Here is a 51,545-nt window from a genome sequence, read left to right on the forward strand (position 1 = left end):
AGGAAAACCATCCCCTGTTCGGCAACCTGGTGCCACGCGATGTGGCGTCGCGCGAGATCTACGACGTCTGCATCAACCAGGGACTGGGGGTCGGCGGCGAGCAAATGGTTTATCTCGACCTCACCCATCATACCGAGGACTACCTCAACGAGCGGCTGGGCGGCATTCTGGAAATTTACGAAAAGTTCACCGGTGACGACCCGCACAAGGTACCGATGAAAATCTTTCCTGCCGTGCATTACTCGATGGGCGGCATCTGGACGGATTACGAAAGCGAGACACATGGTCTCATCGACCACCAGTCGCCGCGCAACCAGATGACCAACATCCGCGGGCTCTACGCAGCGGGGGAGGCGGATTACCAGTTTCACGGCGCCAACCGTCTGGGTGCCAACTCCCTCCTGAGTTGCATCTATACGGGACTCATGATGGGTCCGGGCATGATCCAGTACAGCAAAAACCTCGACATGCACCACGAGGACGTGTCGTCGCAGGTATTCGAAGACGCGCGCAAACAATGGGAATCGCGTTTTCAAGACATCAAACGCATGAACGGCAAGGAAAACCCGCATATTTTGCAAAAGGAACTGGGCGATATCCTGATGAAAAATGTGCTGATTGTCCGCGAGAACTCCAAGCTGGAAAAGGCATTGACCCTGATTCATGATATCCAAACGCGGTTTCGGGACGTGAAATGCCTGGATACGACGCACTGGTCCAACCCGGCTCCGAGCTTCATCAACCAGCTGCACTGCATGATCCACCTGGCAAAGATCATCACCATCGGGGCCCTCCGGCGTAACGAATTCCGGGGGGCGCATTATAAGCCGGAATTCGACCTGGCACAGCCTGACAACTTTGACCCGCACGAATACGTTGATTACCTGGAAAAAAGCCAGTACGGCGAGGTCGACGAAACCGAGTTCCGCCCCGGACATCTGGAATACATGAAACGTTTTGAGGCCAACAACAAAGAGTGGCTGAAAACCACCCTCGCAGAGTGCAAGGACGGGGAGCCCGCGATCCATTACGAAGACGTGGACACGTCGCAGATCACACCGCGTCCCCGCAAATACGAATGAGGCCGCAGACCATGAGCGAAAAGAAAACAGTACGACTGAAAATCAAGCGGCAGGACACCCCGGATTCCAAACCGTACTGGCAGGAATTTGAAGTGCCTGACCGGGAAAACGCCAATGTGATCTCCTGCCTGATGGACATCCAGAAGAACCCCGTCACTGCCAACAGCCAAACCGTGACGCCCGTGGTTTGGGAGTGCAACTGCCTGGAAGAAGTGTGCGGTTCGTGCACCATGAACATCAACGGACGCGTGCGTCAATCCTGCACAGCGCTGGTGCACCAGCTCGAACAGCCAATCGTGCTGGAGCCGATGAAAAAGTTCCCGGTGGTTCGCGACCTGGCGGTGGACCGCACCCGCATGTTCGACAACCTGAAAAAAGTCCACGCGTGGATCACCATCGACGGCAGTCACGACATCGGCGAAGGTCCGGTGATTTCCGAAAAACAGCGCAACTCCGCCTATTCCCTGGCCGAGTGCATGACCTGCGGCTGTTGCCTGGAAGCCTGCCCGCAATTCGCGCTGGACAACGACTTTCTGGGGGCCTCCACCTTCAGCCAGGTGCGGCTGTTCAACATGCACCCCACCGGAGCCATGGAAAAAGAGGAACGGCTGGAAGCGGTGATGGGAAAAGGCGGCATCGCCGACTGCGGCAACGCGCAGGTTTGCGTGGAAGTCTGCCCCAAGAACATCCCATTGACCGAAAGCATCGCTGAAATCGGCCGCCAGACCACCTGGCAGATGGTCAAAAACCTCATTTTCAAGTGACTCCGCAGGTATGGGAAAAACCGTTTTTTATTCCCATACCGCCTGCATTCTGTTATGATTTTGAACTTAAACTGTTAACGAAAAACCCACTTCCGGGTATTCACTCCACATTTCCAGAATAAGGACGGACGATGAAAGTATCCCTCGCAAGTGCGCTCGGCACCTGTTTCGGCGTCAAGGACGCCATCAATCTGGCGATGGAACCTCAGTTCAAATCCGACCTCACCATCGTGGGTCAGCTGGTCCACAACCGTCAGGTGAATGAATCGTTGAAACGCAACGGTGTCGATCTGGTCAACGGCATCGATGATCTCGATAAAATCAAAACCAAAAAAGTCATGATCACCGCCCACGGCGCCGCCGAAAAGATGAAAGAGGCGCTGGTGGAAGCCGGTCACATTGTTTACGACGCCAGTTGCCCGCTCGTCATGCGCGTGCACAAAACCGTCAAGAGCATGGTTGAGCAGAATTACTTCCCCGTCGTCATCGGGCAGGAAGAACACGTGGAAGTGAAGGGCATCGTCGGCGATCTCGACGACTACATCGTCATCAACAACGAGGAAGACCTCGAAAAACTGCGTGCCGCGCCCACCAAGCGGTTCGGCATCGTCAGCCAGACCACCCAGCAGATGGAAAAGGTGGAAAACCTGGTGCGTAAAATCCGCGAGATGGACTGCGTGGAAGACGTCGCCTTCGTCAACACCATCTGCCAGCCAACCCGCGACCGGCAGATTGCGGTGCGCGACCTGGCGGACCAGGTGGATCTGATGATCGTCATCGGAGGTTACAATTCCTCCAACACCAAGAAACTGGTTCAGGTGTGCGACGAGAAAGATGTCGAAGCGCATCACATTGAAGCCGCCACCCAGTTGGACCGGAGCTGGTTCACCAATAAAAAACACGTGGGAATCACCGCCGGAACCAGCACCCCGGAATACGTGATCAACGAAGTCCACACTGCCATTTTGAAAATCGCGCAGGAAATGGAAGAAATGTCACAGGCCACACACCAGGCCTCTTGACTTCATTCCGGAGGGTCACCCCACATGACGGGTCCCGTACTTTGGATACACAATGCAGGATTGGGAATATTGCAGACAGATGTTGCCGAAGGTCAGCCGTACCTTCGCTCTCAATATCACCGTTCTCAAGGATGACCTGCACCGCAGTATCCTGACCGCCTACCTGTTCTGCCGCATCGTCGATACCGTGGAAGACGCAGCGGAGCTCGATCCCAAAATCAAAATCCGCCTCCTGCAGGAGTTCTCGCACATCATTGAGGACCCCGACCACCGTGCCCGGAACCTGGATCGCTGGGTGGAGGATTGCCGCGCCGTGGACGGCTCGGAAAACGATCTTGACCTGCTGATCAACACACCGCGCGTGTTCAACGTGTTCGACTCTCTACCCGTGAACCATCAGGAACAGATCGTTCCCTCAGTCTCGCGCATGGCACGGGGCATGGCCTACTTTCAGCAGAAGTTCTCATTCAACGAAATCACCCTGCTTGAAGACGAGCACGAGCTGGAAGAATACTGCTACTTTGTTGCCGGGTTGGTGGGCGAAATGCTGTGCAACCTGTTCTTCCAGGAGATCCCGAACCTGTCGCCAAAATCCAGGGAGACGATGCAGCGTACTGCGGTTTCCTTTGGACTGGGATTGCAGATGACGAATATCTCAAAGGACATTATTGTGGATCGTGGCCGCGGCTGGTCGTACATCCCGCGTTCATATATCATCGGGCAGGGGCTGACGGTAGAGGAGTTCAACGCCGGCACCTCCATCAATCAGAATCTCGAAGTGATGGAACGCCTTCTACACAAAACCCTGGGCCACCTGGAGGATGCCCTGCGTTTCACTCTGGCCATTCCGCGATACCAGACGCGTATCCGGCTGTTCTGCATCTGGCCGTTATGGATGGCTATGGAGACCGTTGCTGTTCTCCACAACAACCAGTCGTTGCTCAACTCCGATGATCCGGTTAAAATCTCGCGGTCCACGGTACGCCGTATTCTGCGACGCACGCGTTTGTTGTGTTACTCGGACCTTCTTCTGAAGTGGGCCTTTGGAGACATTAAAAAACGGGCGCAGCTGAAAAACCCGCCACGTTTCGATCTCGATGCCCTCAATGACCGGCTTAATAGAATTTCCCTGGATTCCCTCGGAAACGAAACTGCACTTTCGCACTGAGACCATGAGCGATAAAGAACGATTCATCGATAACGGCGACGGCACCATCAAGGACACCCTTCACGACCTGCTGTGGACAAAGGAAGACTCATGGCAGGCCGAACAGAAATGGCTGACCTGGGACGAGGCGCTGGAATACTGCAAAAAGCTGACGACCAACAAATTTGCAGGTTACGACGAATGGCGGCTTCCGGAGGTCGAGGAGTGCAAATCGCTCTTTGAACCCGATCCGTTGAACCGCGACAAGTACGACCATGAAATCCACCTGAACCCTGTGTTTCCCGCCGGGCCCCTGCCCTACATGTGGACCACGGAGGGAATCGGGCAGGACGGGTACCTGGTGGACCTGAGAAACGGCGAGACCCGCCTGCTCTATAAAAGCAAAAGCGGACGGATGGCGACCCGGCCCGTCCGTGGCAAACCGTTCAGCGACCGCAAGCCCAATCCCTGAACGCAGGCACAAACCCTTAACCCGGCCCGGCATCTGGTTTTGAGACACGGGCGGCTGGAAAGCCATGACATCATGACTAAAAACCAACTGTACACGCTTGCGGGCAGTATCTGGGGCCTGGTGGGCCTGTTTTTGCTGGTACGCGGCATCGGCATGTACTTCCTTGCCATCGAAACCCAGGGCTCGTCCCAGAACGCGGTGGTCATCTCGCTCGGCGTGGGGCTTTTGATCGGCGCGGTGAAAGGCAAATTCGTGCTCACCAAAACCGCGCGGCGCAACAAGAACCGTATTGACAACCTCACACCTCCGCTCAAGTTCCATCATGTTTACGCAAAACCGTTTTATATCTTTATTGCGGCCATGATGGGCGTCGGCTTCATGCTCCGCGCGTTGAACGAACACCTGGGGGGATATGTGGTGGTGGCGGCAATCTACTGCGGCGTCGGCATGGCCCTCATGGTCTCCAGCCTCGTTTACTGGAAAGCCGGTCCGGACAAACCGGCGATTGAGAACAGTCCCTGATCAAGTCACACGGAGCGGTTTCGAATTCATGAAAAATTTCTTTCTAACGCTTCATATGGTTTCCATGTGCCTGGTGGTGGGCACACTGTTTCTGCAATCCCTCACCGTGGTGTTCCGCCTGAGACTCAAGTCCGCGGAGGAACGGGACGGCTTGCGCAAAACCCAGAAGCGCATTCACAAATTCATCTACTACCCCATCCTCGGTGTCACCATCCTGTCCGGCATTTACCTTGCCGTCACCACCGGCGTGTTCAACGAATCGAAGTGGATTTATCCCAAGCTGGGGCTTTTGCTGGTGCTCATCGCGCTGGGGTTCCAGAACGGTGTTCAAATCAATAAAGACACGTTGCCGAAGAAATACGCTATGATGGTGCATATTGCGATTTTCCTCATTGGCGGCGGTATGATCTATTTCGCCACTGTCAAACCGTTCTGATTTGCGTGAGGCGTCATGGACATTCTGTTCACCATTCTGGCCAGCGTGCTGTTGCTCGTCGGTTTCCTTGTCATCTGCCGCTCCAGCGACGATGACGAGGAGGACGAGACGGAAGACGAATTGACGCACGACCCCGCCCGCCGCGACAAGACGGAAAACTCCTGAGCGGAACCGCACCATGAGCACCTCCGCCCAACGCCGTCGTTTTCTTTCCCTTTCAGGACGTGCCGCCGAATGCATTCAATGTCCCCGGCTGGCGTCCGAGCAGGCTATCCTGAGCGACCGCAACGGCAGTCTCGACGCCGAAGTGGTGTTCGTGGCGGAAGCCCCCGGTCGATTCGGCGCAGCCCGCACCGGCATCCCTTTTTCCGGCGACCAGTCGGGAAAAAACTTCGAGATCCTGCTCGCCCACATCGGCCTCACCCGCGACGACGTTTTCGTCACCAACGCCGTCCTGTGCAATCCTCTGGAAAACGGGAACAACCGTCGACCCACAACCAAAGAAATCGACACCTGCTCCGGATTCCTGGAGGAAACGCTGGAAATCATCCAGCCGAGCGTGGTGGTGACTCTGGGCACCGTGGGGTTGGAAGCCATCAACCGCCTGACAGGTATGCGGTTCAAGCTGGGCGAGGTGCTCGCCAAACCGCAGAAACTGGCGACATTCACGCTGCTGGCCCTGTACCATCCCAGTCCCCGGGTGGTCAACTGGCGCCGGCCTCTTTTTCGGCAGAAACGGGATTTCAGCCGGATCCGCCGCCTGCTGGAAAAGCCCGCCTGAATTCCAAAAATTCGTCCCAACCGGGCGCACACGGGTCTTGACCCGGCCCCACCACGATTTTATGTATGAGATATGGAAGGCAATGGAGCCTTTCAAAAAGGAGGCCCTATGTTCCAACGTACCCATCAACCCAAGGATCTGTTCACTGAAGGCTACAATTCATTACAGTGGTCGGTGTTGATTTTTGGTGTCGCTTTGATTACGCTTGCGGTTCTGATCTTCCTCTATCCGGCCCTGCTCGGATTCCTGTTCGCCACGCTGATCCTGATTGTCGGCGCCGCAGCTCTGATCGGTGGATACCGCCTGTACCGCTTCAAGAAACACATCGAGAAAGTGGAAAAGGAAGGCGAACCCTTCGCCGCCACCATCAAGACGGAAGGTCCCCATTACCGCTACCGCAGTTTCACCATGATCGTGAGGTAACATGCGAACCGTCTCCGTAAAGGGACTGGACATACCGTGGAGCGTGATCACATTCGGATGCTGGCAGATCGCACCCAGCGGCGGCTGGGGCGATTACGCCACGCCGGAGGAGGCGGACGCCTCTGTGAAAGCCGCGCTGGACGGAGGCATCACCGCTTTCGACACCGCCGAAGGTTACGGCGACGGCGAGTCCGAACGGCGCCTCGGCAAGGCCCTCGGCAGCAAAAAGAACGACGTTCTCATCATTTCCAAAATCTGGCCGGATGCGGACCTCACCCGTCCCGCCTATGAGGAGCGGCTGGACGGCACCCTGAAGGCGCTCGACAGGGATTATGTCGATGTGTACCTCGTCCACTGGCCGGGAACGTTTTTCAACTCGCCGGAAAAATCACGCAAGCTGTGCGAAATCATGCAGGCACTCAAAGACAGCGGCAAAGCCCGCACCGTGGGGCTGTCCAATTTCGATTCCACCGACCTGCAACTTCTTGGTGACCGTGCCGGCACGTTTACGATCAACCAGATTCCCTACAATTTGTTGCAACGCGAATACGAGGGTCGGACGCTGGATGCCTGCAAGCAGAACAAGATCGGGTACATGATTTATTCCCCCACCGCACGGGGACTTTTGGCGGGACGCACCGATGCTGCCGCGCGCAAGGCACCCACACGCCGGGAATATTACCTGTACCAGGAACCGTATTTTTCGAATTCCAAACCCGTTCGGGAAGAAGTGGAAGCCATCGCCCAGGAGTTGAACACCGCACCGGTGAATGTCAGCCTGGCCTGGGTGCTGGCACAGGACAACGTGGTGACGGCGGTGGTCGGTTCCAAAAAATCCGAGCAGATCAGGGAGTTCGCCCAGGCGGGCGACCTCATATTATCGCCGGGCCACATGCAACGGCTGATGGAAGCGAGCGGCCGCTTTCATGCCGCCAGTAAAATCGCCTGAAATCACCTGTCGGACGCCATATCATCCAACGGGAGAAAGCCTCTAACACCATGACTGAAGACTGGGACGACCCGCCTGAAAGCGAGGGCATCACCCGGGGGCCGGAAGAAGCCCTGGAACGTGAAATCGCCCGGTCGAAAGCGCTTAAAGTGGAGCGCCTGCAGTTGCGTGACCAGGTGGCCACCCTGCAGAAAGAGGTGGAGCAACTGACCGCGGAAAACCGGAGCCTGCAGGACACACTGGCCCAAACCGGCACGGCCATCAGAAACCCAGCTGCCCCGGACCCGAAGGCTCGAACCCCGCGCCCAATGGTGCCCCGAAGCTGGGCATGGTCTCTCCTCATATTCAACCTGCTGGCCTTGGGGATTCTGTTGATCTTTCTCCTTGGACGCTGATCCGCCGCTTCATCCTGTGGCTGGAAGCAAGAAAATCCGTTCGGGCGCATTTAAATCGGCCCATTTTTCCCAAAATTTTCCAAATTTGATGAATCCCTAACCCCGATTTTCCATCTTACTTCTAAAATGTCTGTCCGTCCTCATTCGGCCCAGAGCTTGATTCTCAAAAATCCGAATTTCATAAACCAGCAATTTAAAGGCATATATAAAGGAGGCACATTTTATGTGGGTAGCTGAATTTTTTCACGTCGTGTTCGGGATTTTCTGGATTGGCCTGCTTTGGTTTTTCAATATCATTCAGGTTTCCAGCATGCCCCAATTGACGGAACAGGGAGCTGCCAAACCTTATACCCAGGTCGTCCTGCCGAAAGCCCTCTGGTGGTTTCGTCATATGGCTTGGCTGACCGTCGTGTCGGGAATCATTTACTACGGCGTCGGCCGTGGCCAGGTGGAAGGTATTCCCAGCATGACGATTCACATCGGTATGGTTTTGGGTATCATCATGATGATCAACGTCTGGGCATTCATCTGGCCCAATCAGAAAAAGATCATCGCGGGCGAACTGGAAGGCGATGCGCTGGCCAAAGCGAAAAAGACAGCTTTTGTGGCAAGCCGCACCAATGCCATCCTGTCCATCCCCATGCTGATGTGCATGATCGTGGCCAACCACGGAAGTTGGACATTCTAAGCACCAAAAAAGCGGAATTAAAGAAGCGGCCGGGTTCGTTGAGAACCCGGCCGCTTTTTTGTTTAAATTTCATTCCCGATTCCGGTAAGCGCCGCGAAAATGCCTGACACCCGGACCTCCCGCAACCCAGAAATCCGTTTTCTCTCTGGCCAATAAACCTTTATAATTAAAGGCATGGCCAATACCCCCAAGAAATACAATTCCCCCCAAAAAGGGGCCAAAGGCAGGTCTCCGGCCGGTTCCGGAAACGCTTCGAAACCCAAGCCTCCCTCTTCCGGGAAAATACGACCGTCAAACAAGCCAAAAAGAAAATCGCCTCGGGCAAGGAGAATGATCCGCCTGGTCAAAAGGGTCATGTGGGGTTTCGCCGCAATGGTATTCCTGGGCGTTCTGGTTCTCGCCGGGCTAGCCTATTTCGTGGATGTAAAATCCCTGAAAGGGTCTCTCACCCAGACCCTTACCGAAGCCACCGGTATGAATGTGAAAATCGAAGGGCTTGCCTACGATTTTCACGACGGGTTCGGGCTGAAAGCCGACGGCGTGAGTGTTGAGTCCATGGACGGAAAGGATAAATTCGTTTCCGCCAAAACCCTTTTCGTTCATGTTTACCTCATGCCCCTGCTTGCGGGAAAAGTGGAGGTGAAGACCATCGATCTCATTCAGCCCGTGGTCACCATCTATCTCAATCAGGTCGTGGAGGAAGACAAACCCGAAGAGGCCAAAACCGAAAAAAAGACGATGATACGGTAGTCAATTCCATCCGCGGCACCTTCCGCAATTTTCACCTGGCGATCGACAACATCGGCGTCGAAAAGGGACGCATCTACTGGATCAAGCGCAAGGGCGGCAAAGCCATCGACCAGCAGATGATGCGCATGTCCGGAGTCATCCAGATTTCCCGACCCAGCAATCAAAAACTGGACCTGACGCTGACCGATCTCGATGTTTACATGGACAAACTGCATTTGTTTGGCGACCTCGCCATCCATGAAGTGCTGGCGCCCAAGGCCGAACTCGATGTGCATCTGGAACTGAACCGGTTTCATCTTGAGGACCTGAAATCCATCAATTTTTTCATTCCTGTCGACCCCTCAAAAATTCTGGAGGAATATAATCCACAGGGAAATTTTGAATTGCTTCAGGCAGAGATGCAGGTACCTCTGGACGCTCTGGAGGACGGGGACAAATTCACGAAGCAGTCGGTGATTCAGGCACATCTGGTGGGAAACAAAGTCTCTGTTAGTGCCGCCGGGCGAATTTATCCATTCGATCACATGGACAGCCACGTTATCTGGCGAGAGGGCAACCTGAACCATCACCTCGACCTGGACATGGGTGGGGGTCGGATCGAGCATTCCGGAGACCTGCGCTTTCTGGAAAACAACCCGGATCCGGTATTGAACACCACCACCCAAGTGACACAACTGGAATTCAACCAGTTGGGCATTCCGGAGGTCTCCCAATGGGCGAATGGTTTGGTGACCGGGTCATTCGAGTTGCGCGGACCCGCGACACTGGAGGGATTGACCCTCCAGGCTTCTCTTTCCGGTGACGAGTTGCTTTTGACCCCCGCCGACCTGCAAATCCCGGTCGGACGCTGGCAGGCCAACGCGGAAATGAAAAACCGCAAACTCCACAACACACTCAAGGCCACCGCCTTCGGCGGGGAAGTCTTGTATGAAGGAGACCTCACCTTCCCCGCAAAAGAGAACGAAAGCATGATTCTCGACTCCACCGTCTCCGTGAACCGCGTGGATGTGGTACGACTGCCTATTCCCAAATCAGCAGGTATAGACAAAGGCGTGCTTACCGGAAAACTGAAGGCAAAGGGTCCGGTGAACAACCCGGACAAGCTGAAGTACCAGACCAGCCTGGTTGCCGATAACGTGCTCATCAAAATCCAGGCCCTCGACAATATGCTCCTGCCCGTTTCCCGGCTGGATGCCGACGCCACAATGAACGGTCGCAACATCAAAAGCAAAATCAAAGCGGCGGTGTTGAACGGGGAACTGACCCAGAATGGAAAGATCATTCTCCCCAAACCGGATAGCAAGAAATCCGTGACCCGGCTCGACTCCGATTTCAAATTCAACAAACTCGATCTTTCGCAGGTGAAGTGGCCCCCGGAGTGGGGTCTGGTCAAAACAGTATTGTCGGGCAACATGAAGGCACGGGGCCCGGTCGAAATCGACCGCATCCGGCTCAACGGCACCCTTCAGGGGGAGAAGATGGTGCTCTCTCTGAATAAACACAACTTTTCCATTCAGGATGCGGTGTTTCGGGTGAACTCCAGACCGCCAAAATTCCCGGTTTCAATCGGGTTCAAATTGACCAAAGTGAACGCCAAGGGGTACCCTTTCAAGCGCATCACCGGCGAAGTGACTCTGCCGAAAAACAGGATTGTTCTCAGCCAGTCTGCGTTCGTGCCACGCAACGGCACCATGGGCATCAAGGGTGTTTACAACACGGCGAAGGACAAATACGATTTTTCTTTCGGCGGCAAGGGCCTTTCCATTGAGGATTATGAAAAGAAGCACCTGAAAGGCATCGTCAAGTTTACCGGCAATCTGAAGGGGCATGTCCCCAAAAAAGGTCCGGCAACCAGGGGCATGAACGGCGACCTCAAACTGCTGGTCACGGAAGGAAGCCTCAAGGAACTGGGTGCGGTGAAAGCCATTCTCACCATCCTCAATCCCACCGCTCTGCAAAAGCTGAGTGACAAGGGACTGCTGTTCGACCGCATGGGCGGAACATTTGAAATCAAAAAAAGGCGTCGTGCACACTCCGCTGATGGGACTGGAAGGCCAGTACCTGAAGGTGTACCTGGAAGGCACCGCCGATCTCAATACGGAGAAGTTCGACATGAACGGCAAGGCCCTGCCGATGGGGGATCTGGACAAAGTCTTACAGGGGGTGCCCCTTCTGGGTCGGTTCGTGGCGGGAAGCAAAACCGACGAAGGGCTGGTGGAAACCTACTTCAAGCTGGAAGGCCCCTTCAACGACCCCCACGTGGACATGGAGGCCGCCAAGTCGATTCTCGCCAAGCCCAAGCGCATCTTCGAAGCGCTGGGGGACCTTCTCACCGGTGGCGCATTCACCGGGAAATAAAAAAGCCTCCCGTCGGGGAGGCCCGTTTTTTTCCGACTCCTCCTAAAAGGTCAGACGGACTTGACCACGAGTTCGCGGTCCAACTGCTGTTTGATGAGCTTTTCGATGTGCTGGAGGGTGCCGGTCATCGATGACGGGCAGTTCTCGCAGGCGCCCTGGTAGTGGATGAGCACCTCCTTGCCCTCTAGACCCTGCAGGTCCACACCGCCGCCGTCCTGTGCCAGCTGACTGCGGATGGAGCGGTTCAGCACCATCTCAATGGCTTCCAGCTTCTTTTCGTGCGGCAGGCTGTTGAAATCGGACACATCCACGTGCGTCGTCTTGCCTGCTTCCTCGCTGGGGTACACGTCCACCAGTTCGTCGATGATGTTCCAGACCTGGGTCTTCAGCGGATTCCACCCGGCCGTGTCCTGCTTGGTGACGGTGACGAAGTTTTTCATGATGTACACGTTCTTCACCGCCGAATTCTTGAACAGGGCCTGACCCAGCTTGTCGTCACCGCAGTCTTGGGGCGTGGAATACGATTTGTTGCCGGTCTCCAGAATCTGTGCGTTCAGCACGAACTGCAGGGCGTTGGGGTTGGGGGTCTCGCGGGTGCGGATCACTTTGAGCGCCCGGTTGTTCACGGGGGTCCTTGGGCGGTCGCCGGGGGTCTGCCCTCCGGTTTTCTTCTCAGTCTGTCTTGCTATGACCTCGCTCAACTTCATAACGCTACCCCTTTCAACTGGATCGGTCGATTCCGCCCATCATACAACCCTGACCGGGGAAAAATCAACCGGACACCGCAGGTGGCCCAGGAGAAACCGGTCCTGGAGCCGCTCACGCCTCGCTGGGTGTGGGTTCAGTGCTGATTTTTCGGCCTTTCAAGGCCTGCAATCCCTCATGCCCGACAAACAGGGCGAGGCCGATGAGCACCAGCGCGGCCGTCCCCAGAAACAGGTGCGGCTCCGGCGCGGTAAAAAACCGGTACGCCTGCCACGACAACGCGCCGATGGTGGTGATCACCATGAACACCGCCGGATACAGCGCATAAGCGGTCGGCCGCTTGACACCGATGAGGTAGGTGGCGATGACGAACAGCGCGACGGCGGCGATCAACTGGTTGGTCGCGCCGAAGATCGGCCAGATTTTCTGCCAGCCGTCGCTCGCACCGATCACAAACGCGATGGCGATGACACCTGCCGTCGTGACGTATTTGTTGAGGAACAATGGCACGCGCTGCCCCAGGGACTCCTGCACGATGAAACGCGTGATGCGCACCGCCGTGTCCAGCGTCGTCATGACGAACGTGTTGAGCGCCAGCACCGCGATCATCGACGCCAGCGTGAAGCCGAGAAACGGCAGCATCTGGTGGACCACGTTGCCGTAGCCGTGGCCGAAAGCGTGGATCCAGCCCCCGGCCTTCAATGTTTCACGGAAACCGAGCTCAGCCATATCGACGCCCCCGCCCGCAGGCGCGACCCAGTACAATCCGCCACCGACCAAAAGAACCGTGACCACGGCGACCACGCCTTCCGTCAGCATGCCGCCGTAACTGATGATGCGGCCCTGCGACTCGTTCGCCAATTGTTTCGATACCGTGCCTCCGGCGACGAGGGAATGAAATCCCGACACCGCGCCGCACGCCACCAGCACAAACAGCATCGGCCACACCGGACCCTGCTCCTCAGAAAACCCTCCCATGTACGCGGGGGTGTTGAGTCCGGGCGCCACCCACAGTAACGCCAGGATGCCAAGCGACATGCTCCCGAACAACACGTAAGTCGAAAGATAATCGCGCGGCTGGAGCAACACATGCACGGGAAGCACCGACGCCACAGCGGCGTAGATCATGAGCAGGACAAACCAGAACATCAGGGGCGACAAACCGATCACGTCGCCTTCCAGCGGCAGGGGCAGTTTGAATCCCGCATAAATGCTGGCGACCAGCGCCAGTACGGCCACAATCGACGCGGCGGCCAGGTTGCCGCCTTTTTTATAGAGGAACCAGCCCAGGATCATGCTGATGGGGATGATGGCGAAGGTGGGAATGACCATCTCCGGTTGTGCGATCAGCGTCTTCGCCGCCACCACGCCGAACACGGCAATGACCAGGAGCATCGCCAGCACGAGAAACAGCGCGAATACCGATTTGGCGCGCGATCCCATGGTGGACTCGGCGATGTCCGCCACCGATCGGCCGCGGTTTCTAACCGACATCATCAGCGTCAGGTAGTCGTGCACCGCACCGATGAACACGTTGCCGACCAGCACCCACACCAGGGTCAGCGCCCAGCCGAAATGATGCATGGCGATGATGGGACCGATCACCGGCCCCGCCCCGGCGATGGAGGCGAAATTGTGGCCGAACAGCACCATCGGTTTGCTGGGCACGTAATCGACGCCGTCGTTTTCCGTTATGGCCGGGGTGTGCGATCCTGCATCCGGGCGCACCACGTCGCGGTCCAGCCGCCCGGCGTAATACCGGTAACCGGCGAAATAGAAAAACAGGCACGCGCCAATGAGAATGGTCCAGGTCAGCATAACGCCTTTACAAACCCCGGTTTATCGAGGGGGATAATGACATTCATAATTGAGCTTTATTATAAATTACAAAATGAGGTGGATGCCAGAGACTTCGATCTTTTTGAAGGGGCCGATGCCGGAGACGTACACCCGCACGGTGTCGCCGGTGTGCAGAAGCTTTGATAAATGGAGGGTGATGCCGCCCGCCTCGAAATGACGGTAACCGGTGGGATCGAGCGGCGGCTGGTGCCGGACCCGCATCTCAGGAAGCCTGCCGACACAACACGGCGTTTCCAGGTCCTCGACCTCGATGGTCAGGTCGGACCGGCCCCGCTCGTTCAGGAATTCGGCAACGTTGTCGGCAACTTCAATCTTCATCGCCCACCTCGATGCGAACGGTTAAAACAGCGCGCCCTGCGAAATGGTGTGGTCGCGGTGCGGCCCGGTGGAGATCATCAGCATCTCCACGTCCAGCAGTTTCTGCAGACCGTCGATGTAACGTTTGGCGTTGTCCGGCAGGTCGCTGAAGCAACGCGCGCCGGAGGTTTTCTCCTTCCAGCCCGGAAACTCAGTATACACCGGTTCGCATTCTTCCAGCACGCGCGGGCAGGCGGGCATGCCTTCCAGCACCTTGCCCTTGTGCGAGTAGCCGGTGCAGACCTTGACGGTGTCGAACGTGTCGAGCACGTCGATCTTGGTCAGCGCCACGGCGTCGATGCCGTTCAGCTCCACCGCATACTTCGCCACCACCGCATCGAACCAGCCGCAACGGCGCGGCCGCCCGGTGGTCGAGCCGAACTCGTCGCCGTTCTTGCGCAACTGCTCGCCGAAGCCATCGGTCAGCTCCGTCGGGAACGGGCCTTCGCCGACGCGCGTGGTGTACGCCTTGATCACACCGATGACGCGGGTGATTTTGTTGGGCGGGATGCCGAGCCCCGTGCACGCGCCACCTGAGGTGGCGTTGGATGACGTGACGAACGGATACGTGCCGTGGTCCACGTCCAGCATGGTGCCCTGCGCGCCTTCGCACAGTACCTTGTGGCCCGCCGCGATCTCAATACGCAGGATGCTTTGCGTGTCGCGGATGTATTTCAGGATGACTTCGCGGTAGCCGAGCAGGTCGTCGTACAGTTTTTCGAACTCCTGCAGGTCGCAACCGTACAGGTTCTTCAGGATTTTCTTCTTTTCCTCGTAGTTGGCGCGCATGGTGTCTTTCAGGATCGACTCATCGAGAAAATCGCACAGGCGCAATCCGGCACGCGCCACCTTGTCTGCGTAGGACGGACCGATGCCGCGCCCGGTGGTGCCGATCTTGCGGTCGCCGGAGGTACTTTCCTTATTCTGGTCGGACACCATGTGGTACGGCAGGATGATGTTGGCGCGGTCGCTGATCACCAGCTTGTCGTCGAACTCAAACCCCGCCTGCTTGAGCATGCCGATCTCCTCCACCAGTGCTTTGGGATCGATCACCACGCCGTTGCCGATGACGCACAGCTTGCCTTTATGGAAAATGCCGGACGGGATGAGGTGCAGGATGAATTTCTGGTCGCCGAAGCAGATGGTGTGGCCGGCGTTGTGGCCTCCCTGGTAACGGGCGACGACGTCGGCTTCTTCGGAGAACAGGTCGATGATTTTCCCTTTACCTTCATCGCCCCACTGCATACCCACCACTACGGAAACAGGCATGATGGTCCCTTCTTTGTCGGTTTAATGGAATCGAGCACAGGCTGGCAAGGCCGGTCGTGCGGGGTTGGTCTCAGAGTTTTGACCGGGGAGTTATTATCGGCCCGCGCCGGGGCAATGTCAACCGCTTTCGGGGCGGCGGGAAATGCAGGCTAGAGGCGGAAATCCCGCAGGTACTGCTTGATCTCTTTCGCCGGAACGGGGGGGCCTTCGCCGATGCCGGGACAGAACCCGCCCACCAGCGTCCAGTAGTTTTTGGAGTCGAGGTGTTCCTTCCAGAACGGGTAGGCACTGCACTGTTTCGGTTTCGCCGGGTGGATGGAACAGCCCTGCATGGTGAGGAAGGTGCAAGCCTCGCCCTCCTTCACCTCCATCTCCCAGTAGCCCTCGAACTTGCGCAGGCGGTACTTTTTGCGGAACTCACTGGGGTTCAGTCCCACATAGTCCGCCGCGCGGTGGACGTCATCGGCATCGAAATACACCACGCCGGGTTTCATGCAGCATTTGAAACACCCCTGCTGGCATTCGAAGCGGACCGGTTCCTTTTCCCACCATTTCGCCATGATTAAAGTATCACCAGGTCGTCGCGGTGCACGACTTCTTCGTAGAAGTCGGTACCGACGAGGTTGCGGATCGCCGGGGTCTTCATGCCCTTGATGCGGTCGAGCGCCCCGGCGCTGTAATTGACCAGCCCGCGGGCGATCTCACTGCCGTCCGACACGATGCGCACCGACGCGCCGAACTCGAACGCGCCCTCGACCTTCACCACCCCCGCCGGGAGCAGGCTTTTGCCGCGCTCGACGATGGCCTTGCAGGCGCCGGCATCGACGGTCAACGTGCCCGCCGGTTTCAACGTGTGGGCGATCCAGTGCTTGCGGTCGCGGATCTTGGTCTTTCCCGACCAGAACAGCGTGCCCACCGCCGCCCCGGCGAAGATCCTGTCCAGTATTTTACCATCCAGCCCGTTCACCACCAACGTGGGGATGCCGAAACTCATGGTCTTCTTCGCCGCCAGCACCTTGGTGTACATGCCGCCGACGGAGAGCGGGTTGCGGCTTTTGCCCGCAAGCTGTTCGATATCCGCCGTGATGCGGTCCACGTGCGAGATCAGCTTCGGCGCGTCCGCCGCGTTTTTGCGCGCGCGGGCGGGGTCGCCGTCGAACAGGCCGTCCACGTCGGAGAGAATGATCAGCAACTGCGCCCCCGCCATGCAGGCGACGTTCGCCGACAGCGTGTCGTTGTCGCCGATCTTGATTTCATCGACCGTCACCGAATCGTTTTCGTTGACGATGGGGATGACGCCGCGTTCCAAAAGGGCTTCGATGGTGTGCTTGGCGTTCAGAAAGCGTTTGCGGTGTTCGAGGTCGTCGTGGCCGAGTAGGATCTGCGCCACCTTCAGGCCCTGCTTGTCGAAAAAATGTTCGTAGGTGCGCATGAGGAAACTCTGGCCGATGGCGGCGCAGGCCTGTTTTTCCGGGATGTCGAGGGTGGAGCGCACCAGGTTGAGACGCTGGCGGCCGGCCATGATGGCGCCGGAGGAGACGACGATGACTTCGACGCCGAGATCGGTGATGTGCTTGATGCGCCGGGCGTAACTGCGGATGCGTTTTTCGCTGAGGCCGCGTTCGAGCGCGGTGCGGCCCGACTCGTGATCGCTGATCACGCCGCTGCCGATCTTGATCACCACGCGCTTGACCGCCTTCAGGATTTCCCGCCGCAGTTCTTTTTCTTTAGTCCCCACCCGTGTCGCCATTCACCCGTTCCGTAAATAAAAACCAAAGGAAGGCATCATAAAACATCCACGGGACCCGTACAAGTGGGCAATGCGGGGACTCACTCCTTCGCGCCGTGGGCGATCAGGTAATCGACGACGGTGGTGTCCCCTGATTGTTGTGAAATCATTTTAGCAATTTCCAAAATCGATTGGTCAGCATTAATGGCAACGTTTACATCAGATCCAGAATTTACGAAGAGCTTTACTAATTCCTGGCTGACCCCCGAAACATCTTCATTGTTCCAGAAAACAGCCCAAGTAAGCGGCGTAAACCCCCAAAGATCCTTTTGGTTTATTTCGGCTCCATGCTCTAAAAGGAGTTCTGCAGATTTCACGTTTGCAACTCGATGTAGAGGAGTATGCTTTCCCCATGTTTGAGCATTGACATCCAACCCTTGCTTGATCAACCATTCAACCACTTCCGAATTTCCATAAACCGCAGCCAGGTGCAATGCTGTTTCTCCATAGATGCCGCGGGCCTTGATATTGCCTCCAGAGTTGTAAAAAGCCTTTACCTTCTTCAGGCTTTCACAGTTCTCTTTTCGCAAAATTTCCGTTTCGGGAATGGATGTGGACCCATTTTTCATCAACAGGTCAACCACATCGTCTTTTTTCAAGGTCCTGGCCCAGTACAGCGGTGTGTGGCCATATTTATCGCGAACATCAACTTTTGCTCCAAAATCAATCAATAACTGGATCAGTTCAATGTTTTCTTGACGAACAGACAAATGCAAAGGTGTAACGCCCTCATCTGCCGCATTAACCTCTGCGCCATTCTCCAATAAAACTTTAACGGGTGGCGGCTCCATTATCCCAATAAACACATTATTATTCGCAGGATAATGATCCACAGCAAGGTGCAAAAGAGTGGCTTTATTTAATACAAATGGAAATTTTGCAGAGGAAAAAGAAACTTCCGTTCTTCCATGTATATCGGCTCCTTTTTTAATCAGTAATTTTGCCCTTTTTCCAATTTGTGACGTTATTGCCATTTGCAAGGCGGTTTTTTCGCTTCGCTTATCACGAGCATTGATATCCACGCCTTTATTCAAAAGAAATTCCACCATCTCCCTGTTGTAGGCAAATGCCAGATTTCTCGCCGCATCTTTATGAATATCCGCTCCTTGTTTTATAAGGAACTTAACCACATCCATATTTTCCCCGTGCAAAGATGCCTCAAATGGGCTCCATCCTTTGTCAATATCTACATTCACATCAATTCCTTTTGAAATCAGTAAATCAATTATGGGAATATCTCCTTTAAGAATTGCAGATTTCAAAACATTCATTGGACTGGGATGTTTTAACTCAGTCACATTTTTATTCTGCAACAACAGCTCGACCATTGGCTTATTGCCCTGTTCCACCGCCAAAATGAGAGGATTGAAGGTGCCCGGAGTTTTTTCAAAATCGGCACCTAATTCGATTAACAATCGAGCCGTTTCAATGTCTTTTTTTCGACCGCACAAAACAAAATGGATTGCCCATCGGAGTTCTCAATATTAACATCCCGATCATTAGCAATCATTTCCTGAATCCGCTCGCGATCTCCCTGTTCTACGGCCTCATAAATGGTCAGGCCGGGTTTGGCCCCCTTACTTTTAAGAAAAGCCGCCACATCTTCCTTTTCATAAGATTTCGCCCGATAATACGGAGTCTCGCCCCACTTATTGATCGCATTCGGATCGACCCCCAATGCGATCAGGTATTCGGCGATTTTGACATCGGAAACGAAATGAAGCGGGGTGTCACCATTTTCATTCGGGGTTAACTGGGCTCCCGCCTCCACAAACAATTTTATTGTCTCAAATTGTTCAGCTTTGGCGTATGAAATCGCCATATAAAACGGAGTCCATCGATCATTGAAGATATAATTTACGTCTGCGCCATTTTTAATAAGAAAGCTGACGAGCGGCCATTTGTGCCTATCCAGAGCAAGAACCAATGTTGTACCACCGGTCGAAACTCGAGCATCGACGTCAGCACCAAACTTGATTAACAGGATCGCCGCCTCCAGTTGGTCATGCTCAATGGCTTTATCCAAAGGTGTATAGCCAAATGGGCGGGATCGGATATCCACATCCACACCTTGCTCAATCAACTCTTCTATGCGGTTCAAGTCTCCCTTTTGCGCGGCTTCATGCAGAGGGTGATAGTGCTCAGAAATATAACTTGGCAGGGTCAGCATCCCCAGCACGAGCAGGGTGGCGAGGGGGCTGGCCTGGAATTTGCGGCAACGCATCGGTCTATTCCTTCGCGCCCAAGGATTTGAGGAGGAGGCGCATCTGCGGGTCGAAGGCGAGTTGCATGGGCGTGGTGTTCGGCTGGCGGGTGAAGGGGTCCTGTCCGCGCGCGTGAACGTCGGCCCCGTGATCCACCAGCAACGTGACGACGCCCTGCTGTCCGCTCAAGGATGCGTAATGAAGCGGCGTCAACTCCAGCGCGTCGCGCACGTTCACGTTCGCGCCCTTCTCAACGAACAGCTTCGCCAGATTTTCGGTGCCGAACTGCGCCACGAAATGAAGCGGCGTTTTCTGCCACGAGTTCTCTTTCAATTCCAGGTCCGCGCCGTTTTCGATGAGCAGGCGCGCCATCGCCGGTTCGCCCAACTGCGTCGCCAGGTGGAGCGGCGTGAAGCCCTCGCGGTCGCGCGCGTTGACGTTGGCCTTGTGATCGACGAGGTAGCGCACGGCCTCAACGTGACCCCGCGCCACGGCCCAGTGCAGGGGCGTCCGGTGGAACGCGTCCTTGACGTTGATGTCCTCGCCCTGCTCGATCAGCTTGTCCATCATGCCGACCGCGCCGATCTTCGCCGCCTCGTGCAGGTGGCTGGTCGCTTCGTTGCCGCAGGCGGCGAGTCCGCCCAGCATCCAGACCGCCGCCGCCATCCATACCATCCAGATTTTTTTCATGGAGTCTGCTTGTTTGAAGGTTTGGGTTTGCCTTCCGCCAGCGCCTCATCGACGAATTGGTGGATGCGGTCGAAGTACGCCTGCCCGCCCAGGCGGTAGGTGTTGTTGTGCCCCGCGCCGGGGAGATCGTAAAACGCTTTCGGCTCCGCCGCCGCATCGTACAACTTGCGTCCCAGTTTGTACGGCACCACTTCGTCGTCGGTGCCGTGGATGATGAGCTTCGGGATGGTGATGTCCGGCACCTTGTCCACCGCGTTCAACTTTGAACGAATGGCCCAGCCGATGGGCAGGACGGGGAACATCGCGCCCGCCATGTCGCGCGCGTTGGTGAACGCCGCCTCGAGGATCAGCCCCGCCGCCGGGTTGTGGTGCGCGACGTCGGTGGCGAACGCCCCACCCAGCGAGCGGCCGAACAGGATCACCGTATCCGGCGGCACCTTGCGTTCCTTCACCAGCGTGTCGTACGCCGCCTGCGCGTCTTGCAGGATGCCCTCTTCGTCCGGCGCGCCTTCGCTTTTGCCGTAGCCGCGGTAATCGAAGATGAACACGTTGAGGCCGAGCGGCGTGAGACGCTGGATGTTGTCCACGCGGTGCGTCAGGTTGCCCGCGTTGCCATGAAAGAACAAGAGCGTCGCGCGCGCTTCCATGGCGGGGAAGTACCAGCCGTGCAGTTTCGTGCCGTCGGATGCGGTGAACCACACGTCCTCCACCGTCATGCCGTCCGCCGCGTCCCACTCGCCGTCCGGGTACGTGTGCGGGTGGTAGATGATCTTGTTCTCGCAACTGACCAGCACCACCGCGTAGAACACGAGGATCGCCAGGATTGCCGCCGCCGTCTCGAAAATAGGCTTTCCTTTCATCAACGCATCAACCGGATTTTTTGACCCGCACGGTGAGGCCGTCGAGCGCCTCCACCACCACCGGCTCGCCCTTGTTGATGGTGCCGTCGCACACCGCCTGCCACACTTCCCCGTGCACCATGACCCTGCCTTTGGGATTGAGCCTGGAGTAGGCCGTGCCGTGCTCGCCGACAAGCGCCTCCTGGCCGCTCACCGCCTTCAGCCCGGCGGAGCGCGTGGCCAGCCACACCGCACCCGCCGTCACCAGCACCGAGACGACGAACGTTGGGATCAGCACCGTCTTCGAAATCTGCATCGCCGGGTCGTCGCTGTCAATCAGCATGATCGATCCCAGCAACAGCGACACCGTGCCGCCCGCGGTCAGCAGGCCGAACGTCGGCACGTTGAGTTCGACGACGAACAAAATGCCACCGAGCAGGATCAAAAGCAATCCCGCGTAATTGATGGGCAGTGTCTGCATGGCGTAGAGGGCGAGGATCATGCTGATGCCGCCCAGGATGCCGGGCAGGATGAGGCCGGGATTCGACAATTCAAAGTACAGTCCCACCATGCCGATCATCATCAGGATGTAGGCAACGTTGGGGTTGGAGATGACGTCGAGGATCTGTTCGCGCGGGGTCATCTCGCGGTGCACGATGGGTTTGTTTTTGGTGTCGAGCGTCACCGTGCGCCCGTTGTCGAGTTTCACCTCCCGTCCGTCGATGGCCAGCAGGAGCGCATCGAGACTCCCGGCGACGAGATCGATCACACCCAGCTTCTTCGCCTCCTCGGCGGAGATGGACTGGCTCTGCCGGACGGCCTTCTCCGCCCAGTAGGCGTTGCGGCCGCGTTTTTCGGCGAGCGACCGGATGTACGCCGAGGCGTCGTTGACCACTTTTTCTTCCATCGGCGACGGTTTGCCCTGCTTGTCATCCTGCTGGCCGCCGCCCATCAGGTTGACCGGGTGCGCCGCTCCGATGTTGGTGCCCGGCGCCATGGCCGCCACGTGCGAGGCGATGGTGATGAACGTGCCCGCCGAGGCGGCGCGCGATCCGCTGGGCGCAACATAAGTGGCTACCGGAACATCCGAGGCCTGGATGGCCTTGATGATCTGCCGCATGGCGGTGTCGAGTCCGCCCGGCGTGTCCATCTGCAGGACCACCAGCGCCGCGCCTTCGTCACTGGCGGCCTGGATGTGTTTGCTGGTGTAGTCGGCGGAGACGGGGTTGATGGCTCCCGCAATGTTGATGACCACCACACGGCCCGAGGAGGTGCTCTGGGTCGAGGCCGAAGGCGGCGCTTGCTGGGTTTCGGTGTCTTCGGCAAACGCCCCGCCCACCGCCAGCAGGAAGCCGCATCCGAACACCGCCATCCATTGTTTCCAGTACATAGGGAGCACGGGATAAAGGATTGATTACAAATATTTTTTCAAACCCCCGGAACAAAGTCAAACCGAAAAGCCGCGTCCAAACAGGCCAAACCCAACGCCCGGGAAAATTGGTTCAAGGGCCGTACGTTTGGTGTTACACTGAACCGATTGGAAACACGGGTATTACTCATGGATTACAAAACCATTTTCATTGTCGATCCGGTCAAGTTCGAGCGCCTCCAGCTGGCCAAGTTTCTCAAGCAGGAGAGTTTCACCATCATGAGCTTTGTCAGCCTGGCCAACGCTTTTGGCAAACGCACGCCGATCCAGTGCGACCTGCTGATTTACGTGATTCGCAAAGGGCAGACGGACCTGAAGGCGCTGGAACGGGTGAAGAAGAAGGACCGGAGCCTTCATTTCATTCTGATGGTCCAGCACGCGGACCAGAAGGTGGATCTGGAACCGTACCGGGAGATGGGGTTCGAAAACATTTTCACCGCGGCCAACAACGAAAAGGTGCGGGAGATCGCCTACGGCTACCTCGCGCCCGACGGGTTGCAGTCGCGCCCGGAAACGCCGCACCCCCTGCCCCTTCCCTGAATCGGCAACGAAACCACATAACCTCGCAATAGAATTATTGAATTATGGAATCCAGTTTGAAAACGCAGGAAGTGCACATCGGCCCCATCGCCGTCGGCAACGGGCATCCGCTGGCGGTCATCGCGGGACCGTGCGTCATCGAATCCGAAAAGCACGCCATGGAAACCGCCGAGCAGTTGCAGGAAGTCTTCTCGAAGGCGGGCATTCCGTTCATTTACAAGTCGTCGTACGACAAGGCCAATCGGTCATCGTACAAATCGTTTCGCGGACCGGGCCTCGAAGAAGGCCTGCGCATCCTGAACAAGGTGAAGAAGGAACTCGGCGTGCCGGTCCTCTCCGACGTGCACAAGGAGGAGGAGGTCGATCCCGCCGCCGAGGTGCTGGACATTCTCCAGATTCCGGCGTTCCTGTGCCGGCAGACGGACCTGGTGGTGAAAACAGCCAAGACCGGCAAACCCGTCAACGTGAAGAAAGGCCAGTTCCTCGCGCCGTGGGACATGAAAAACGTCGTCGATAAAGTGAAGGAAACCGGCAACGAGAACATCGTGCTCACCGAGCGCGGTTTCATGTTCGGCTACAACAACCTCGTCGTGGACATGCGCTCGCTGGTTTTGATGCGCGAACTCGGCTATCCGGTCTGTTTCGACTGCACGCACAGCTTGCAGTTGCCCGGCGGCCAGGGCACGACCTCCGGCGGACAGCGCGAGCTGGTACCGTACCTGACGCGTGGCGCGGTGGCCGTGGGCTGCGACATGCTGTTCATGGAAGTGCACCCGGACCCCGACAGCGCGCCGTCGGACGGTCCCAACATGCTGAGGCTGGACACGCTTCCGGCGTTCCTCGACCAGATCAAACAACTCGACGCGCTGCGGCTTTCTTAAAAGCCACTCTTCTTCCCTTTCTTCCTCGGAGGTGCGGGATGAAATTCAAATGGCTCCCTTTTTTCCTGGGATGCGCCCTGCTCTTTACCGCAGGTCCCTCCGCTTCGCCTGCACAGGAAGGAAGCTGGAAAGTCCTCGCTCCCACGCCCACGCCGCGCACGGAAGTCGGCGTTGTCACTCTCAACGAGAAAATTTACGTGATCGGCGGCTTCACGCCGGAAGGCATCGCCGACAAAGTAGAGGTGTATGATCCGGCAAGTGGCCAATGGTCGGAAGCCGCCTCCCTGCCCCGCGCTCTGCACCATGTCGCGGCGGTGACGGTGAACGGCATGATTTACGTCGTTGGCGGATTCGCCACGGGAATGTGGTCGCCGGTGGACACGATTTACGGGTACGATCCGCAATCGAATGCCTGGACGGAAAAGGCGCCGATGCCCACGGAACGCGGCGCGCTGGGGGCGGGAGTGATCGACGGCAGGATTCATGCAGTGGGCGGCGCGTTCAGGAAATTCTTTCGGCTCAAGAACACCGGCGCGCACGAGGTGTACGATCCGGCCACCGACACGTGGACGGAAGCCGCCGATATCCCGACGCCGCGCGATCATTTGACCGTTTCGGTGATGAACGGCAAACTCTACGCGCTGGGCGGACGCATCGACGTCGATTTCGGGGATAATCTGGACCGCAACGAGGCGTTCGACCCGAAAACCGGAAAATGGCAGAGGCTGGCACCGCTCCCCACCAAACGGAGCGGCATCACTTCGCAGGCGGTGAATGGAAAGATTTTCGTTTTCGGCGGCGAAGCCACCGAGGGCACTTTCGACAAAAACGAGGCCTACGACCCCGGCACCAATACCTGGAAAACCTACAAACCCATGCCCAATCCCTGCCACGGCCTGGGCTCGGCGGTGGTGAACGGATCCATCCACCTCATCACCGGCGGCCCCAATCCTGGCGGCGGCGGCAGTCAATACCACCAGGTGTTCACTCCCTGACAGGGCAAGGCAAAGGAGTGGTGCCCCGCGGGCGGACGATGACTTTCCAGCCCATTCCAGACCCTAACAATTGGTCTTGATGATTTCGCCTTTGATTGCGGCGGTGGTGCAGAGGGAGGGTTCATCACTGCCCGGATGCCATTCGTCCTGATTGGCGCGCAGGCTGACGATGTGTACTTCTTCTTTCGGCAGGGCGCGACTGGCGTATTTCGCGGCAGTGAGGTTGATAGCGCGAAAACGACGCGGTGGCTCCGTCCAGCCGATCAAAACATGATGCCCCTCGACACGGACCCACGCCACCTCCGGCAGACCGCGCAGGTAGGTGACGGAATCGATCAATATCTGCCACGGCTGGCGCAATTCCCGAGCATAAGTGGACACCGGAAGCAAAAGGGCTATGGTTAACAGGGCGCAACTCATCCATCGCAACATACGCGTTCGCTCCTTTGGAAAATCATTTGAGGCAATGCAGGTATTCCTTTAAATAAGACGTCAGGTGGGCGGTGGCAAGGCGGGCATGTTTGCCGAGTTCGATCATGCCGGTGAGATCGCCGGGATGCGTCAGCACGTGCCACCCGGCTTTGAGGGTCGAGACATTCCCGTCGTCATCAACCAGGTGCGAACAGTTCATCAGGCTCTGCTCCGCCGTATCGGTGACGGAGCGCACGGACAAAAACGGGACGTCACGCCGCTCGGCTTCTTTTGCCAGCTCGAACGTTTCCATATCCACGCCCAGCGCACCATGCGTTTGCCCCAGCTTTATTTTGTCGTCGGGGTGGCTGACGACGTCGTCCGCGGTCAGCAGCGTGCCCTGGTAGGCGGTTGCACCCTCCGGGCAGGCCACCACCATTGCCTGGTTCACCAGTGCCACGGGAATGGCCATCGATTCGGTGGTCACCGCCGCTCCGTCGCGAACCATCGTGATGGTATCGGCGATCAGCAGGTCACCAACCTGCAAGGCGGGATCGAGCCCCCCGGCAAAGCCGATGGAAATCACCTGCACGAGAGGGAAGTAGTCGCACACCTGTTGAAACGCTTTGGCGGCCCGCCTGCGTCCGACACCCGACCGCACCAGCACAACGCGGTAGCCTTCCCACGTGCCGACGAACGCCGACGCGCCGTTCAGTTTGATCGACTCGTCGATCTTCATGCGGCCCTTGATGCCCGCAATCTCTTCCCGGATGGCGCCAATGATGCACAAATGATGTTCCATGCGCCCGATTGTACTCCCTTCACCCTGCCGATTGAATCCATTTTTGACGCGGCGGGCTTTGCGGTAGTATGATCGCAGACTTTTCTCACAGGGAGCACACCTTGGCCAAACAGAAACTGGAAATCCCGGTGCACGTCGGCGACGATGTGGAACTGGAAGTGGAATCGCTGGCATCGAGCGGCGACGGCGTCACCCACCACCATGGCTACACCTTGTTCGTGCCCCACACCCTTCCGCAGGACCGGGTGAAAGCGCGGATCACCAAAACCACCAAACGTTTCGGGGTGACGCGTGTCATCAAACGCCTGCACTCGACCCCCGACCGAGTGGATGCGCCGTGCGCGGTGTTCCCGGAATGCGGCGGATGCAAAATCCAGGACTGGGATTACTCAAAGCAGATGGAGTTCAAGGTCCGGCAGGTACAGGATGCGCTGGCGCACGTCGGCGGGTTGAACGTCGCGGTGGGGATCGATCCTGTCCCCGCCGACCAGCCTCTCCACTACCGCAACAAGGCCAACTACGCCATCGAAAAACGCGGCAAGAAACCGTCGATCGGCTTTTACCGCCAGGGCACGCACCACGTGGTCGATCACGTCGAATGCCACACGCTGATGGAACCGATCACCGCCATCAAGGAATGGTTGCGGGGATTGATCGAGAGCCACAGCCTGTCGATCTACAACGAACGGCGTCACACTGGATTCCTGCGCGGGCTGGTGGTGCGGCACTCGGCGGCGACGGGCGAGGCGCTGGTGGGACTGGTCACCACCCACGGCGAGTTTTCGCGCAAATTCATGGACGACCTTACCGATGAGGCCCGATTGAAAAGTTTCGGCATCCAGGGCGTCATTCACAACATCAACCGCTCGAAGACCAACGTCATCCTCGGCCACGAAAATATCACGCTGTGGGGACAGGATTTTTTCCGTGAGAAACTGGGCGAACTGGAGTTCCATCTTTCCCTGCCGTCGTTCTTCCAGATCAACCCGTACCAGTCGGTCAAGCTCTACGGCATCGTGCAAAGCTGGGTGGAAGGCACCGACGGCTCGGTGCTCGATGCCTACTGCGGCAACGGCGGCATCAGCCTGTGGCTGGCGAAAGCGGGGTGCGAGGTGGTGGGCATCGACTCCGCCGCCTCGAACATCGAGGACGCGGAACAAAGCGCGCATTTGAACGGAATCACCACCTGTCGCTTTTTGAACATGCCGCTTGAGCGTGCGTTCCAGCTTAAAGAAGAACTGGCGGCGGTGAAGACCGTGGTGCTCGATCCGCCGCGCAAGGGGTGTTCGCAGGAAGTGGTTACGGGGATTCTGGAAATGAAACCGGACCGCATCATCTACGTCTCCTGCAACCCGGCCACGCTGGCGCGGGACCTCGCACTCATGCAGGGCTACGCCGTACGCGCAATCAAGGTGATCGACATGTTTCCGCAGACCCAGCACGTGGAGACGGCGGTTCTACTGGAACGGGAGTGATGCGGGAGAACGTCAAAACCCCGCGTGCTTGGGGGTGCGGGGAAAGGGTATGACGTCTCGGATGTTCTCAACGCCGCTGACAAACTGCACGAGGCGCTCGAATCCCAACCCGAACCCGCTGTGCGGCGCACTGCCGAAGCGCCGCAGATCCAGGTACCACCAGTATTCCTCCAGATCGAGCCCCTTTTCCTTGATGCGTTTCTGCAACGTGTCCAGGTCGTCCTCGCGCTGGCTGCCGCCGATGATCTCGCCCAGCCTTGGCAGGAGCACGTCCATCGCGCGCACCGTCTCGCCGTCGTCGTTGAGCTTCATGTAAAACGGCTTTATGGACTCCGGGTAGTTGTAAATGATCACCGGTTTCTTGAAATGTTTCTCGGCGAGATACCGTTCGTGCTCCGCCTGCAGGTTGCATCCCCACTCCACCGAGTAAGTGAACTTTTCGTTGCTCTTCTCCAGCAGGTGGACGGCGTCGGAGTACGGGATGCGTTCGAACCGGTTTTCCGCGACATGGGTCAGCGTTTCGATCAGGTGTTTGTCGATGCGGTTGTTGAAAAACTCCAGGTCCTCGGAGCATTCCTCCAGCACGTCCTTGAACAGGTACTGGATGAACTTTTCGGCGAGATCCATGTCGTCATCCAGATCATAGAACGCCATCTCCGGCTCCACCATCCAGAACTCGGAGAGGTGGCGGCTGGTGTTGGAGTTCTCCGCACGGAACGTCGGCCCAAAGGTGTAAATGAGCGACAGCGCCATGGCGTAGATCTCACCTTCCAGTTGACCGCTCACCGTGAGGTTGGCCTTGCGCCCGAAAAAATCTTCGCCGTAATTCACCTGCCCGTTGTCCTTCGGCACCTGGTTGAGGTCCAGGGTCGTCACCTGAAACATCTCGCCCGCGCCCTCGCAGTCACTGGTGGTGATGATCGGCGTGTGCAGATACACAAACCCGCGGTCCTGGAAGAAGCGGTGGATGGAAAACGCGAGGCGGTTTCTCACCCGCATGACGGCACCGATGGTGTTGGTGCGCGGGCGCAGGTGGGCAATCTCGCGCAGGAACTCCAGAGAATGGTATTTTTTCTGGAGAGGATAGGTTTCCGGGTCGGCGCCCCCGTACACCCACAGCTCACCTGTCTGGATTTCCACAGACTGCCCCTTGCCCTGCGAGGCCACCAGTTTGCCGCGCACGCCGACACAGCTTCCGGTCTGGAGTTTCTTTTCGTTTTGCTTGTAGGCGTCGAGGGAGTGATCGACGATGGCCTGGATGTTTTTCTGGCAGGAGCCGTCGTTGATCTCCAGAAACGAAAAGCCGCCCTTGGAATCGCGGCGGGTTTTCACCCAGCCTTCGACGATGACGTCGTCGCGCGGTTCGCCCTTTGTCAGCAACTCTTTTACCCGGGCGCGCTTGCTTTTATCCATGACTTTTCATCCCAAACAATTCGTGTCATGCAGTTGGCGAAACCACTATAAACTTTTTCGGAATTGACTGAAAAGGGAAAAGTGCCGAAACACGGGTCGTGTTGACATGACAGGGGTTTTCGGATAGGTTAAGGCAGGTTGACAACGAAACCGAAACTGTAATTTTCTCCACCCGTTTACCGCCTGCCGGCAACCGGGAACCACCGCATCCGTCCGTGTTTATTCTAGCCGAATTCATCAACGCCACCGCCACTGTATTGGGAATTGCGCTCAACCTGTACATGTGGATCGTCATCATCCGCGCGCTGCTGTCGTGGGTGAATCCCGATCCTTACAACCCGATCGTGCAGTTCCTGCATGCGATGACCGATCCCCTGATGAACCGCGTGCGCAACTGGATCGGCATGGGCGGCGGCATGGGCATCGATTTTTCGCCGATCATCATCCTGCTTGGCATCGTGTTTTTGCAGGAGTTTCTGGTGACGTCGCTCCGCATGCTGGCCATGCAACTGCAGTGACCCCGGCGGCGCACCGAATCCGCTTGAGGTGAGCCGCACCGGCCGCCTACAGGGTCTCTCCCATGTCCCTTTCCATTAAAAAGAATGACCACGGCCTCACGTTTTCTGTTACGATTCAACCCCGGACGTCGCGCAATGAGATTGCGGGCGTGCACGATGGTGCGTTGAAGGTTCGACTCACTTCTCCGCCGGTGGAAGGCGCGGCGAATAAAGCCTGCCTGAAACTGCTGGGCAAAACGCTGGGCATGGCGCCGTCAAAACTGTCCATCGTCAGCGGCTCCACTTCCCGCAACAAGGTGATCCAGGTTGACGGCATGGACGAAGCGGCGTTCCGCGAAAAACTGAAACCGCACCTGACCTGATTTCATTCACTCATACTGGTTTTCAACATGGTCAAGACAATCGAATACATGGACGGCGTGGTCAGGATGATCGACCAGACCCGCCTGCCTTCTGAGACGGTTTTTGTGGACTGCAAAACGATAGAAGACGTCGGTGAGGCAATCCGCGGCATGGTCATCCGCGGTGCGCCGGCCATCGGCGTGGCCGCCGCCATGGGCATCAGCCTCGGCGCCAACGCCATCGACGCCGCGGACTACAACACGTTCATGGCGCAATTGGAACAGCAGTGCGCGAAACTCGGTCAGGCGCGGCCGACGGCAGTGAACCTGAAATGGGCCATCGACCGCATGCTGACGGTGACCAAAGCGCACAGCCACCTGTCCGTCTCGGACATCAAGCAACGCCTCAAGCAGGAAGCGATGGCGATCTACACAGAAGACATCGCCACCAACGAAAAGATGGGGGGGTTCGGCCAGTCTCTCATCGAAGACAACAGCACCATCCTCACTCATTGCAATGCGGGCGCGCTGGCCACGGCGGGATTCGGCACCGCGCTCGGCGTGGTTCGCGCGGCGGTGAACGCGGGAAAAAACGTGCGCGTGCTCGCCAACGAAACGCGGCCGTTCCTGCAGGGCGCGCGGCTGACGGCGTGGGAACTCAAAGAGGACAACATCCCGGTCAAGCTCATCACCGACAACATGTGCGGTCATTTCATGCGCAAACAGGAGATCGACGTGGTGGTGGTCGGAGCGGACCGCATTGCCGCCAACGGGGACGTCGCCAACAAGATCGGCACCTACATGGTGGCGGTGATGGCGCGCCAGCACGGAATCCCGTTCTACGTCGCCGCACCGGTGTCGACGCTCGACCTGACGCTGGCTTCCGGCGATGCCATCCCCATCGAGGAACGCAGTGCGGAAGAAGTGGTGACGCTTAACAAACAACGCATCGCACCGGAAGGCGTGGACGCTTCGCACCCGGCGTTCGACGTGACGCCGAACGAATTCGTCACCGCCATCATCACCGAGCGTGGCATCGCGCGTCCCCCTTACACGGAATCACTGAAGGCGCTGGCCGGGGCATCATGAAGGCGATGATCCTGGCGGCGGGCTTCGGCACGCGGCTGAGACCGCTCACCCTCCACACCCCGAAACCCATGGTGCCGGTCATGAACCGCCCCATGCTGGAGCACTCCATCCAACTCCTGCGCGGCCAGGGTATCAACGACCTCACCATCAACCTGCACCACCTGCCGGACAAAGTGATCGCGCATTTCCGCGAGGGCGGTGGCTTCGGCGTGCACATCAACTGGTTGAAAGAGGAAGCCATCCTCGGAACTGCGGGGGGCATCAAGAACGCCCAGAAGTTTCTGGAGGGCGCGCCGTTTCTGGTGATGAACTCCGACGTTTTCGCCGACATCGATCTGAAACACGTGCAGGCGTTCCATGAAGAAAAGGGAGCGGTACTGACGCTGGTTCTCAAGGCAGGCGACTCACCGGAAGCCTGCGACCCCATCGAGATCGACGACAGCGGACGCATCGTGCACATGCCCGGCGTGCCATCCAAAAACACACCGGACACGGATCACCGCTACACCTTCACCGGCATTCAGGTCATGGACCCGCGAGTGTTCGACTACATGGCGGAGGGTGTGTTCTCCGGCACCACCACCGACGTGTTTCCGCAGATGATCGAAGACGGCCTGCCCGTATACGGCTACATTCACGAAGATTACTGGATCGACATCGGCCAGCCGGCCAGCTACCACCGTATCCACCGCGACGTTCTGGATGGCACCACCCGCTGGCGACTGCCTGAGCCGTCTGCCGATCCCGGTCGGGCCACAATCATTCCGCCAGTACACATCGGCCACGAATGCACGATTGCCGAAAGCGCGCGTCTGGGCCCGTACACGGTTCTGGGCGACGGCTGTGTGATTGGGGAAAACGTGACCGTGGACAACACGGTCTGCTGGCGCGGCATCACGCTGGAGGCGGAAGCGCGAGTGACGCGGTCGATCCTGGGCGACGGCGTCACCGTATCCACGGCAACGCGGTGCGAAGACGCCGTGCTGGCGGCGAAGGCCTGACAACCGCCGCGCCTTCTCAAAAAAAAAACCCGGCGGGGACATCCCCACCGGGTTTTTGTTTTTCCTGGTAACCGGTTACAGCGCCTTGTGGTTTTCCAGGGTCATGGTGCTGACCACCACCTCGCTGTTCTGCACATCGATAACCCGGCGCCGTTGTGGCAGGTCGTAATTGCCGACGCGGGTGTAATCGTCGGTGTAACTCTCGACGTTTTTGATCGAGTTGTCCTTCGGATTGAAATAGTAAACCGTGTAGTTGCGGGTCAGGAACTTGTCTTCATGGTTCTTAACACTGTCTTCGATGTTGATCGAAAACGCAACGTGCGGCGTCTTGCGGTTGATCTGCCGGATACGGCCTTCCTTGATGCGGTAGAACGAACTCATGCCGTCGCCGCCCATGACCACGGCGCGGCCCATGGGATGCGTGCCGTCGTCGCCAAAGGTCAGCTTGTACTTGCCGTCGGACTGATCGAACGAGCGCGGTCCGCGGTGCATGGCGATGGACGCAAGGTTTTCCGAGGCGAATTCCTTCATGCTCTCATCGGTGAGGCTGAGTTCGATTTCTTTCGGGCCCTTCACGGTGACGGTGCCCTTCTCTTCCTTGCCGTTGATGTTGACCGTCACATCCGCTGCGAAACCTTTGAAATCCGCATCCCAGCGGGCGGTGTTTGAAAACACCTCTTCCAGCGCCTTACGCGCCTGCGGATCGTCCTCCACGGTGGATTGAACGTCTTCCGGTTTGGTGTAGGTGGCCATGATGTTACTCCTTGAATTGCCAGAGGGTTTGAAAAGTATGGGTGATCGTTATGTAGACCGCAGGGCGTTCGCGGATCTGCCCCGCGCCGTTTCCAGATTTGTCTTTTAAGAAGCCCACATTCTAGCACAGGCTTTCTGACCCGTAGAAGGGCTATTCCTCACCCCGCGGGCTGGTAGAAAACCTGAATATCCGCTTTCTTACGCAGGCTGTCGATGTAGCGCGCAATCACTTTTTCCGCCTCGCTGGTGAACAGGTAATTCTGAATCGAGGCCTTGACCTCCTCCAGCGGTACATCTTCTGCGGGTTTGGTTTCATTGAGCTTGAGAATATGGAACCCGTATTTGCTTTTGACGATGCCGCTCACCTCTCCAATTTTTAGCCTGGAGACCGCTTCGTCGATTTCAGGGTCAAACACGCCCTTGTATATGAAATCCAGGTCACCGCCTTTTTCGGCACTGCCCACGTCTTCCGAATGGGTCCGCGCCAGTTCCGCAAAATCCGCGCCCGCTTTCAGCTTCTCGTAAACCGTTTCAATTTTTTTTCGTGCCTCGGCAATGTATTTTTCCTTGTCCGCTTTCAACTGCTCAATGGGGGTTGTCTCAATGACATCCACGGGAATGAGCGGCACAAAGATATGCTGGGCACGGTACGCTTCCGGTCGCTGGAACACATTTTTCCTCTGCTCATAAAAATGCTCCACCTGCTGGTCGGTGATGACAATCTTGTTTTTCACCTGATCACGCAGAAGGCTGTTGGCGGTGAGATCGACCTCGATCGATTTCTTGATGTCCTCTTCAGTCAGTCCACGGGCCTCAAGCGCTTTTTGGAAAGCCTCTTCCGATTCGTAGTTTTCCTTTAGCTTGCTGAACTGTTCCGACACCAGTTTGGCGTCAACGTTAAACCCGGACTTTCCGCCTTCCTTAAAGATCAATTCGCGGTTGATCTCCCGGTCAAGAATATCGAGCGCCAGGCGTTCACGCTGGTCCAGCGGCACCGCCTCTTCACGGTCCTTCAGCATGCGGTTGAGCTCGAACCGGATGTACTTGGACTCCAGGTCCACGCCATTCACCCGGGCGACCACATCCGGCAGGTTCATGTCGCCGGTGACATCGCCTTCAAAATATTCAGGCTGCGCCATTGCGGGCAGGGCCGCAACCATCCACACCAAAACCGCAAGCACGGTCCATTTTCTAAACAAAGAAACCCACATCCGTTTTCTTCCTTACAAATTCAAAAAAGTTAAACCGACCGGAATCGGCCCACCAGGCGGTGGAGATGTCTGATTGTGAAAAAGGGTATCACTCCGGGACGAGGCAGGCAAGAAGCCGCCAAAAGGTGCCGGGCCAGAATGGATTCCCGGTCCATGAGGAGGGACGTTCGTTTTTACCAGAGCGGGTGCTCGGTGGCAAGAATAAAGCCCGGACGGGGGAAGCAGCCCGCCCGCCCCACCCCGGGTGAGGCTGTCGCCGTTGACTCCCTTCAACGATTATGTGAGAATCACTGCCTACTTTTGGGGCAATCCTTTCAATGCGTTGGAATCCAATTCGATCCCGGGGCGAGATCCTTTTCGGCTGCCTGTTTTTGTCCGGCTGGACCAGCCTGACCTACGAACTGCTCTGGATCAAGCAGATCACACTTCTCATTGGGGGCACGCTGTACGCCATCAGCGCGGTGCTGTGCGCGTTCATGGCGGGGCTTGCAATGGGTGCATGGGGAGGTGCACGCATACTTCAGCGTTTCACCGATAAACCCGACCGGCTGGTGCGCCTCTACGGCGTTTTGGAAGGAAGCATCGGTCTTTATGCCCTGGGGTTTCCGTTCCTGTTGCAACTCGTCGAGGTGGGTTATCCGCTGTTGCTGACCCTTTCTCTGGGATCGGACACCCTCCTCCACTTCTGGGAGTTTGTGCTTACCACCCTGCTGATGCTCCCCGCAACGTTCATGATGGGCGCGACGCTACCGGTGATCGGGCGTTGGCGCATCGGGGACCGGCAGGACCGAATATTCATCGACCTTTCGGTGCTCTACGGCATCAATACGCTGGGCGCCATGGGCGGCGTGCTGTACACGCAATTCGCTGGCACCCGCTTTCTGGGAATCGAGGGCACCCTGTACTCGGCCGTGGCTCTGAACCTTTTGGTATTCGCCGTGTGCTGGCTGTGGCGGGGAGAGACGATGCCTGCGAAAGACGTATCCGCACCGTCCAGAACCCAATCCAAAGATGCGAAAGGCGAACCGCCTCCCGACCGAAAACTGGCGTGGCTTCTGCTTTTTCTGTTTTTCTTCTCCGGCATGGTGGCGCTGTCGAGCGAAATCCTGTGGACGCGCGTGCTCGTGTTTCCGCTCGGCCACTCCCTTTACTCCTTCGCCATTATCCTGGCAACGTTCCTGTTCGGAATCGGCTTCGGCAGTCTGGTGGCGGAGAAAATCCTCGGCACTGGAAACTGGATCAAGAAGTTCATCGCGGTGGAAATCGCCGTCGGCGTGCTGGGCCTGCTCGCCATCCCGGCTTTGGATTCCCTTACCGTATGGACGCAGGAACTGGACAGGCTGTTTTACGACGTAGACGCCACCGCTGCCCGCACGCTGTGGATGCGGTCGCTCATGGCCTTCGGTTTGATGATCCTGCCCACCCTCGGTTTCGGCATGATCTTTCCACTTGCCGGACACATTCACTTCAACCTGTTCGGCACGGTCGAGCGCACGCTGGGCAACAGCTACGCGGTGAACACCGTGGGTGCGATTGCAGGCACGGTGTTGACGCCGTTCCTTTTCGTGCCCCTGCTCGGCATCCGGGGGTCGCTGTTTGCCCTGTTCGGAGGCCTGCTCTTCCTGGCCGTCACGGCGTGGGCATGGCACTGCGGGAAAACGCTGAAACGCTTTGTCACGGGTTACGCCACCGCCGCTTTGGTGTTGGCCGTGGTGTGGGCCGCGTCTCCTCCAAATGCCTCCTCCCACACACCGGGTGAAGGCAATCTGGCGCGCATTGAAATCAACACCCCATCCGGAAAACTGAAACTACTCGACTACGAGGAAGGCGACTTCTCCACGTTGAGCGTGGTGGAGGACACCCGGAACGGCGGACGCACGTTGTATGTCGATGGGTTCAGCACCGCCACGGCCTCCGACTCCCTCGGCGGCAGTGCCTACATGCAGGCTATGGGACTGGTCCCCATGCTGTTGCACCCCGACCCGAAAGATGCGTTGGTCATGTGCTTCGGCACGGGAAACACCCTGGGTACCGTGGCGACGTTTCCCGGGGTGAGCGTGGACGGAGTGGAGATCGACCGCAACGTACTCGGCATGGCCCACTGGTTTGAGCGCTGGAACCAGCACGTCCTCGACAAACCCAATGTCGATATTCACATTCAGGATGCGCGTCGCTTCATCCGCTGGACCGATCGCCGGTACGACGTCATCACCCTGGAGCCCATGTCGCCGGTGCAGGCGGGAGTGAACAACCTGTATTCGCGGGAATTTTACGCCGAGGCGCGAGCCCGCCTCAAAAGCGGCGGCATCATGATGCAGTGGCTGCCCCTGCACCTGGTGACACCTGAGGACGCCCGGGCCATATTGAACACTTTCCAAGCCGAATTCCCGCACGTCTCCGTTTGGAACAGCTTTCTGACCCGCATCGTCCTGATGGTCGGGACGGAGCGCCCCTTGAAGCTCGACAAAAGGCGTTTCGATGCCGTGAACCAAAACCAAAGCCTGAAATCCCTGGCAGAGGACATCGGTCTCTACAGTTTCATTGACTTTATGGATTTCTACATCTCGGGGAACGATGCGTTGAATCCAACCTGGAAGAAAGCGCCCGTGGTCACCGACGACAACCGTATACTGGAACATTCCGACGCGGTGCTCGTGCCGCCGCTCAAACGCGAAACGGACGAATCGTTTCTCAATTTACTCTTGGCACGGGTGGGGAAGACGCCACCCATTACGGGGGTGACGGAGAGAGAGGCGGTGTTTTACGAAAGCCAGTTCCGCCTGCGCACAGCGCAGAGGCTGTCCGTTTTTTCCCAGCGGTACCAGGGGGCGGGACACGCTCAATTTTCAGAAAAGAATTACGAAAGTGCCATGAGGCGGGTACAAGCGTTTCTTAAAAAATCAGGGGATCGCGCGGTGCGTCTCCGTGAGGGAGGCTGGAGTCCGGCCAGGCCCTGAACCGGACATGTACGGGCAGGCCCAAATGAGGGCATCAACGCTCACCCGAGCGCCCACCCCGGTACTTGAACAGGCCGGCAAAAATATTGTAGATGAACTTGCCGACAAACAGAAAGACCAGAATCAGGAAGGCATAAATGATGGTGCCAAAGAAGGCCTCCGAGCCTTCGCCACGGTCGAAACCGAACAGGGCTTTCATCCAGTTGTCGAAACCCGTCCAGGTATCCACAAAGAAATTTTTGATGTCTTGGAATATACCAGTAATACCACCTGTGGCTCCATCCAGTTTTTCCTGCGCCTCTTTGGACGCATCGGTCACTTCCGTATCCGAATCCCTCTGGGCCACTTCCTCATAGACGTTGGCTGAAAGTGCGGGGCCGGGCTGTAGAACCACGCCCCCCAAAATCAAAATACCCAGCAGAATTCCTCCCATCCAACCTGAACACCATCCACGAGCTGATACGCTTTGGCAGGTATGCATTTGTCCCCTCCTGCGGAGAGTTTCAAGCCAGGATCAGATCTTTGACTTTGGCGAACGTCTCCGATTGTTTGATGGCCGTCTGGCCCTCCTCCGTCAGGCCGTTGCCGAACAGATCGAGGTACTTGAGGTCGGCTAGCGTCATCGACGCGGCGAGGGCGCGTGCCCCCTCATCCCCGATTCGGTTCTGGGCCAGGTCCAGAACCTCCAGTCCGGACAAATGGAGGGACTCGGCGATGGCTTTGGCCCCTCCCGGTCCCACCTTGTTCTTCCACAAATTCAACTGCTTCAGGTGCGAAAAGTTCGCCGACCCGGCCAGAAGCTGAACAGACTGGTCATCCAAATCGTTGCGCTCCAGGTGAAGCCAGGTCAACTGCGTGAGAACGGGCGACTCCGCGAGGGCGCGAATCCCTTCGACGGTGAGTTCATTCCGCTCCAGGTTCAACTGCCGCAGGTTTTTCAATCTTTCGTCCTGCGCCAGCATTTTGACTCCCTCATCCCCGATGTATTTCACATGCAGGTCAAGCGAGGTGCCGTCGGCACTCAGATTTTTTTCAATCAGCACTTCAACGGGTTGATCGTTGAACGGTCTCGTCATTTCAGTATAAACATCTCAGGTTAATTTTGGAACCCCGATATTGGCTCAATTTCCGGGGTCCGGTCGGATTATTTCCGGATGTGCCCAAAGCGGCTGAAATCGTTTGGACTTGATTTCAATTGTAGACCCCCTTGGTATTTTGTCAACCGACCCCTCTACACATAAGAACAATAATAAAGGCAAATCCAGTTGCCTTTCTTCCGTCCGAAAGGCATGCGGGGTATTTCCGCGAACCGGAAACTGTGAGATGATAGAAAACAAGATGTATCTATATACCTCCTGATGCCGCCTGAGAGTCCATTCATGGCCGAAGACCCTTCAATCCTGTATCGTCCGGAAACCCTTTCGGAAATTTCATCACTCAGCCTGCGAGCCATGACGCTGGTGGAGGGTTTGCTTTCCGGGCAGCACCGCAGTCCCCACAAGGGATCGAGCGTCGAGTTCGCGGAATACAAGGCGTACACCCCGGGCGACGACATCCGGCATATCGACTGGAAGGTGGTCGGCAAAACGGACAAGTACCACGTCAAACAGTTCGAGCAGTCCACCAACCTCAAATGCACCATCCTGTTGGATACCAGTGGATCAATGGGCTACGCCTCACCGCTCAAAAAACAGGACGCCATGCCCAAGGCGCAGTACGTGCGCACGCTGGTTGCGGCGTTTTCGTACCTGCTGCTCAAACAGTTCGATGCGGTGGGGCTGCTCACGTTCAATCGGTCGGTGACCAACCACATCCCGCCGCGATCCAAACCGTCGCATTTTCAACACATCCTTCATGCCCTGGCGGAATGCAAGTTTCAGGGGGAAACGGACATCAGCCAGGTCGTGGGCGACATCATCGAGCGCCTGCCCGGGCGCGGTATGGTCATAGTGGTCTCCGACCTGCTGGTTCGCGACGACGACGTCCTGAAAACCCTGAAGTTCCTGTGTTCTCGCGGACTGGAAGTTTTACTGTTCCAGGTTCTGCATCCGGATGAAATCCACCTGCCTTTCGACGGCGACATCATGTTCGAATCGCTGGAGGACGACCCGCCTGTAGGCCTGGATCCGGCGGATGTGCGCGAACAATACCAGGCCGCAGTGCAGGAGTTCATCAGCCATTTCCAAACCAGTTGCCCGTCCCTCGGAATCGATTACCAGTTTCTCGACACCGCGACCCCGCTCGAACAGGCGCTCCGTTATTACCTGCTCCGGCGCAAAAGCCTGCTGAAACTATGAGCCTCCAGTTTTTATCACCGTGGTTTCTGCTGGGCCTGCTGGGCATCGCCCTGCCCATTCTGGTGCACCTGCTCACCCGCCGCCAGCAGAAACGGATACCCTTCTCGGCCGTGTACCTGCTCGAGCAGGTGCAGAAACGGAGCATCCGCCGCTCGCAACCGAACCGACTTCTGCTCCTGTTGTTCCGTTGCCTGGCGATCGCGTGTTTGAGCCTGGCCCTGGCGAGCCCCATTTTTTCATTCGGCGGACCGGAGGAATTTCTGCCATCGAAACCCACCGCCAACGTGATCCTCGTGGACAACTCCTATAGCATGGCGGCACGGTCCAAGGACCAGACCCTTTATAACCAAACTGTGGAGTTTACGGCGGCTTTGCTGGAACGCCTTCCCGCAAACAACACCTTCAGTCTCGTTTACGCCTCCGATCCGGCCCGGGTGGTGCAGGACTGGACCGGCGATGCGGCCCAGATCGTCAAACTGCTCAAGCTTTCGAAACCATCGTTTCAGACCACAAGTATCGGCCAGGGTTTGACCCGGGCATACGACCTGCTGAGCACGGTAAAGGAAGAAAACCGGCGAATCTTCGTGCTGACCGACCTTGACCGTAACGGCTGGAAGGAAAAGGAACTGGAGAACCTGACAGAGGATCCCGGATCGGTACCGATCAAGGTCGTCGACTTTTCCGCACACCGCATGGAAAAAAACCGCGCGTTGGTGGAGCACGTTGACCTGACGCAGGAATTTCTAACCAACAACCGCATCCTGCGGGTGGAGGCGAGAATCGCCAACCTGCAACCGGACACCGCCATCTCCCAATTACGCGTGGCACTTGTGGTAGACGGCCAAACCAAGAGCGAGGATTTCATCGACGTCCCCCCCGGCGGTCGTGTGGACAAGGCGTTTTCCTTTCCATACCTGGGGCGGGAAGCAGTGCAGGGTTATGTTGAAATCCAGGACGACGGACAGAACGTGGACAACCGCAGGCTGTTCTCGTTTCAACCCGACCGCAAGATCCAGGTTCTGATAGTCGATGGCGACCCTCGCGGTGTGTCGCACCAGAACGAATCGTTTTACGTGGAAAAGGCCTTGAATCCGTTTCGCGCCACGGTGACGGACATCCAGCCCACGGTTTCGACCCTGGCGGAGCTGACCGACCGCAAGCTGGAGCAGTACTCGGTGGTCATTTTGTGCAACGTGCGGTCCCTGCCCTTTGACTACGAACGCAGGCTGGAGGAATTTGTGAAACGGGGGGGCGGTTTGTTCATATCGCTGGGCGACCAGGTGGACGCAAAATTCTACAATGAGAAAATGGGCATCCTGCTTCCCGTTACACTCCAGACACTCAACCAGGTCGATGGGAAGAGCGAACCTTTTAGGTTGCAGGGGGGTGAAAACCCGCACCCGGTGCTCCGTACGTTTCAGGGTAAATCCATGCAACAGATGGCGCGGGTGGCTTTTTACGCGCTGTATAGCGTGGCACCGCGGGCAGAGCGGAATTTCCTGGTACCTATGCGCTACACCAACGAGTACCCGGCGCTGGTGGAATCATCATACGGCCGCGGCAAGGTGGTGCTGTTCACCTCCAGTGTCGACCGCGACTGGAACCAGTTCCCCATCCAGCCCACGTTTTTGCCGTGGGTGCAACGCTGGGTGAAGTACATCGCGCAAAGCCTGGAAAGCCTGTCCGAGCAGGACCTCAAGGTGGGCCATCCCATCCTGCTGGAGGATGTCGGCCCGTATGCTTATATCGTGGCACCCGGCGGGGGCATCCTCGCATTGGAAAAAGCCGGGGACTCGGATTCGCAATTCAGGGACACCTGGACCCCCGGACCCTACCGCCTGTACCAGTCAACCCAATCCCCAGAGGGCGAGCGCATTGAAGGGGAAACGGGCACGCGGGTCAATCAGCTTCCGGCGGACGCGCGGTACATCGGCACGGTGACGGTGAACATCGACACGGCCGAATCCGTAACGGAAACCCTCACACCGGACGAGGTGAAAAAATTGCTGCCGGGGTATGCGGTGACGGTTCTCCGCGATACCGACATCAGGGAATCGTCGCAGGTGGAAGGCGGCGTGCCTTTGGTGGGTCCCTTTCTGTTTCTGCTGGCCTGCGTGTTCCTGGTTGAAGGCTGGATGCTCCGGCGGGAATGAGACGGCCCTCCGGCTCGAAAGCGGGGTCTCGTCAATATCCCTGCATTTGATATAATAGGAAAAATTCCGAACTGCCGTATCACCTTTTATGAGGTCGCCAGGTACCGTATGATTTCCCGTCCCGCTCGCCTTACCATTGTTTTCTTTTTCATTTTGACCCTGTGCCTTCCCTGGAACACCGCCGCCGCACCTGTCTCGGAAGACACGATCCGGAAAGCGGTGAATCGTCCCCCGGACGAAATCGACCTGTCCGAAACCCTGTTGCTGGTCTCCAAACACTGGCAACCGGCGTTGGATCTCGACCACCTGCGCAAACAGCTGGATTCCCTCACCGATAAAGCCCGGCAAAAGTTGGGGGAGAACCCGACCCCGCAAAAAACCGTGGAGGGGCTGACGAGTCTTATCCACAAACAGGAAGGGTACCGGTTCACTGATTCCGTGGATGCGGCGGGAATGCCGACGGTTCCGGCGGAGCTGTTTCTGCACGGCCTTTTAGAAACGAAACGTGGTTACTGCATGAACCTTTCCTTATTATATTTGATCCTCGCCCAGCGGCTGGACCTGCCCCTTTACGGCGTGCCTTTGCCGAATCACTTTTTCGTGCGGTACCAGTCGGCCCAATACCGAGTCAACATCGAGGCGACACAGGACGGAGCCCATTTTGGAGATGATTTTTACCGCGACCGTTTTCAGGTTGCGGAAAACGCATCGTACTTTCTGAACAACCTCAACGCCCGGCAAACGCTGGGCGCGTATTTTTCAAATGTGGGTCTCACTTTTTACCGCAACCAGCATCCCGACACCGCGGTGTTTTACTTGAGACTGTCCACAGAGATCAATCCGAAGTCAATCGACGCGCTGAACAATCTTGGCAACGTTTATTCCGAAATGGGCCGTATGGAAGACGCCATCGTCCAGTACAAAAAAGCTCTGGAAGCGGATCCGGAAAACCTGTCATCGCTTTTCAACCTGGGCGTGGCGTACGCTCAGGCGGATCGCACCGACGAGGCGATCGAAACGTTCTTGCAAGTGGCGGAGCGGGAACCGCGTTTTCCACCGGTGCACGACCTGCTGTCGCGCCTGTACGTGCAAACGGGAAACCACATCGCCGCCCTGCTTCATACCAAACTACTCGACCGCCTGCAACCCGGCCAGTTTGAAGTGCGCATGCAGATGGGCAACATCCTGCTGGAAATGGGGGAGGCCCAACTGGCACTCGGAGTATTCGAATGGATGCAAGGAACGTTTCCTGAACGCCTCGAGATCAACGAACGCATGGGTGAGGCGTATTACCTGATGGACGACTTCGACAAAGCCATCGTTCAGTACGAGTACATCCTTGAGCGGGCCCCGCAAAGCCTTCCGGCCTACGTGCAGATGGGCTGGGTGCATTACCGCAAAGGCGAGCTGGACAAAGCGGTGGAGTGGACCCAACGCGGCCTGAAGGCCAGCCCGCAGTCGAATCCATTTCTGCCACTGGCCTTCATGAATCTGGGGTTGTACCACGTGCTGAAAAAAGATTTCGTCGCCGCCCGCCAGTGGTACCGGAAAGCACTCGATGCGGATAAGGACAACACAGTGGAAGGCATGGTTGACGATCTCAATGAAGCCCGTGCCGGATATCCGGGTTTGGCGGAGATCGACTTTTTTTCCGGCTGGGTTCTGCATGAAGGCGGCCGCACCCAGGAGGCCCAGTCGAGCCTGAAAAAATTTTTGTCCACCAATCCGGAAGGTGAACTGGCCGTCGAGGCCCGCACCATGCTGGAAAATATTGGTGAGGTCGTGCCCGCAGGCATGGTGAAGATACCGCAGGGATTTTTCATCATGGGCGACGACCACCATGGCGACGACGAAGCGCCCAAACACAAGGTGTACCTGGACACGTATTACATCGACAAACATGAAGTGTCCGCAGCCGAATTCGCTGAGTTTTTAAATGCCATGCCGGAGACCAAACGGTTTTTCGGAATCAACAAATTTGGAACGATCGAACAAAGGGGAGGAAATTTCATTCCACGGCGCGGTCTGGAAAATTATCCCGCCAACAATGTAAGCTGGTTTGGTGCGGCGGCGTACTGCAAATGGAAGGACCAGCGACTGCCCACTGAGGCGGAATGGGAAAAAGCGGCTCGGGGTCCCAATGGCAACCTGTTTCCGTGGGGTAACGATCCAATCTCCCCGCAGAAAAGCCGCTACAACCTCCAATGGAACGAAAACATCCGGCACCGCGTGATGGTTCCCGTTGATTCCATGCCCGAAGGAAAGAGCTTTTACGGAGTTTTTCACATGCTTGGAAACGTGAAAGAATGGGTGGACGACTGGTATGACCGGGAGTATTATAAAGAAGAAAATCACAAAACTAACCCGAAGGGTCAGATCGGCGGCGAATACAAGGTGTTGAAAGGAGGCTCATGGCGGGACCTCCGGTCGTTCGTATACGCTTCCTTTCGTAACAACAGCTACCCCGCAGCCATGGTAGACGATTACGGATTCCGTTGCGCCTGGAGCGCCACCTCCCCCGATAGCCAGACTCCGAGAAAACACATTTCGTTTGACCCGGTGCCCGGTTTCAAAACTCTGAGCCCGGCAACAGGGGAAGGAACGGCACAACCATGATCGGCGCAATTGAAATCCTGATCATCCTCGTCATCATCGGCATCATCTACAGCAAGGATGTCGTTGACAAGACCTGGCGCAAGCGTCCCGACGAAGGCGTAGTGGAAAGCTTTGCCGTGGACGTGAAGGACTATTACAAGGAAAACCCCAAACGCCTGGTCTTCGCCATCATCGGCACGGTAGTGACCCTCATTTTCGTCGTCACCCTGTTTTACTGGTTGTGGACACGTACCGATTTCAAGCAAATGCTGGGGCTGGAATAGCCCACCTTCTTCCTCTCAATAGCTGAACCCCGTATCGCGCACGTGTACATAGGGTTCCCCACCTTTCAAGGTTTTGCCGCCGACAATCTCTCCAGTATAAAGAATATGATCTCCGAACCTTTGTTGTTCGCGAACCTCGCATTCCAGATAAGCCACGGAATCATCCAGAATCTTGATTCCCTTGTGTCCCTTGGACACATTGAGTCCCTGAAAAATGGAAACGCCTTCCGCGGGCGGTTTAAAGAAATGTTTGAGCAGGCTGTTTGATTCTTTACCAAGGATGTTCAAGGTGAATGCGCCTGAGGCTTCCACCAGCAAACGTGCCGGCCGGGTTGTGCCAAGCACAATGGTCACCGCAGGCGGTTCAAACGAGCACTGATTGACCCAGCTCGTCAGCACCGCATCCTCCCGATCCTCATGTGCGGCAGTCACAATGAACAATCCACTGGGCACACGGCCCAAGGCTTTGCCTATCTGTTTTTTATTTCGCAAAACAAATTCCTCGCTCGGATTGACTTAAATTCCAGAAAGAATTTTCGCAATGGTTGATAATTTCCAATTGTTCACAACGGGTGCAAACAACCGCGAACCTGCCTATATTGTCCTAAAATTCAAAGCATTTGACCATACCCCAAACCCCCATGGACCTTATGTTTCTTCCGAACCCAGACGGCACAGGGCATTCCGTAAACCCCTATTTTAAAATAAGTTGCAAAGTCACAAAGATTCATAAAGACGTTTTAAAGGATTGAACCTGATATGTAATTTCTTTACGATAAATAGTACCAGTCTTGAATCATCACACGACAGGATACTGCCAAATGAGTTCCGATATCCAGCCACAAAACCCCTCTTTTCAAATACCGGCCGTCAAGCTCGAGTTGTTGAAGCAAACCAGGGTTTTTGGCCTTCTCGACACGGCGAATCTGGAAAAGCTTTTGAGCGAAGGCCGGGAATGGCACCTGAAGGAAGAAGATATGCTCCTCAAGGAAGGCGACACCAGCAAGTCTCTTTTTGTCATCCTGAGTGGAGAAATCGAGGTGACCCGGGGTGGCAAACTTATTACTAGGCTGCAAAGCGGGGATCTTCTAGGTGAAATGGCACTCATCGACTTCAAACCGCGGTCTGCAAACGCACACGCTTCCCAGGAAAGCCTGCTGCTGGAGGTTGAGGAGGAATTGTTCCGGCAAACCGTGGGCAGCAATCCACAGGCGCTGTGGGAAATGTTGCAGATCCTGTCAACGCACATCCGGGGCCTGCTGGGCTCGCTGGAACAGGACATCCTGTCATTACGCCATTTCACCCACGATCTCAAAAACTGCCTGACTCCCCTGGGCTATGCCGAGTTCTGGGCCTACGAACTGCTGGGCAACCTGCGAGGCACCGACCAGGAACATCGGCCACGGCAGGGGTGGGACACCGCCCAAAAATGCCACGACACCATCTCCTCCGTCAAAAGCGACCTTTTGACCATGGTTGAACAGGGTCTCTCCCGAATTAAAAGCAAAAGCGTGGAGCACACCAAATCCGATTATGACCTGACAAAACTGCTGCACGACACGGTGGAAGAAATCAGCCTGCACAAGCACCTGAAAGGTAAAAAGGTCGTGTTTCAGAACAACGGGACGGAGCACTTTGCCCGGTTCAATTATCTGGACATCAAACGTGTGATCCAGAACCTTTTGATCAACGCCGGGTACGCCACCGAGCCGGAAGGCGAGATTCACATTCACCTGAAATATAACGGAGACCGGGTTCAGGTGGGAATACAGGATTTTGGCGACGGCATCAGCAGTGAGGTGCAAAACGTGCTGTTCAAGGACGTATACACATCCAAACCGGATGGCAACGGGTTCGGACTGCTGTCCTGCCGCGAGATCATCGAAGACCTGCACCGCGGGCGCATCTGGTTCGAAACCGAACAGGGAATGGGCTCCACCTTTCTTTTTGAAATCGAACGCGACCCTGTCTACTGACGGCCACGGGGCGGTTTACTTCCAGCCGCCTACGTCCACCTCCCCGGAATTTCCCCTCCGCAATCGGGACACTTCCCCTGCTCCCCGAGCCGATTGCGAATCACCCTAAACCCGCGCCGCTCTATGAGCACGGCCCTGCACCCCGGGCAAAACGTGTTTTCCGAATCGCCCACTTCTCCCGGACGGTTGCCGCTGTACACATAACGGAGTCCCTTGGAGAGCCCGATGTTGCGCGCGCGATGGAGCGTCTCCACAGGCGTCGCCGGAGTCAAATCCATTTTGTAATTGGGATGAAACGCGGTGACGTGCCAGGGGATGTCGGGCGACACATCGGCGAGAAATTCGGCAATGCCGTTCAACTCTTCATCGCTGTCGTTGTAGCCAGGGATGATGAGCGTCACGATCTCCAGCCAGAACCCCATTTCGTGCACCTGCCGGATGGTGTCCAGCACTTCCTGAAAGTTTCCACCCAATAGGTTGTATTTCTTCTCGTCGAAGCATTTGAGGTCGATCTTGAACAGATCGAGCCACGGATGCACGTATTCCAGCACCTCCGGCGTGCCGTGCCCGTTGGACACATAGCCCGTCACCAGTCCCCGCGACCGTGCTTCCCTGAATACCTCGACCGCCCATTCGCTCGTGATCAGCGGTTCGTTGTAGGTGGAGACGATGGTTTTCGAGCCGTGGCGAATGGCCACATCGCAGATTTCGCGCGGAGTCGTCGGGCGGTAATTTTGTGTGGCGCGGTCGTCGCGGAGCGTCTGGCTGGTGAACCAGTTCTGGCAGTAGGCGCAACGGAAGTCGCACCCCAGCATGCCGAAGCTGAGCGCATTGGTTCCGGGGAGCGCGTGAAAAAACGGTTTCTTCTCGATTGGATCGTTCTGCACCCCGGCGGTATAGGCATACGGGACGAGAAGTTGCCCATCGAGGTTGTAACGGATCTTGCACACGCCGCGCTGGCCGGGCTTCAGGGTGCAACGGTGCCCGCAGGCGGTGCAGACGAGTTTGCCGTCGTCGAGGGGATGGAATAAATCGCCCGGTCGGGTCCGGGAGTCGAGATCGGTCAGGGTGAGGGTTGGCATCGTTCGCCTCCAGACTTGCTTAGGAGAGAGCCAGGCCGGGGAATGCTCCCGGTTCTACTCGGTGGTGACGTCGCTGTTCTTGTCCAGCGCCCCCACCATGGAATGCCAGGACAGGCTGGCACACTTGATGCGCGAAGGGAACTCGCGGATACCTTTAAAGAGAGACAGCTTGCCCAGGTGGTTGTCCTTGTGTTCTTCGGGATCGAATTCGCCCAGCACCATGCGGTGAAATTCATCGAACATCACCTTGGCCTCATCCACCGTCTTACCTTTCAGGTTGTGCGTCATGAGCGAGGAACTGGCCTTGGAGATGGCGCATCCCGATCCCATAAAGCTGATGTCCTGGATGATGCCCTTGCCATCGATATTGAGGTACACGGTGTAATCGTCACCACACAGCGGGTTGAATCCGTGGCACTGGTGCGTGGCGTTATCGATTTCCCGGAAGTTGCGGGGCTTTTTGTTATGATCCAGGATCACCTGTTGGTACAACTCGTTGCTGTAAGACATCCCTAATTACCTTCAATTCGTTATCACATCCCACGGCCGCCTGCATCGTGCGCCCGGCGGAGCCATGGGATCAGGAAAAAACTTTGATCGCCTTGCGGATGCTCTCCGCGAGAACATCAAGCTCCTCGAACTTATTATAAAACGAAACCGAGGCGCGTGTCGTGGCCGGAACCTTGAACCTCTGCATGGTCGGCTGGGCGCAGTGATGCCCGCCGCGCACGGCAATGCCGTCCTGATCCACCAGGGTCACCATGTCATGCGGATGAACCAGATCATGGTAAAACGACAGGATACTGGCCTTGTTTTCCGCCGTACCGATGATGCGCAGGCCGTCGATGTTCTCCAAAAGACGCGTGCCGTACTCGAGCAGTTGATGTTCGTATTCGGCGATCTTGTCGATGCCCACCGCCTGCATGTACTCAATGGCGGCGGCGAGGCCGATGGCCTGGCTGATGGGCGGCGTGCCCGCCTCGAACCGCGACGGCGGCTCGTTGAACGTGGTCTTTTCGAACGTCACCTGCCGGATCATGTCGCCCCCAGTCACATAAGGCGGCATGCTTTTCAGCACGTCCATCTTGCCGTACACGCCGCCGATGCCGGTCGGTCCGTACATCTTGTGGCCGGAGAAAGTATAGAAGTCGCAGTCGAGTTCGCGCACGTTGAGGCTCATGTGCGGCGTGCTCTGCGCCCCATCGATCAACACCACCGCCCCCGCCTTGTGGCCAAGGTCGATGATTTCCTTGATCGGGTTGATGGTTCCGAGTGCGTTGGATACGTGGTTGACCGCGACCACCTTCGTTTTCGTGCTGAGCAGTTTCTCGTACTCCTCCATGAGGAGCTCGCCCTTGTCGTTGCACGGGATGATCTTGAGCTTGGCGCCTTTTTCCTCGGTGATCATCTGCCACGGCACGATGTTGGCGTGGTGCTCGATCTGCGAGATGATGACCTCGTCGCCTTCGTTGAGGAATTTGCGGCCGTAACTCTGCGCCACCAGGTTGACCGACTGCGTGGTGCCGCTGGTGAAGATGATCTCGTTGCGGTCGGGCGTGCCCAAAAGGTCCGCCACCTTCTGCCGCGCTTCCTCGTACATGCGCGTCGAGCCTTCGCTCATCTTGTACGCGCCGCGGCGCACGGTGCCGTACTCTTCCGAATCGAACTTGCGCACGCGCTCGATCACCGCGTTCGGTTTCTGCGTGGTTGCGGCGTTGTCCAGGTACACCAGCGGTTTGCCGTGGACCTTCTGCGCGAGAACGGGAAAGTCTTTGCGGATTTTATCGACATCCAAAACCGGATTGGGTGACGCCACGGTGCCGGTGTCAGACATTATCGGCCTCCAATTTTTTAAGCAGGTATTGGTTGAAATCCCGAACCACGTCCTCAAACGGAACCGCATCGATGATGCTGGTGACAAAGCTCTTGGTCAGAATGGATTTGCCCACCGCCTCGGACAGGCCGCGCGTTTTCAGGTAAAACAACTGATCCTCATCGATCTGCCCGACCGTTGCGCCGTGCGTGCATTTCACATCGTCGGCGAAAATCATCAGGTTCGGCTTGGCGTCCGCCTTGCCGTCATCCGACAGCATAAGGTTGTTGATCAACTGGTCGGAGTTGGTCAACTGCGCGCCCTTGTCGACAATCACGGTACCGTCGAAACTGGAGCGGGCCTTGTTGTTGATGACGTTGCGGAAAAACTGGTTGCTGGTGCAATGCGGAGCCTCGTGGTGAACGCGCACAAAATTGTGCGCCTGCTCCTCGTTTTCCAGAACGGAAATGCCGTTCATGTTGAGTTCCGCGCCTTCGTCTTTCAGACGGACTTCGTAATGGTGGCGGGCGAGACGGCTTCCCGACGATCCGTTGGTACACACGAAACGGCTGTTGCGGTGCAAATGCACCCGCGTTTTGGACATGTGCCACACGGCGGGATCGTCCCGCTGGACCTGCCAGTAAGTCAGGCCCGCGTCGGGGTCCACCAGAAAATCCTGCACGGCGTTGACGAAATATCCCGCGCCCTGCCCGATGAACTTCACCGCCAGTTTGAACTCCGCCCGTGGTTGCAGTTTCACCAGCAGACGCGGGTGACTGGCAACGGTACCATTGTCCGTACCGGTGGACACGTAGAGGACCTGCAGCGGTTTTTCGATCACCGCCTTTTCCGCAACACTGACGACGAGGCCGTCTTTCGCAAAGCCGCTGTTGAGCGCGGCGAATACATCGTTTTCCTCTTCCACCGTCGCCAGCAGGTATTCCTGAACGGCCTCATCCTGGATGGCCTGAACGAGCGGGGTGATTTTCACCTCCGCTTCCAGCCCCGAGGTATTGGACAGTTTCTCGTCGTACACGCCGTTGACGAACACGATCACCCGGTCCTGACAGGACGGATAAACCGCCGCCTGCACTTCTTTCGCATCGGCGGCCGCGTGGCCAGTCAGTTGGAACCGGGTTTCGGTGAGGTCGTGCGTGTTGACGAAGGTGTACATCTCGTGCTTGCGGTGCGGAAACTTGACCGCCTCGAAGCGCCGGATGCCCGCCTCGTTGAGCGGTTTGAGTGCGGGGTCGGAGTCTTTCAGAAACTCCTTGTGCAGGTCGAGGACCGCCTGCTCGCTTTCACTGATCACATCTAAAGTCGTGGACATACGCTCTCCTCACTTGGCGGCGGTGGCGACCCAGTCGTAACCCTGGCTCTCGACCTCGAGCGCCAGATCTTTTCCACCGGACTTGACGATTTTGCCGTGAGAGAACACGTGCACGTAATCGGGTTCAATGTAATTCAACAAACGCTGGTAATGGGTGATCAGGATCAGCGCGTTATCCTTGCTGGTGAGCTTGTTGATGCCGCTGGCCACGGCCTTCAATGCGTCGATGTCCAGACCGGAATCGGTTTCGTCCAGCAAACCCAGTTTCGGTTGAAGCACCGCCATCTGCAGGATCTCATTTTTCTTTTTTTCACCGCCGGAGAAACCGTCGTTGAGGGCGCGGTCCTTGTAGCGCGGGTCCATGGACACCAGCTTCATCTTCTCAACCAGCAGGTCGTCGAAGTCCAGCGGATCGAGCTCCTCTTCACCGTTGTGAACGCGTTTGGCATTGTAGGCCATGCGCAGGAACTCGGCGTTGTTGACGCCGGGAATCTCCACCGGGTACTGAAAACCCAGAAAGATGCCTTCCAGTGCACGCTGTTCGGGGTCCATGTCCAGAAGGTCCTTGCCTTCAAATTTCACCGTGCCCGCCGTCACCTGGTAAGCCGGGTGACCGGCCAGCACCTTCGACAGCGTGCTTTTGCCCGACCCGGTTCGGGGCCCATGAGTGGCGTGAACCTCCCCTTTGTTCACGGTC

54 protein-coding genes are annotated in these 51,545 nt (G+C 57.1%); 29 read left to right on the plus strand and 25 right to left on the minus strand.

The annotated features are described in order from the left end of the window. The 13 genes from TX82_RS16910 to TX82_RS13720 form a co-directional block, all read left to right on the plus strand. The coding region (locus TX82_RS16910) for an FAD-binding protein (protein ID WP_042251336.1) at positions 1-1,082 on the plus strand (1,082 nt) is incomplete at its 5' end. Between the two features lie 11 nt (positions 1,083-1,093). Beyond that, a complete protein-coding gene (gene sdhB, locus TX82_RS13670) occupies positions 1,094-1,846 on the plus strand; it encodes a succinate dehydrogenase iron-sulfur subunit (RefSeq protein WP_042251338.1) in 753 nt (250 codons plus the stop codon). A 131-nt stretch (positions 1,847-1,977) separates the two neighbouring features. Continuing rightward, the gene (ispH, locus tag TX82_RS13675) at positions 1,978-2,868 is read left to right on the plus strand and encodes a 4-hydroxy-3-methylbut-2-enyl diphosphate reductase (RefSeq protein ID WP_005005551.1); all 891 of its coding nucleotides are present in this window, start codon (positions 1,978-1,980) and stop codon (positions 2,866-2,868) included. Positions 2,869-2,920: 52 nt separating this feature from the next. Next, positions 2,921-4,036 (plus strand): squalene/phytoene synthase family protein, encoded by a 1,116-nt coding sequence (locus TX82_RS13680; RefSeq protein ID WP_005005553.1) that lies wholly within the window; start codon positions 2,921-2,923, stop codon positions 4,034-4,036. 4 nt (positions 4,037-4,040) lie between these two features. Further along, positions 4,041-4,487, plus strand: coding sequence for an Lcl C-terminal domain-containing protein (locus tag TX82_RS13685; RefSeq protein WP_042251342.1), 447 nt, complete (start codon positions 4,041-4,043; stop codon positions 4,485-4,487). Between the two features lie 72 nt (positions 4,488-4,559). Then, the gene (locus TX82_RS13690) at positions 4,560-5,009 is read left to right on the plus strand and encodes a hypothetical protein (RefSeq protein ID WP_005005557.1); all 450 of its coding nucleotides are present in this window, start codon (positions 4,560-4,562) and stop codon (positions 5,007-5,009) included. 28 nt (positions 5,010-5,037) lie between these two features. Next, a complete protein-coding gene (locus TX82_RS13695; RefSeq protein WP_005005563.1) occupies positions 5,038-5,445 on the plus strand; it encodes a SirB2 family protein in 408 nt (135 codons plus the stop codon). A gap of 15 nt (positions 5,446-5,460) precedes the next feature. Then, positions 5,461-5,610 carry a hypothetical protein gene (locus tag TX82_RS16415; RefSeq protein ID WP_005005565.1) on the plus strand — a complete coding sequence of 50 codons (150 nt, stop codon included), beginning with the start codon at positions 5,461-5,463 and terminating at the stop codon, positions 5,608-5,610. Positions 5,611-5,623: 13 nt separating this feature from the next. Next, positions 5,624-6,226, plus strand: a complete 603-nt coding sequence (locus tag TX82_RS13700) for a uracil-DNA glycosylase (protein WP_005005567.1) — start codon at positions 5,624-5,626, stop codon at positions 6,224-6,226. A gap of 108 nt (positions 6,227-6,334) precedes the next feature. Then, positions 6,335-6,649 carry a hypothetical protein gene (locus TX82_RS13705; protein ID WP_005005568.1) on the plus strand — a complete coding sequence of 105 codons (315 nt, stop codon included), beginning with the start codon at positions 6,335-6,337 and terminating at the stop codon, positions 6,647-6,649. A 1-nt stretch (position 6,650) separates the two neighbouring features. Beyond that, positions 6,651-7,598: an aldo/keto reductase gene (locus TX82_RS13710; protein ID WP_005005569.1), complete on the plus strand. Its 948-nt coding sequence runs from the start codon at positions 6,651-6,653 to the stop codon at positions 7,596-7,598. A gap of 50 nt (positions 7,599-7,648) precedes the next feature. After that, the gene (locus TX82_RS13715; RefSeq protein WP_005005571.1) at positions 7,649-7,993 is read left to right on the plus strand and encodes a hypothetical protein; all 345 of its coding nucleotides are present in this window, start codon (positions 7,649-7,651) and stop codon (positions 7,991-7,993) included. A gap of 223 nt (positions 7,994-8,216) precedes the next feature. After that, complete coding sequence (locus TX82_RS13720; RefSeq protein ID WP_005005572.1) at positions 8,217-8,681, plus strand: urate hydroxylase PuuD; 465 nt, start codon at positions 8,217-8,219, stop codon at positions 8,679-8,681. A 62-nt stretch (positions 8,682-8,743) separates the two neighbouring features. Here TX82_RS13720 and TX82_RS16420 read toward each other — a convergent pair whose 3' ends face one another. Then, positions 8,744-9,037, minus strand: a complete 294-nt coding sequence (locus tag TX82_RS16420) for a hypothetical protein (protein ID WP_187291975.1) — start codon at positions 9,035-9,037, stop codon at positions 8,744-8,746. On the opposite strand from TX82_RS16420, the gene TX82_RS13730 reads away from it, so the two are divergent. Beyond that, positions 9,036-9,431: an AsmA family protein gene (locus TX82_RS13730; protein WP_187291976.1), complete on the plus strand. Its 396-nt coding sequence runs from the start codon at positions 9,036-9,038 to the stop codon at positions 9,429-9,431. The two genes, TX82_RS16420 and TX82_RS13730, sit on opposite strands and share 2 nt — an antisense overlap. 125 nt (positions 9,432-9,556) lie before the next feature. Further along, positions 9,557-11,923, plus strand: a complete 2,367-nt coding sequence (locus tag TX82_RS17275; protein ID WP_244875042.1) for an AsmA-like C-terminal region-containing protein — start codon at positions 9,557-9,559, stop codon at positions 11,921-11,923. On the opposite strand, the gene TX82_RS13740 is transcribed toward TX82_RS17275, so the two are convergent. The 11 genes from TX82_RS13740 to TX82_RS13790 form a co-directional block, all read right to left on the minus strand. Further along, positions 11,840-12,496, minus strand: a complete 657-nt coding sequence (locus tag TX82_RS13740) for a NifU family protein (protein ID WP_005005581.1) — start codon at positions 12,494-12,496, stop codon at positions 11,840-11,842. The two genes, TX82_RS17275 and TX82_RS13740, sit on opposite strands and share 84 nt — an antisense overlap. Before the next feature lie 112 nt (positions 12,497-12,608). Continuing rightward, a complete protein-coding gene (locus TX82_RS13745) occupies positions 12,609-14,312 on the minus strand; it encodes a carbon starvation CstA family protein (RefSeq protein WP_005005584.1) in 1,704 nt (567 codons plus the stop codon). Between the two features lie 66 nt (positions 14,313-14,378). Then, entirely contained in the window at positions 14,379-14,672 is a 294-nt protein-coding gene (locus TX82_RS13750) for a CC/Se motif family (seleno)protein (RefSeq protein ID WP_005005587.1), read from the minus strand. A gap of 21 nt (positions 14,673-14,693) precedes the next feature. Beyond that, positions 14,694-15,980 (minus strand): adenylosuccinate synthase, encoded by a 1,287-nt coding sequence (locus TX82_RS13755; protein WP_005005590.1) that lies wholly within the window; start codon positions 15,978-15,980, stop codon positions 14,694-14,696. A 149-nt stretch (positions 15,981-16,129) separates the two neighbouring features. After that, positions 16,130-16,540 (minus strand): YkgJ family cysteine cluster protein, encoded by a 411-nt coding sequence (locus TX82_RS13760; RefSeq protein ID WP_005005593.1) that lies wholly within the window; start codon positions 16,538-16,540, stop codon positions 16,130-16,132. Positions 16,541-16,542: 2 nt separating this feature from the next. After that, on the minus strand, positions 16,543-17,697 hold the full coding sequence (gene proB, locus TX82_RS13765) for a glutamate 5-kinase (protein ID WP_042252721.1): 1,155 nt from the start codon (positions 17,695-17,697) through the stop codon (positions 16,543-16,545). Positions 17,698-17,810: 113 nt separating this feature from the next. Then, positions 17,811-19,184 carry an ankyrin repeat domain-containing protein gene (locus TX82_RS13770; RefSeq protein ID WP_042251350.1) on the minus strand — a complete coding sequence of 458 codons (1,374 nt, stop codon included), beginning with the start codon at positions 19,182-19,184 and terminating at the stop codon, positions 17,811-17,813. After that, positions 19,178-19,993, minus strand: a complete 816-nt coding sequence (locus TX82_RS13775; RefSeq protein ID WP_005005598.1) for an ankyrin repeat domain-containing protein — start codon at positions 19,991-19,993, stop codon at positions 19,178-19,180. Before TX82_RS13775 ends, TX82_RS13770 begins: the two co-directional genes overlap by 7 nt. 4 nt (positions 19,994-19,997) lie before the next feature. After that, complete coding sequence (locus tag TX82_RS15420; protein WP_005005599.1) at positions 19,998-20,663, minus strand: ankyrin repeat domain-containing protein; 666 nt, start codon at positions 20,661-20,663, stop codon at positions 19,998-20,000. Beyond that, entirely contained in the window at positions 20,660-21,523 is an 864-nt protein-coding gene (locus TX82_RS13785) for an alpha/beta hydrolase (protein WP_005005600.1), read from the minus strand. Before TX82_RS13785 ends, TX82_RS15420 begins: the two co-directional genes overlap by 4 nt. Positions 21,524-21,530: 7 nt before the next feature. Beyond that, on the minus strand, positions 21,531-22,892 hold the full coding sequence (locus TX82_RS13790) for an NfeD family protein (protein ID WP_005005602.1): 1,362 nt from the start codon (positions 22,890-22,892) through the stop codon (positions 21,531-21,533). 168 nt (positions 22,893-23,060) lie between these two features. Between TX82_RS13790 and TX82_RS13795 the strand changes: the two genes are divergently transcribed. From TX82_RS13795 to TX82_RS13805, 3 genes are read left to right on the plus strand one after another with little or no spacing between them, the layout of a single operon-like run. After that, positions 23,061-23,471: a response regulator gene (locus TX82_RS13795; RefSeq protein WP_005005605.1), complete on the plus strand. Its 411-nt coding sequence runs from the start codon at positions 23,061-23,063 to the stop codon at positions 23,469-23,471. Between the two features lie 44 nt (positions 23,472-23,515). Continuing rightward, entirely contained in the window at positions 23,516-24,352 is an 837-nt protein-coding gene (kdsA, locus tag TX82_RS13800; protein ID WP_005005606.1) for a 3-deoxy-8-phosphooctulonate synthase, read from the plus strand. A 38-nt stretch (positions 24,353-24,390) separates the two neighbouring features. Then, positions 24,391-25,347, plus strand: coding sequence for a Kelch repeat-containing protein (locus TX82_RS13805; protein ID WP_005005607.1), 957 nt, complete (start codon positions 24,391-24,393; stop codon positions 25,345-25,347). A 63-nt stretch (positions 25,348-25,410) separates the two neighbouring features. Here the strand turns inward: TX82_RS13805 and TX82_RS13810 are convergent, their stop codons facing one another. Further along, positions 25,411-25,779 carry a hypothetical protein gene (locus TX82_RS13810; protein ID WP_005005609.1) on the minus strand — a complete coding sequence of 123 codons (369 nt, stop codon included), beginning with the start codon at positions 25,777-25,779 and terminating at the stop codon, positions 25,411-25,413. A gap of 22 nt (positions 25,780-25,801) precedes the next feature. Continuing rightward, complete coding sequence (locus TX82_RS13815; protein ID WP_005005611.1) at positions 25,802-26,560, minus strand: phosphorylase family protein; 759 nt, start codon at positions 26,558-26,560, stop codon at positions 25,802-25,804. 101 nt (positions 26,561-26,661) lie between these two features. Between TX82_RS13815 and rlmD the strand changes: the two genes are divergently transcribed. Next, the gene (gene rlmD, locus TX82_RS13820) at positions 26,662-28,035 is read left to right on the plus strand and encodes a 23S rRNA (uracil(1939)-C(5))-methyltransferase RlmD (RefSeq protein ID WP_042251354.1); all 1,374 of its coding nucleotides are present in this window, start codon (positions 26,662-26,664) and stop codon (positions 28,033-28,035) included. Between the two features lie 12 nt (positions 28,036-28,047). Here rlmD and asnS read toward each other — a convergent pair whose 3' ends face one another. Next, entirely contained in the window at positions 28,048-29,448 is a 1,401-nt protein-coding gene (gene asnS, locus TX82_RS13825; RefSeq protein WP_005005616.1) for an asparagine--tRNA ligase, read from the minus strand. A gap of 215 nt (positions 29,449-29,663) precedes the next feature. Between asnS and TX82_RS13830 the strand changes: the two genes are divergently transcribed. The 4 genes from TX82_RS13830 to TX82_RS13845 all read left to right on the plus strand — a co-directional run bounded on the left by TX82_RS13830 (position 29,664) and on the right by TX82_RS13845 (position 32,397). Then, a complete protein-coding gene (locus TX82_RS13830; protein WP_005005617.1) occupies positions 29,664-29,966 on the plus strand; it encodes a YggT family protein in 303 nt (100 codons plus the stop codon). Positions 29,967-30,028: 62 nt separating this feature from the next. Then, positions 30,029-30,328, plus strand: a complete 300-nt coding sequence (locus tag TX82_RS13835) for a DUF167 domain-containing protein (protein ID WP_005005619.1) — start codon at positions 30,029-30,031, stop codon at positions 30,326-30,328. Between the two features lie 27 nt (positions 30,329-30,355). Further along, positions 30,356-31,396, plus strand: a complete 1,041-nt coding sequence (mtnA, locus tag TX82_RS13840) for an S-methyl-5-thioribose-1-phosphate isomerase (protein ID WP_005005620.1) — start codon at positions 30,356-30,358, stop codon at positions 31,394-31,396. Then, positions 31,393-32,397: a nucleotidyltransferase family protein gene (locus TX82_RS13845; protein WP_005005623.1), complete on the plus strand. Its 1,005-nt coding sequence runs from the start codon at positions 31,393-31,395 to the stop codon at positions 32,395-32,397. Before mtnA ends, TX82_RS13845 begins: the two co-directional genes overlap by 4 nt. Positions 32,398-32,472: 75 nt before the next feature. On the opposite strand, the gene TX82_RS13850 is transcribed toward TX82_RS13845, so the two are convergent. Both TX82_RS13850 and TX82_RS13855 read right to left on the minus strand, forming a co-directional pair. Then, positions 32,473-33,150, minus strand: coding sequence for a DUF3386 family protein (locus tag TX82_RS13850; RefSeq protein ID WP_005005625.1), 678 nt, complete (start codon positions 33,148-33,150; stop codon positions 32,473-32,475). Between the two features lie 158 nt (positions 33,151-33,308). Next, positions 33,309-34,361 carry a peptidylprolyl isomerase gene (locus TX82_RS13855; RefSeq protein WP_005005627.1) on the minus strand — a complete coding sequence of 351 codons (1,053 nt, stop codon included), beginning with the start codon at positions 34,359-34,361 and terminating at the stop codon, positions 33,309-33,311. A 371-nt stretch (positions 34,362-34,732) separates the two neighbouring features. Between TX82_RS13855 and TX82_RS13860 the strand changes: the two genes are divergently transcribed. Beyond that, positions 34,733-37,318: a fused MFS/spermidine synthase gene (locus TX82_RS13860; RefSeq protein WP_187291977.1), complete on the plus strand. Its 2,586-nt coding sequence runs from the start codon at positions 34,733-34,735 to the stop codon at positions 37,316-37,318. A 34-nt stretch (positions 37,319-37,352) separates the two neighbouring features. Here the strand turns inward: TX82_RS13860 and TX82_RS13865 are convergent, their stop codons facing one another. Continuing rightward, entirely contained in the window at positions 37,353-37,799 is a 447-nt protein-coding gene (locus TX82_RS13865; RefSeq protein WP_005005630.1) for a hypothetical protein, read from the minus strand. 22 nt (positions 37,800-37,821) lie between these two features. Further along, positions 37,822-38,394, minus strand: a complete 573-nt coding sequence (locus TX82_RS13870; RefSeq protein WP_005005632.1) for a leucine-rich repeat domain-containing protein — start codon at positions 38,392-38,394, stop codon at positions 37,822-37,824. A gap of 303 nt (positions 38,395-38,697) precedes the next feature. Between TX82_RS13870 and TX82_RS13875 the strand changes: the two genes are divergently transcribed. From TX82_RS13875 to TX82_RS13890, 4 genes are all read left to right on the plus strand, one after another. After that, positions 38,698-39,615, plus strand: a complete 918-nt coding sequence (locus tag TX82_RS13875; protein WP_005005634.1) for a DUF58 domain-containing protein — start codon at positions 38,698-38,700, stop codon at positions 39,613-39,615. Further along, positions 39,612-41,768: a BatA domain-containing protein gene (locus tag TX82_RS13880; RefSeq protein WP_005005635.1), complete on the plus strand. Its 2,157-nt coding sequence runs from the start codon at positions 39,612-39,614 to the stop codon at positions 41,766-41,768. The genes TX82_RS13875 and TX82_RS13880 overlap by 4 nt, the downstream gene beginning before the upstream one ends. Positions 41,769-41,876: 108 nt before the next feature. Then, positions 41,877-44,384: an SUMF1/EgtB/PvdO family nonheme iron enzyme gene (locus TX82_RS15425; protein WP_005005636.1), complete on the plus strand. Its 2,508-nt coding sequence runs from the start codon at positions 41,877-41,879 to the stop codon at positions 44,382-44,384. After that, complete coding sequence (locus TX82_RS13890) at positions 44,381-44,647, plus strand: hypothetical protein (RefSeq protein WP_005005639.1); 267 nt, start codon at positions 44,381-44,383, stop codon at positions 44,645-44,647. Before TX82_RS15425 ends, TX82_RS13890 begins: the two co-directional genes overlap by 4 nt. Positions 44,648-44,662: 15 nt before the next feature. On the opposite strand, the gene TX82_RS13895 is transcribed toward TX82_RS13890, so the two are convergent. Further along, positions 44,663-45,139, minus strand: a complete 477-nt coding sequence (locus TX82_RS13895) for a flavin reductase family protein (RefSeq protein ID WP_005005642.1) — start codon at positions 45,137-45,139, stop codon at positions 44,663-44,665. A gap of 329 nt (positions 45,140-45,468) precedes the next feature. Here TX82_RS13895 and TX82_RS13900 point away from each other — a divergent pair, with 329 nt between their 5' ends. After that, positions 45,469-46,623, plus strand: coding sequence for an ATP-binding protein (locus TX82_RS13900; protein WP_005005644.1), 1,155 nt, complete (start codon positions 45,469-45,471; stop codon positions 46,621-46,623). A 29-nt stretch (positions 46,624-46,652) separates the two neighbouring features. On the opposite strand, the gene amrS is transcribed toward TX82_RS13900, so the two are convergent. The 5 genes from amrS to sufC all read right to left on the minus strand — a co-directional run. Continuing rightward, positions 46,653-47,705 (minus strand): AmmeMemoRadiSam system radical SAM enzyme, encoded by a 1,053-nt coding sequence (amrS, locus tag TX82_RS13905; RefSeq protein ID WP_005005646.1) that lies wholly within the window; start codon positions 47,703-47,705, stop codon positions 46,653-46,655. A 54-nt stretch (positions 47,706-47,759) separates the two neighbouring features. Continuing rightward, entirely contained in the window at positions 47,760-48,215 is a 456-nt protein-coding gene (gene sufU, locus TX82_RS13910) for a Fe-S cluster assembly sulfur transfer protein SufU (RefSeq protein WP_005005647.1), read from the minus strand. A gap of 70 nt (positions 48,216-48,285) precedes the next feature. Next, positions 48,286-49,539 carry a cysteine desulfurase gene (locus tag TX82_RS13915; protein WP_005005653.1) on the minus strand — a complete coding sequence of 418 codons (1,254 nt, stop codon included), beginning with the start codon at positions 49,537-49,539 and terminating at the stop codon, positions 48,286-48,288. Next, complete coding sequence (sufD, locus tag TX82_RS13920) at positions 49,532-50,848, minus strand: Fe-S cluster assembly protein SufD (RefSeq protein ID WP_005005656.1); 1,317 nt, start codon at positions 50,846-50,848, stop codon at positions 49,532-49,534. Before sufD ends, TX82_RS13915 begins: the two co-directional genes overlap by 8 nt. Before the next feature lie 9 nt (positions 50,849-50,857). Further along, the coding region (gene sufC / locus TX82_RS13925) for a Fe-S cluster assembly ATPase SufC (RefSeq protein ID WP_144079269.1) at positions 50,858-51,545 on the minus strand (688 nt) is incomplete at its 5' end.

The sequence above is a fragment of the Nitrospina gracilis 3/211 genome, from assembly GCF_000341545.2.
Classification (GTDB): domain Bacteria; phylum Nitrospinota; class Nitrospinia; order Nitrospinales; family Nitrospinaceae; genus Nitrospina; species Nitrospina gracilis.

Bases quoted from the DNA above. Each gene is read 5' to 3' on its own strand.
- TX82_RS13850 (WP_005005625.1), bottom strand. From the start codon at position 33,150: ATGGCCACCTACACCAAACCGGAAGACGTTCAATCCACCGTGGAGGAC.
- TX82_RS13900 (WP_005005644.1), top strand. From the start codon at position 45,469: ATGAGTTCCGATATCCAGCCACAAAACCCCTCTTTTCAAATACCGGCC.
- TX82_RS13790 (WP_005005602.1), bottom strand. From the start codon at position 22,892: ATGTACTGGAAACAATGGATGGCGGTGTTCGGATGCGGCTTCCTGCTG.
- TX82_RS13700 (WP_005005567.1), top strand. From the start codon at position 5,624: ATGAGCACCTCCGCCCAACGCCGTCGTTTTCTTTCCCTTTCAGGACGT.
- TX82_RS13775 (WP_005005598.1), bottom strand. From the start codon at position 19,993: ATGCGTTGCCGCAAATTCCAGGCCAGCCCCCTCGCCACCCTGCTCGTG.
- TX82_RS13685 (WP_042251342.1), top strand. From the start codon at position 4,041: ATGAGCGATAAAGAACGATTCATCGATAACGGCGACGGCACCATCAAG.
- TX82_RS13865 (WP_005005630.1), bottom strand. From the start codon at position 37,799: ATGCATACCTGCCAAAGCGTATCAGCTCGTGGATGGTGTTCAGGTTGG.
- TX82_RS16420 (WP_187291975.1), bottom strand. From the start codon at position 9,037: ATGACCCTTTTGACCAGGCGGATCATTCTCCTTGCCCGAGGCGATTTT.
- TX82_RS13695 (WP_005005563.1), top strand. From the start codon at position 5,038: ATGAAAAATTTCTTTCTAACGCTTCATATGGTTTCCATGTGCCTGGTG.
- TX82_RS13810 (WP_005005609.1), bottom strand. From the start codon at position 25,779: ATGTTGCGATGGATGAGTTGCGCCCTGTTAACCATAGCCCTTTTGCTT.
- TX82_RS17275 (WP_244875042.1), top strand. From the start codon at position 9,557: ATGTCCGGAGTCATCCAGATTTCCCGACCCAGCAATCAAAAACTGGAC.
- TX82_RS13760 (WP_005005593.1), bottom strand. From the start codon at position 16,540: ATGGCGAAATGGTGGGAAAAGGAACCGGTCCGCTTCGAATGCCAGCAG.
- asnS (WP_005005616.1), bottom strand. From the start codon at position 29,448: ATGGATAAAAGCAAGCGCGCCCGGGTAAAAGAGTTGCTGACAAAGGGC.
- TX82_RS13870 (WP_005005632.1), bottom strand. From the start codon at position 38,394: ATGACGAGACCGTTCAACGATCAACCCGTTGAAGTGCTGATTGAAAAA.
- kdsA (WP_005005606.1), top strand. From the start codon at position 23,516: ATGGAATCCAGTTTGAAAACGCAGGAAGTGCACATCGGCCCCATCGCC.
- TX82_RS13835 (WP_005005619.1), top strand. From the start codon at position 30,029: ATGTCCCTTTCCATTAAAAAGAATGACCACGGCCTCACGTTTTCTGTT.
- sufD (WP_005005656.1), bottom strand. From the start codon at position 50,848: ATGTCCACGACTTTAGATGTGATCAGTGAAAGCGAGCAGGCGGTCCTC.
- TX82_RS13845 (WP_005005623.1), top strand. From the start codon at position 31,393: ATGAAGGCGATGATCCTGGCGGCGGGCTTCGGCACGCGGCTGAGACCG.
- TX82_RS13730 (WP_187291976.1), top strand. From the start codon at position 9,036: ATGTGGGGTTTCGCCGCAATGGTATTCCTGGGCGTTCTGGTTCTCGCC.
- TX82_RS13705 (WP_005005568.1), top strand. From the start codon at position 6,335: ATGTTCCAACGTACCCATCAACCCAAGGATCTGTTCACTGAAGGCTAC.
- TX82_RS13815 (WP_005005611.1), bottom strand. From the start codon at position 26,560: ATGGAACATCATTTGTGCATCATTGGCGCCATCCGGGAAGAGATTGCG.
- sufU (WP_005005647.1), bottom strand. From the start codon at position 48,215: ATGTCTTACAGCAACGAGTTGTACCAACAGGTGATCCTGGATCATAAC.
- TX82_RS13740 (WP_005005581.1), bottom strand. From the start codon at position 12,496: ATGAAGTTGAGCGAGGTCATAGCAAGACAGACTGAGAAGAAAACCGGA.
- amrS (WP_005005646.1), bottom strand. From the start codon at position 47,705: ATGCCAACCCTCACCCTGACCGATCTCGACTCCCGGACCCGACCGGGC.
- TX82_RS13795 (WP_005005605.1), top strand. From the start codon at position 23,061: ATGGATTACAAAACCATTTTCATTGTCGATCCGGTCAAGTTCGAGCGC.
- TX82_RS13750 (WP_005005587.1), bottom strand. From the start codon at position 14,672: ATGAAGATTGAAGTTGCCGACAACGTTGCCGAATTCCTGAACGAGCGG.
- TX82_RS13855 (WP_005005627.1), bottom strand. From the start codon at position 34,361: ATGTGGGTTTCTTTGTTTAGAAAATGGACCGTGCTTGCGGTTTTGGTG.
- TX82_RS13720 (WP_005005572.1), top strand. From the start codon at position 8,217: ATGTGGGTAGCTGAATTTTTTCACGTCGTGTTCGGGATTTTCTGGATT.
- TX82_RS13890 (WP_005005639.1), top strand. From the start codon at position 44,381: ATGATCGGCGCAATTGAAATCCTGATCATCCTCGTCATCATCGGCATC.
- mtnA (WP_005005620.1), top strand. From the start codon at position 30,356: ATGGTCAAGACAATCGAATACATGGACGGCGTGGTCAGGATGATCGAC.
- TX82_RS13880 (WP_005005635.1), top strand. From the start codon at position 39,612: ATGAGCCTCCAGTTTTTATCACCGTGGTTTCTGCTGGGCCTGCTGGGC.
- TX82_RS13915 (WP_005005653.1), bottom strand. From the start codon at position 49,539: ATGTCTGACACCGGCACCGTGGCGTCACCCAATCCGGTTTTGGATGTC.
- TX82_RS13680 (WP_005005553.1), top strand. From the start codon at position 2,921: ATGCAGGATTGGGAATATTGCAGACAGATGTTGCCGAAGGTCAGCCGT.
- TX82_RS13785 (WP_005005600.1), bottom strand. From the start codon at position 21,523: ATGAAAGGAAAGCCTATTTTCGAGACGGCGGCGGCAATCCTGGCGATC.
- TX82_RS13875 (WP_005005634.1), top strand. From the start codon at position 38,698: ATGGCCGAAGACCCTTCAATCCTGTATCGTCCGGAAACCCTTTCGGAA.
- TX82_RS13745 (WP_005005584.1), bottom strand. From the start codon at position 14,312: ATGCTGACCTGGACCATTCTCATTGGCGCGTGCCTGTTTTTCTATTTC.
- TX82_RS13710 (WP_005005569.1), top strand. From the start codon at position 6,651: ATGCGAACCGTCTCCGTAAAGGGACTGGACATACCGTGGAGCGTGATC.
- TX82_RS16415 (WP_005005565.1), top strand. From the start codon at position 5,461: ATGGACATTCTGTTCACCATTCTGGCCAGCGTGCTGTTGCTCGTCGGT.
- TX82_RS15420 (WP_005005599.1), bottom strand. From the start codon at position 20,663: ATGAAAAAAATCTGGATGGTATGGATGGCGGCGGCGGTCTGGATGCTG.
- TX82_RS13715 (WP_005005571.1), top strand. From the start codon at position 7,649: ATGACTGAAGACTGGGACGACCCGCCTGAAAGCGAGGGCATCACCCGG.
- TX82_RS13805 (WP_005005607.1), top strand. From the start codon at position 24,391: ATGAAATTCAAATGGCTCCCTTTTTTCCTGGGATGCGCCCTGCTCTTT.
- TX82_RS13690 (WP_005005557.1), top strand. From the start codon at position 4,560: ATGACTAAAAACCAACTGTACACGCTTGCGGGCAGTATCTGGGGCCTG.
- sdhB (WP_042251338.1), top strand. From the start codon at position 1,094: ATGAGCGAAAAGAAAACAGTACGACTGAAAATCAAGCGGCAGGACACC.
- TX82_RS15425 (WP_005005636.1), top strand. From the start codon at position 41,877: ATGATTTCCCGTCCCGCTCGCCTTACCATTGTTTTCTTTTTCATTTTG.
- ispH (WP_005005551.1), top strand. From the start codon at position 1,978: ATGAAAGTATCCCTCGCAAGTGCGCTCGGCACCTGTTTCGGCGTCAAG.
- TX82_RS13755 (WP_005005590.1), bottom strand. From the start codon at position 15,980: ATGCCTGTTTCCGTAGTGGTGGGTATGCAGTGGGGCGATGAAGGTAAA.